We start from the raw sequence: 57,671 nt of genomic DNA on the forward strand, positions 1-57,671 counted from the left end.
CTCAGCAAAAAATGTTTCGTCCGGATTTTCTCTCTCAGCTTTTTTAGGACCGGCCGCAGTGACGTCTACATTATCCTGTAGTCCAAGAGGGACGTGGTTAGAAGCAGCAGAACATACGAATTCAGGAAGATCCAACTTCTGCATGAAGTTAGCACATTGTTTAGCGATCCTTGTTTTTTCCGTATCGTCCGGAAATGGTTTGTTCCATTGGTCCCCCGTAACCCGAGCGATATCCATAAAGATACCGCCAAGGAAAGAATATCTGCGTAACATTTTATATTTGAGCGCATCCGGAATTAGAACAATTCCCAAAGCCAATAAACCCAATTCGCAGATATGTTTGAAGAAGTGGGGATTTGTTTCGTAAACTTTAAAGAGTGCGAGTAAATGTTTTTTATTATTGATCCCGTTACGAATAATTCCCTTAAAATTGAATTTATTCTCTTCGTACATGAACTTTAAGAATTTCTTATCCGTATTTTTAAGTTGTAAAACGATCTTTTCGGCCATTTTATCCTGGATCTGACCGATTAATTCTTTTGTTAATTTTATCTTAAATTCTGGATTGTACTGACCCTTAATTTCTTTTAGTCGGGTAAGAGCGGATTCTTTTACCTGGACCTCTTCTTTTACTAGAATATTGCCGCTATTATCTTCGATCGCATTTAGGAAACGTAACATATTCCCGGCGTTATAATCGCGTACGAAGTTTAAAACATCGTCGATCGAGTTGTATTCTACCGATTTAGGATTTACTTTCATTCTTTAAGTGATCTCTACGTGTGATTCTAAACGGGTTTTCCAAGCTTGCAAGCATAGATTCCAAGCTCTTTCTTCTTTCCGTACTTATATCGGTCGCTTCTCCCATAGAAAACAACATTTTGCATCCAGGGCCTGCGTCACAACAGTCGGAAATATCACATTCTTCTTTATACTTTCTCAATTCCGGGTAACTTTCTAAGATCTCACCTTTGGACAAGTGTAAGATCCCCCATTCTTTGATACCTGGAGAATCGATTAACACGATATTATCTTCCAGGACCAGAAAGTTAGAGTTTGTAGTAGTATGTTTACCCTTCTTTGTAGAAAGACTGACCTGAGAAGTTTTTTGCAATTCCCTGTCGGATAAGACGTTTACTAAGCTAGATTTTCCGACTCCTGAATTTCCAACCAGGTAGGTGGTTTTGGACGAAAACTTAGAACATAATTCTTCTAGACCTTGGCCGGTCTGGCAAGAAACAATGATTATATCGTAGCCGAGATTTTTATAAATGGAAGAGCGTCTAATCGCAGTTTCTTGATCCACTAAATCCGATTTTGTGAATATAATTAGGGGAGGGACCTGAGAAAGATACGCGGCCGCCAAACAACGATCCAAGAATCCATCTTTAGTTTCAGGATCTTTTAAAGAGGCAAGTACGGCGATTTGATCCACATTCGCACAAAGTACCTGTGCATCCCCCTCTTTACTTTTACGTAGAAGTTCATTTTTACGGGACAATCTTTCTTCGATCGCCCATTCTCCGCCTGATTCCATCGCACAAACTCTGTCGCCTACAACAAAGGGATGTCTTTCTTTTGCGGCAATATTTCTGAGCCTTCCTCTAAGTACGGCTCTTACTCTTCCTCTTTCTGGAGAATACAAATCATAGAAGGCGCCAAAGACCCTTGCTATCGTAAAAAACTCCTTTACTGGAATCGTGGAAGTAGACATTCTTAAGCCTAATTTTACAGGCACGCGATGAAAATCATACGCAAATTCGGACCTATATTCGGTCTTGTTTTAGCCGCATTCCTTCTGCAATCGGCGCTCATATTCGGTTTGGATTTCAGATCCTTGGATCCGGATCGTACAATCGTGCTTCTCATCAGTTTGCCTTTTACTACTTTGGCCGCTGTATTTGTTTGGATCTGGTTCAACGAGTTCGGACCTGCATGGAATTTATCATCCGCACTTTCTAAACTGACGGACCAAGAATATGTAAAATACCTTTCTTCGTTAGATAAATTCAAAAGTGATCTGATTGCAACCAACATCACGGAAAGTGTATGCGATAAAATACTGAAATTTCTACCAAGTATCATCAACGCAAGTAGGGCGAAAATTTACTTATGGAGAGAGGATCTCGGAAAATTCTCCCCTTATCCTAGAGACACAGGAGAAGATCATTTTTACATATTCGATCCCTTCCTTTTATGGATAACAGAACACGATAAAATTTTTTATTCAGAAGAATTTGCAGAAAACGCAAAACTGCAGCAAATCAGAGAACATGCGCTTTCATTTGCGGCGAAAACAAAAGCGGATCTTCTCGTTCCTTTTATCTTAAACAAAAGTCTTTTAGGGATGTTGGTGCTCGGACCTAAAAATGATGGAAGAAGGTATACTGCTTCCGAACTGGAAAAGCTAAATGAGATGCGCTCCGTCTCTGTGATGTCGCTTTCCAATTCCATTTTTTACGAAAGACTAATAGAGCTTACGGAAACCCTCGAAGAAAAAGTCAGACATAGGACCCAAGAGCTGGAAAGTGCTCAATCCCAACTTATCATGTCAGAAAAGATGGCCTCTTTAGGAACCATGGTCGCAGGGATCGCGCATGAAATCAATACTCCGGCGGGAGTAATCAACGGTTCCGCTGATAATCTAGAATCGAATATGAATTATATCGTAAAGAACGTATTCGAAATAGTTAGATTCGCAAGAAATAAGAAATTAAGAAAATCATTTGAAGTAGCACTTCTTCATATCTTAAGAGATCGGAAAAAAAGCCAGGCAATGGAGTCTAAGGACAAGTTCCGGATCAAACGAGAGATGAAAGAAGAAATGGTCGAAATGGGAATCGAAGTCTCATTAGCAGGTGAAGTTGCTTCTTTCATTATCGAAAATGATATTATGGAAGTTCGAAAGTACATCCTCGAAATTTTGGCCCAAGGCGCAAAACCTGGATACGAGATGTTAAAACACGCATCTAATACGAACCGAAATATTAAGAATATTAAATATTCTATTAAAAATATTGTACGGATCGTAAAAGCTTTAAAATATTATTCTCACTTAGACCAAAGCAAATCTTTCACCAGTGCAGATTTGATAGAAGGTATCGAAAATACTTTAGTGATCATGAACAACCAACTCAAGTACGGAGTAGAGGTAAAAACGAATTTCTCTACAATTCCGAAAGTTGTATGTAATCCTGATGAGCTAAATCAGGTCTGGACTAATCTAATCCAAAATGCAAACCAAGCGATTCGAGGCCAGGGCACTATCGAGTTATCGGTATATTCTGCCGGTGATACGGTAACGATAGAAGTTCAGGACGATGGCCCTGGAATTAATCCTTCCATTAAGGACAGAATTTGGGACCCGTTCTTCACCACTAAAGATCAGGGAGAAGGTTCCGGACTTGGTCTCGGCATCGTAAAAGGTATCGTGGAAAAACACAAAGGTAAGATCACTGTTGAGTCTATACCGGGAAAAACAGTATTCAAAGTTGAGTTGCCACTTAGACCTCCACAACCGAATGCAGAAACAAGTATTGAAAAATCTGCCGTATGACCGCAAAACCTAAGAAGAAAAAGATTGAGCCAAAGGCTGAGAACTTCTACGACCTAGTTTATAAAATCGTAAAGAAGGTCCCAAAAGGAAAAGTTACGAGCTACGGCAGGATCGCTGTTCTAATAGGAAAACCCAGAGCGGCAAGAGCAGTGGGTTACGCTTTAAACGCCTTAAAGAAAAGCCAAGAGCAGAAAATACCCTGGCAAAGAGTGATCAATAGTATGGGAAAAATTTCTCATAGAGGAGATACTCCCAGAGCAATCATACAAAAAAAACTTTTAGAATCAGAAGGTATCAAATTTTCTAGAGAAGAGGTCGTGGATTGGAAACGATTCGGTTGGCCTGATTAATTCACTGTAAGGTTCCTAATGCAAAAACCGGTAGTACTAACAATCGCAGGTTCTGACTCCGGGGGTGGAGCAGGGATCCAGGCAGATCTAAAAACTTTCAACTCCACCGGATCATTTGGAACTTCCGTAATCACTTGTCTAACTGCTCAAAATCCGGACGGTGTTACTGGAATTTTAGAAATAGATCCGGACTTTCTGGAAAAACAACTCGTTGCTGTACTTTCCTATTTTCCGGTAAAAGTAATCAAAACCGGAATGTTATTCTCCGAAAGTCTGATCCGAAGAATTTCTAAAATCCTAAAAGAGTATAAGGCAAAAGGACAAAACTTCGAGTTAGTTTTAGATCCTGTGATGGTCGCTACAAGCGGTGCTAAACTTTTACAAGATGAAGCAATCCAATCTTTGATTTCCGAATTAGTTCCTATGGCGAGCTTAGTTACTCCAAATTTGGATGAGGCAAAAATTTTAGGCTCTGGAGAAATCTCTAGGATCGAATCCATGGAACCGGAAGCAATTTCTCTTTCTAAAAAACTAGGAGTTCCTGTTTTATTGAAAGGAGGTCATATCAAAAATTCCAAAGAGGCATTGGACATATTAGGAATTCCGAATGGAGAAATTTTCAAATACACAAAACCTTTTGTAGAAGATTTTAATCCTCACGGAACCGGATGCACCTATTCTTCTGCGATAGCTTCTTATTTAGCTCAAGGATTTTCTCTCTCCGACTCAGTGGCAAAAGCGAGGGAATTCCTACATGCAGCCATCTTGCAGTCCTTCCCCGCAGGAAAGACCAAGACATTAAATCATAATCCGGTAATCTAGTTTTTAGGAATTAATCCCAATTCTTCCTTAGAAGCTTTTTCTAGAATTTCTAAAGGAAGAGAACCTTTTCCCAAAACGAAACCATGATATTCTTTAATATCGAAAGCTTCTCCTTTGACGGATTTCCAATCTTCTCTCATTTTTAAGAAAGAGATCATTCCGATCTTATATGAGCATGCCTGTCCAGGATAAACAATATATCTTTCAATCTCTGCAGAAACTTCTTTTGGAGCCATGCCGGTATTGTCGGACATATAACGGATCGCTTCTTCTCTATTCCATCGTTTATAATGAATTCCCGTATCCACAACCAAACGAACCGCTCTGAATAATTCAGCTTGTAGTCTTCCTAAATCTACATAAGGATCCGAGTAAAAATTATAATCTTTCGCAAGTCTTTCCGCGTATAATGCCCAACCCTCTACAAATGCTGTAAAATGTGTGGTTCTTAATTTTCTAGGAGCGGAAGTCAATTCTTGGGACCAAGCAATTTGCAAATGATGTCCTGGAATTGTTTCATGATATGTTAATGTATTCATCCCGTATTTAGGAATTTCTTTTAAGTCACGAAGGTTCGCGTAGAATACACCGGGACGTTTTCCGTCTAGACTTGGCTCTTCGTAATAAGCTCCAGGTGCTCCCGCTTCTTTAAATTCAGGAATTCTTTCTACTTGTACTTTTGCTCTTGGCCAAGAGGGAAAGATAGGTTTAGATTTCTCGATAGATTCTTTTAAAATCTCTTTATAAACATCTATAACTTTCTCTTTTCCCTCGGAAGTGTTTGGAAATTGGAACTCAGGTTTTTCTCTTAGCTGCCTCATAGTGGTTTGCAAATTTGAAACTTTAATCCCGGAACTTTCCAAAATGGATTTCATCTCGGTTTGGATCCTTGCTACTTCTGAAAGCCCAATAGAATGAACTTCCTCAGGAGAAAGATTGGTAGTAGTATGATATTTTAATGTATGTGCGTAAAACTTTTCACCATTTGGAAGTTTCCAAACTCCAGCTTTACTATCCGCCGACTTAAGCTGTTGTTCTAAAAAGTTTTGGAGTTTAGAATAAGAAGGGTAGACCGAAATTTCTAGAATTTTTTTTACTTCTGCCAAAGAAGAAGTTTTTTGCTCGGTAAGGATCTCATCATTCTTCTCAAACTTTTTACGAAGACTTACATATAGAATATTTTCCTCCGGATTTTTGACCCGGAAATTTTTTAATTCATCCAACACCCTTCTTAAAATAAAATCAGGCGGGATCACCCCATTTGTTTGTCTGATTTCCAACCCTCGGATCACTTGATCCAACTTTTCGGAAATCCCTTTTAGCCTTGCAATATAAGATCCAACATCTTCGTAATCTTCTATCATATGAGAAGTTGCTAAGAAAGAAGGAATATGGTTCTGAACACCAAATAGTTGGTTTACCGGATAATAATTATAAATGTATTTTTCGTAATCGGCGGCAAGTTCGAGATCCCACTCTAATGCCTTGTAATAGATCTTATCTTCTCCCTTTAATCTAGAAGGATCATAAGTTCTAAGTGTTTCCAAATCTCTTTTTGCTTTATCTGCTCTTTCCATTTCTTTTTCCGGAGAAGAATCAGACCATTTATAATTATGAGAAGTGATCCCCCAAGAATCTAAAATCCTGAGAGATGTCAGAGTTTCCGGATCATCCAAAACATTCTCCCAAAAGATCTTTTCATAATATAAACCTAATGTGATCGGCCGGAAATTAATAGTATGCCAAATTAGAATTCCAAGAGAAAGGACGAGTATAGTAATAGCGGATAAAGAGATGATTAAGATCTTCTTCAGCATGGATAATAACTCCGATGTTTAGAAAAGTGGAATAAGTATTTTAGATAAGAATACGAGTAGTAGTGTCCAAATCGCGGAAGAAGAAGCCGCAAAAGAAAAATGATTTTCCCAATTCAATAAAGGAACACATACGAATAAAAACATTCCAAAATAGGAAAGGTAAGGATTTCGAAGATATAAGGTTTTTTGCCATTCAAAAAATCCTTCTCTAAAATCCTTTGCATCCCCTTTGAACTTATTCAAAAAGATCCATTCCGAAACGAATCCGAAGATAGAGAATGTAAAAAAGAAAAAAGAAATGAGAAGTACCCAAGACCAATCAAAGAATGGAATTGGATTCAGTGCGTGTACAATCGGCAGTGCAAAAGCAATAAAGGCCGAAAATGGAAAAAAGAACGCAGTACGGAATAACCTGCTTTCAGATAAAAATTTAAAAAAAGGAATTCTTCCAGGTAACTGGTAAGAACCGCAAAACAAACATTTTTCCGAATCGGAAAGAATGGAAGAGCCGCAGTTCCTACAATAGAAATTCTTTTTGGAGACTTCGGCTGCTTCCGACACTTAAAACCTCAGACCTTCTTAATTAAACTTTCGATCAAAGCTCTCAAGAAAGCTTCCTTAGGAGTTCCACTTTGGATCGGTTTATTATTAATAAATAAACTAGGTGTGCTGTGGATCTCTACTTTTTCGGCATCATCAACTTCTTTGTTGATCTGATTCCTAACTGCAGGAGACGACAAACAAGCACGGAACTGATTCATATCCAATCCTTCTTGTTGAGCCAAACTCAACACAGAAGCAGGAGAATGAGCTATTCTACTTTCGGTATTTCTATAAAGGCCTTCGTAAACTGCTGGGAATTTATTCTGTTTATCCGCACAGATTGCTGCGGAAGCAGCCACGCAAGAACTCGCATCAGGACGAGGAGATTGGACTAATCGGTTACAATTCGCATCCAATGGGAAATTTTTATAAACGATCTTTACTAGTCCCGGATAATCTCTCAAAACCCTTTTTAAGATATGAGAAGTGTCCATACAGTGACCACAATTGAAATCAGCAAATTTTACGATTGTGATTGGAGCATTAGGATCTCCTTGTATAGAAGAACCTTGCAGATCAATTGAAACTGGTTGTGCTTTTTCGTAATCCGACAATTGTTTTTGGATCTGAGCAACTCCAGTATGTTCTCCATCCACCAAAGAATCATGGAAGGATTTTCCTCCGATTTGGCCTGCTGCTAAAAATAATAGAACTACTATATAAGTATTTAAACCTTCCAGTTGGAAGATACTAAATGCTTTTTTCAGCGACTTGTCCTTATAATCTTTAATTTGGAAGAAGGTCCCTGCGACTAAGATCAAAGTAGAGATCCAAGTAACTGCGCAAAGTCCGCAGATCGCATCTATATAAAATACGGAAGCGGAGAATAGTCCGAGATCAATTACCAATGCTACTAGCAAAATGTAAAAGGAAAGAAGAAGGTACCCTTCTTTGTTTTCAGGACTCTTTTCTGATCGGATGAAAAGGTATGTAACAAATCCGTAAAATGTAAATCCGAAAAGTGCAATTGGAAGGTCTCCTAGCCAAGGAACGTTTCGAATCGCTGAGATACTACTTTCGGAAACCTTAGAACAAGAACCTGATTCACTGACTGCATCGCAAAGAGATTGTGCGAGTCCGTCCGCAGTTTCTCCACCGAAATATTTTCGGATCAATAAGAACGAGATAAACGCCGCGATACCGGAGATTACGGCAAGAATAGAGCTAAGGGACAGTTTTTTCATTCGGGACTCCGATTACAAAATACCTTTATACGTACCTGGAAGGCATAAGGAAAGAAAAAATATGCGGATATGTAATTATAAAAGGGAATTAAAAATTAATCGGAGCCTAGGCTTGTAATCGCTTCGGCCAGATCTATTTTACCTTCGTATAAAGCTTTTCCAGTAATCACACCATACATTGGAATAGAAGTCCCCAATGCGGATAATGCCATGATGTCTTTCAAAGAAGAAATACCGCCTGAAGCGATTACTTGAAAATTATATCTGCTTAAAATTTCCTTATATGCGTTAAGGTTTGGACCCGCCAAAGTTCCATCTTGGGCGATATCGGTGAAAATAATATTACGGATACCTGCTTGTTGCATCTTTTCTAGAAGGTCAAGATACTTCACACCCGAGTCTACTTCCCAACCTGCAATTTTGACGATTCCATCTCTTGCATCTACTGCTACGACTATCCTATCTTCTCCGTACTTTTTCAGAGCGAAGTCCAGAAGTTCCGGATTATTAACTGCTGCAGTTCCTAAAATAAAACGATCAATACCTATTGAATCGTAATATTCTAACTTCTCCTTATCCCTGATCCCACCGCCAAGTTGGATCTTCAGATTAGAAGATTTACGAATTTTTGAAATAGCTTCCGTATTGATACCGATCTGATTTCTTGCACCGTTCAAATCCACAAGATGCAAAAGAGTAGCACCGTTTCTTTCGAAACCTTCTGCAAGTTTCCAAGGTTCAGTGGAATAGATTGTTTTCTCGTCGTAATTGCCTTTGAATAATCTGACAGCGCAATTATCCAACAAATCAATGGCTGGAATTAAAATCATAAGGATTGAATAAAGTTCTCCAGAATCTTTAGACCGAAGGAATAGGATTTTTCAGGATGGAATTGTGTTCCGAAAACATTTCCTTTCTCAACCACTGCTGGGAACTTCTCCCCATAATAATCGCAGAAACCGGTAATTGCGGAACTCTCCACTCCAACGGGACGGTAGGAGTGTATAAAATATGCGAAGGATTCGTCTTCTAAATTTTTCAATAAATTACTTTTAGAAGGATTTCTTTGGTACAATTTGTTCCATCCGATGTGAGGAACCTTGTAGTTTTTTCCCTTAAACTTTCGGATCTTACCTTTGATATAACCTAGTCCAGGAACAGTTGTATTCTTATTTCCGGAAACAACCTCGTCCGAATCTTCGAACAAAATTTGGAAACCGATACAAATACCGAACAAAGGTTTTTCTGCCTTTACATGATCATCTACAAAAGTTCTCAAACCAGACTCATTCAGATTTCTCATTGCTTTATCGAAATGACCATCACCTGGAAGAATGATCGCATCCGCTTCTTTCAAAACGGATGGCTCCTTAGTATAAGAAAAGTCTTTTGTGAAGAGTGAAATCGCTTTTAAGCAGGAGTGAATATTCCCCATTCCATAATCAAGAACGGCTATCATTCCAAGACACCCTTGGTAGAAGGAATTGCTCCGCCCGCAGCTGGATCTATCTCAATCGCCATTCTCAAAGCCTTACCGAAAGCTTTAAAAATAGATTCATGAATATGATGGCGATTTTCTCCGTAATGAACATGAACGTGAAGATTCATCTTAGCATTCAAAGCGAACTTCTGTAGGAATTCCAACGATAGCTCTGCATCGTAAATCCCGAACTTACCCACAAGTTCCGGACCGGTATATTTATAATAATATCTACCGCCCAGATCCACAGCAACGGTTGTAAGAACCTCATCCATTGGGAGAGTATAATGACCGTATCTTCTGATACCTGCCTTATCTCCCAGCTGCTTGTGAAGAGTCCCACCGAGAAGAATCGCAGTATCCTCAACACTATGATGACAATCGATTTCTATGTCACCTCGCAACCATAGATCAATATCCAGAAGCCCATGTTTAGAAACATGGGAAAGCATATGCTCGAAAAACGGAATTTGAGTATCGAATTTATAATTACCTGTACCCCGAATATTCAGGGAGAGCTTGATGTCCGTCTCCGAAGTTTTGCGTTCTTCTTTCATTCTATCCTGACCCTACTTTCCTCTTAATTATCGTGTCAATGAATTCCAAAAATAAGCTGACGGAAAGTCCCTAAAGGCAAAATTATCCGTAAGGGAAAGAATCCCTCCAACCACTAGCCGAAGTGGCGGAATTGGTAGACGCACTGGTTTCAGGTACCAGCGGGTAACACCGTGGGGGTTCGAGTCCCTTCTTCGGCAAAATCAAGTAATACAGAAAATCAATCTCTTCTTCCTGAAAACCAAAAGTAGAACGCAGGAACGACAAACCTGCTCAACACCGTAGCAGCAATCTCTCCAAAAATCAAAGACACTGCCAGACCTTGGAAAATCGGATCAAATAACATTACAGAAGATCCAACAATCACTGCAGCGGCAGTCAAAAACATTGGACGAAAACGAACCACTCCTGCATCCAAAACGGCTCTTTTCAGATCCTTTCCTACCTCGATCTCAGCCTGAATAAAATCTACCAAGATGATCGAGTTTCGAACTATGATCCCAGCTCCTGCAATAAAACCGATCATGGATGTCGCAGTAAAGTAAGCTCCCGAAACTAAATGCCCTGGAATGATCCCTATAAGAGAGATGGGGATCGGCGCCATAATGATGATCGGAAGTTTATAATCTTGGAACCAGCCAAGAACCAAAACATAGATCAAGATCATCACAACTGCAAAGGCTCCGCCCAAGTCTCGAAAGACCTCATATGTTATGAACCACTCTCCATCCCATTTTATTACCGGTTGTTTTGTATTCCAAGGTACTTCGGAAGTAAAGATAGGGTATTTGATTTTAGGAGTTAAAGAAAGAATTCCATAAACGGGAGCTTCTTCCTTTCCTGAAAATTCTGCAGTCACGTATTCCAAAGGTTTTAAATTTTTACGATGAAGTACTTTCGATGAAATTCTTTCGCCTTCTCCCACTAAATTTTTTGGAGAAACAGATCCGGAAAATTGAGAAGATAAATCCCAACTATTAAACGGAGAATATGAAGATCGAAATTCATTTGGAACAGACAAATCAACTGAAATATCTTCCGAATGTTCCGATTCGGATAGAATGAAAACAGGAGTTTCTCCAAAAAATAATCCTGCATTTTTTGCCATTACGAAGGAAGGAATTCCAACAAGTCCCCCCTTATCAAATTTGAAGGGATATCTGATTTTCGGTCTGATTTCAGAAAGACTAGAATCTATATCCACTACTCCTTCTTGAGCTTCCGTTATAGAACGTATCTCCTGAGCAACTCGAACTCTTTCTTTTTCGGTCGGCCCGTATATTTCTATCACTAGAGTAGAAAGTACCGGAGGTCCCGGTGGGATCTCCAGCACCTTACTGAGAACGGATTTTTCCTTATTATATTTTTCTAAAATAGGACGAATGGATTCAATGATCTCGTGGCTCTTTTTCTTTCTAGAGTTTTTATCTTTTAAAACGATATGAAGATCGGATTTCCATTCTTCTCTTCTTAAAAATGTATGTTTTACCATTCCAGAAAATGAGAAAGGCGCGGGCTCTCCCGCAAAGATCTGTATCTTCTCCACATACTCTTGCTTAAGAATCGATTTTGCAAGTTCGCTACTTAACTCTATAGTTTTAGAAAGCGGGGTTCTTGGATCAAAATCCAATGTTATCTGAAATTCGTCCTTATCATCAAAAGGTAACATCTTCACTTTCACCGCTTTGAATGCCACCAAGGAAATAGAAATAGCAAACAGCGCAATGATCAGAAGGATCATTTTTATCAGATTCGATCTGGATTCTAAAAGCCATCCCGCAATTTTAAGATAGATCGTATCTAATCGTGAAATTTTCTGTTTCTTTGTTCCCCCAGTATGTTCTTTCAAAATTTTTAAACTGATCCAAGGAATGACGGAGAAGGCCACAAAAAGGGAAAGAAGCATCGCAAGGCTGGCCCCAACAGGGATCGGTTTCATATATGGTCCCATTAAACCACGCACGAATGCCATCGGCAATATTGCGGCAATTACAGTAAAGGTCGCCAAGATTGTAGGATTTCCCACTTCTGAAACTGCATCCAAGATAGATCTGATCTTTCCCTTATTCCCGGGGAAAGCAAGATGCCTTTCTATATTCTCAACCACAACTATGGCATCGTCCACAAGTATCCCTATCGAAAAAATAAGTGCAAACAATGTTACGCGGTTTAAAGTGTAATCCAGAAAATAATAAATTGCTAATGTAAGAGCCAATGTAACCGGGATTGCTACGAAAACCACAAAGGAAGCGCGGATCCCCATCCATAAAGCGATCAAAGCAGAAACTGAAATAGTCGCGATGAGAAGATGTTCTATCAGTTCCTTGGACTTTATTCCTGCCGTTCTACCGTAATCCCGGATAACGCTCAGTTTTATCCCGCTCGGAAGGTCTTTTCTAAATTCATCAGCACGTTCTCGGATGATTTTCGATAATTCCTCTACGTTCGTTCCTTTTCTCTTAGAAAATACGATAGTTACCGCATTCTCTCCGAGTTCAGGATTTTCTTTTTGAAAGAAATAAGACTGTTTGGTTCTTTCCTGAGGTCCTTCATATACTTGTGCTATATCTCCTAACTTAACGACTCTTCCCCAACTTTGTTTGATAGGGATCTTTCTTAGGTCGTCAGAGTTTCTGATAGAAGAACCGATCTCGATATCATACACACTTTTAGTTCCCCAATTTTTTCCTGCCGGGAAATCGGAAGAGTTTGCCTGTAAACTTTCTGCTAGTTGGATAAAATCCACGCCGAATTCTTTCATTCTTTGTGGATTTGCGATTACACGGACTGATTTTTTTCTTCCTCCCAATAGCTCCACTTTCGAAAGATCAGGGGTAGAAGATAATTCTCTCGCTAAAGGAGAAACCAAATTACGAAGAGAATAATCATCCGCTTCTGTTGAACTAAAAGTAAGAGCTAAAAAAGGAACATCATCAATCGTATAAGAATTCACTGAAGGATCGGATGTATTTGGAGGAAGTTGGTCTCTGAGCTCTAGGATTTTATGATGTATCTTAACTAAAGACGGTTCTAAAGGCTCACCCACTTTAAAGCGGACTGTAATCAAAGACTGATGGTCTCTAGTTGCAGAATATACATATTCCACTCCTTCCAATCCCCATACCGATCTTTCTACCGGTTCAGTAATTTTTCTTTCCATTTCTTTCGCGGAGTATTGAGGAGAAGAAAAGGAAATATCCACCATAGGAACGGAAATTTGAGGCTCTTCTTCCTTCGGAGTTAAATATACGGAAAGTATTCCGGCAAAAATACTTACTACCGCAAAGATCGGAGTTAACTTAGAACGGATAAATTTTCCCGCGAGCTTTCCTGCAAAACCTTCTGCTTGTTCTTGTTTATCATTTCCCATCATCATTTTCCTCTGAATAAAGGATAAGCTGAGCTCTCGTTTTTAAATATTCTAGATCCATAAACTCCTTCCTGGACAAAGCGTCCGAAGTTCTAGAAAAACTTTCTGCCAGACTAGAAGCGGGAATATTTCCTCTCTTGAATAATGTTTGAGAAAGAAGAAGTTGTTCATACTGGATCCGGTAAGCTTGTTCCGAATCTTTTCTATTTTCAGACAATACTCTCTCTTTTTCTAATAGGATCTTAAAATCCGAATTTTCCTTTAATCTAGTTTCCCTCGCTTTTGTTTCCGCAACATCCGCTTGGATCATCGCTTCTTTTTTAGAACCCAAATCCGTTGGATTCAGAAGATTCATCTGCAAGAAAACTCCTGCGTTGTAAGAGTTAGCAAAATTCCTATCTCCATTATATCCATATGCTTCCGCATAAACTCCTACCTTAGGCAGAAACTTTGAATTTTCCATCGCAACCTTTTGTTTCGATATGTTTGAATAAGATTCTAGAATTTTTGAAATTACGGTGCGTCTTTCCGACTCGGAAGAGGGCATAGGCAAAACTTCTTCATAAAAACGAGAGAAAGAAATTTCAGAAGGATGTAAATTTTCTAGCGCACCTCCCGACAATATTCTGATCGATTCTATGGCTTCTTTTCGATATAGTTCCTTTTCTTTTATCTCGGAAGACACTCTAAGTTGAACAGATCTTAAGGCAAGGGAACCGGAATGACCAATCGGATTCCCAACAGTATCTAATCTATATGAGTTCACGAAAAAATCCAGTTGATGGAGTATTTTCTCTCTTTCCTTAACTGCACCTGAAAACACTAAAGAAGAACGGAATGCAACCGCCGTTTGGATATATAAAGTTTTTCTAAAGTATTCAGATTCCAGGATATAAGAGTGAAGTTCCTTATCTTTAATCTCCTTGAACGCCTTGCCAGATCCACCTTCATATAATGAAAACTCCATGCCCAAAGTTCCTCGAGAATATACATTGTTACCCGGATGATTTAAGGTATCTTTCGCAAATATATTAGCTGAATTCGGATTTATATTCTGATAAAGTTGATTGTTTGAATCTAAAAAATTGGAAAGATTAGATCGATTGCTCGAAGTTGAAAAGTCCGATTGAGTTGCGGATCTTTGTCCCAATTTTCCCGTAAAATTTAAGATAGGATCGTTCGTTTGATAAGTACGAACATCTGTATATAATTTGGGAAACCAATGTAAACCCGCTCTAGCGCTCGCGGATTTTGCCGCCTCTATTTCCAAACTTTTCGTTTGTAAAGAAGGAGAATTTCCTACCACCTTTTCCCAGATCGAGAAAAAGTCCATATTCGGATCTGCGGCATTGTTCGGAAGTGGTATCGTGAATAATACCCCACCCAGTATAAGCGATAGAACGGATTTGGATCTCATTGGACTTACCTATCAGATCCGCATTTTTTAGGGACGCCCAATCGAGTAAGAACGAAACCCATCGGGCAAAATCCTGTCACGGAGAATAGGATCATATTGATCCCAACTAAAAGATTCAGAAGAAGTCCCCATGGGCTGAAAAAGTTCGCGACGATTAAGCCGATCAAAGAGACTGATCCCGCAATCAGGAATAAGACTCTCTCCAAATACCAGCTTTGAGTGTTTGTATTCTCCATATTATATACCCCCCTAGGTATATAATATCCACATACCCATGGGGGTATATAATTGGTCAACAAAAATCGAATCTTATAATAAATTTAGGAGCCCAAAATCTGTTTTGAGCGCCAAAGTTAGAAAAATTACTTAAGAGGTGAGATTAGAGAGAGAATGCGGCTTTGATCGCTTTTTTTAGGTTCTTTTGGATCGAAGCGGAAGATTTCTTTTCTGAAAAACATTTATCCAAATATTCTTGAACATAAGCTTCTCCGAATTTTTTGAGAGCTTGGCTGGAAGCTTTTAGTAAAATTAAGGTTTTTTCACAATCTTCATCCTTATCATGCAGACTCTTTTCAAGAGCATCCAGCTGGCCTTTGATCCTATGTAATCTATGAGTAAGTTGTTTTCTTATTTCATCTAGTTCCATAACGTATACCCTGTATGGTATGTAGAGTTGTCAAGAATTATACTGAAACCTGTAGACCATTGACGTACTCTAAAAATAAAAAAGAATAGATTACACATTCCAATCTCAGATCTTCTATCTAAATGAAAACGGCTATTAGTCTTTGTTCTATTTTACTCATTTCCTGTGTTGGTTCTGCTCAAAGAATGCAACAGGTTTACCTAGACCATCCGGATATCAGCAAGGCCTGTCTGCAGTTCCTTTCTTCTGAAAAATCCGCATCGAGCGAAAACGAGCAAATTATGTTGGATACTTTGTACAAAATATCCGAACATAATATTCGGGAAACTTATCTAACCGGCCAAATCGTATATGTACCAGAAGCAGGAGAAGGAAAATATCTCCACCTAAACAAAGATGAAAAATTCGAATATTATAGGATCAAGTACGAGACTTTAGGCGCCAAAGATGGAACGGATTTTTTTTGTGCGGAAAAACTTCGCTTAGACTTGGAGAAAAAATTTCAGACAACATCTGCAAAATTGAAAAAGAATCCTTTGGATCTAAAGGTGAGACAAGAACTCGAAACCAATTTGGACTCTTATCTTAAATTTGCTAACGCAGTTCAGGGCAAATCACAAATCGTAAGGAACTTTTTATTCTTCTCGCTTGGAAAATATATGAAAGGAGATCAGGGCCTTCCTATCTCTCCTTGTGAATTCACACAAAAAATATTAAATCCGATCACGATCGCCACTTCCGGATTAACCGATGCGGATTCTAAACTTGCTTGGGCTGCCAATATCCAAATTTTTACTGCCTATGAGTTGGGATTTACAATGGCCGGATATTGTAAGTAAATACTCGACTAACTCTGTTTATCTGTTTTGAGATAAAACAATTTAGAATTCTTTCGATTCTTCTTGACCGTAACTAATTCAATGCAATAATCTTGGCCCGACAATTTATGCGGAGAAGTTTATGCGTTCCACGATGATGGATTATCCATTGGTTCTGCCTTCCATTTTAAAAAGAGCAAAAGAGGTTCATCCTCATAAGGAAATCGTAACCAAATGGCATGATAATTCCATTCAGAGATTGACGTATGGAGAATTTTACAAAAGAACGATCCGTTTGATGAGCGCTTTAAGAAAGGCCGGTGTAAAACCCGGCGAAGCAATTGCCACTTTTTGTTTAAATCATTCCGTTCACTTAGAATTATATTTTGCGATCCCGAGTATTCGAGCTGTTCTTCATACGATCAATATTCGATTATTTCCGGAACAACTCATATATATCATCAACGAAGCTAAGGACAAATTTATATTTGTAGATAAATCTTTAGCTCCTGCTATCGAAAAAAATTTAAGCCAGATCCACGGTGTCCAAAAATTTATTATCATAGACGATAAGGAAAATGTCCCATTTCCAAATCTTCCGAATGCGATTTCATACGAAGATTTTTTGAAAACAGGGGATGATATAGAAAATTTCGAACCTATCGATGAGTTCGAGGCAGCAGGGATCTGTTATACTTCCGGAACGACTGGAAATCCGAAAGGAGTTGTTTATTCTCATAGATCCACATATTTACATTCGATGTCCATCTGTATGGGCGATGCATTATGCATTCGAGAAGCTGAAACTGTTCTTCCGGTAGTTCCGATGTTCCATGTTAACTCTTGGGGAATTCCTTTCGCTTCCGTAATGACTGGATGTAAGTTAGTATTTCCTGGAAAACATCTTTTGGGCGCTGCACTTGCCGAACTATTGGAATCGGAAGAAGTTACTCTAACTGCAGGAGTTCCTACAGTTTGGAACGTTCTCTACCAACACTTAAAGAAAACAAAATATAATCTAAAACTTCACACTATGGTTGTAGGCGGTTCCGCTGCACCGAGAGGTTTGATAGAAGGTTTCGAAAAAGATTTTGGGATCTCCATTCTTCATGCTTGGGGAATGACAGAAACTTCTCCCGTTGGAACCGTTTCTCACCTTCGCGGTTTTATGAAAAATTTAGATGATAATACAAGATACTCCTATAGAGCAAAACAAGGCGTGCCTGTTCCAGGTGTAGAGATCAGAGCGATTGATGATAACGGCAAAGATGTTCCGAAGGATGGAAAAACTCCTGGAGAACTTTTAGTGCGAGGACCTTGGATCGCTGCTTCATATAAAAGCGGAGAATCTTCCGAATCTTTTACCTCCGACGGTTGGTTTCGCACAGGAGATGTTGTGGTTTTAGATGAGTACGGTTATATGCAGATCACAGATCGCAAAAAGGATCTGATCAAAACAAGAGGAGAATGGATCTCTTCTGTTGATATGGAAAACTTAGTTATGGCAGATCCGGATGTATTAGAAGCAGCCGTTGTAGGAAGAAAGGATCCTGTCAGAGACGAGGCACCGGTTATATTTGTAGTTCCTGTAGAAGGTAAGGAAGTAGATCCGAAAAAGATACATGATCGACTCAAAGATAATTTTGCCCACTGGCAATTACCGAAGCTAGATGATATTCGGTCGGTTTCTGCAATTCCAAAAACCAGTGTAGGTAAGTTCGATAAGAAAATCCTCAGAAAAGAATTAGAAGAATAGACCTCTAGTATTCGGTTCCAATTCTAGGAGAGTGGGCAAATCTAACGGCACTTTAATCCTAATACTTGGGGCATTGACTGCAATTGCACCTTTCTCGATCGACATGTACCTTCCAGGTATGAATGAGATCGCAAAAGATCTTGGGACTCCTATTTCTGATGTGCAACTAACGTTAACTAGTTTCTTTTTCGGAATTTCTTTCGGACAGTTATTTTACGGACCGATCGTAGATCGTTTCGGCCGTAAGATCCCTTTACTTGTAGGTCTTACGCTATACATAGTAAGTTCCTTGGCTTGCGGATTTTCAAATTCAGTTAATGCATTAATTTTCTTCCGCTTTTTACAATCTCTAGGAGCTTGTGCCGGGATGGTAATTCCAAGAGCAGTTGTAAGAGATGTCTTCTCTCCCCATGAAGGCGCTAAAGTTTTTTCTCAGATCATCTTGGTAATGGGAATTGCACCGATACTTGCTCCTACTGTAGGAGGACTTCTTCTTCAATTTGCAAGTTGGAACTGGATCTTTTTTACTCTGACAGGTATTTCGGCCTTAATGCTTTTTGGATCAATATTGGTTTTTCAAGATACCAAAGGAGGGGACTCTTCTATCTCTCTAAAGATCGCTCCCGTGATCAAAGAGTATATCGAAGTATTTTCAAATCCAATCTTCAAAACATATGTCCTGAGTTCCGGATTTTCTGCATCAGTAATGTTTGCTTATATAGCTGGTTCTCCATTTGTATTTATGGTCTTGAATGGGCTCTCCCAAACTGAGTACAGTTATCTTTTTGGATTTAATGCATTCGGTCTGATCCTTTCTAGTCAGATCAATCGGATCCTTCTCAAAAAATTCGAAGCAGCAACTATCGTGAAGTATGTAGGATATTCTTATCTGATACTATGCTCTTTGCTTATTATCTTTGAAGTTTTAGGTTTAGGGTTTATTCCTATGCTTGTTTTGATATTTTTCTTGGTGAGCGCTTTCGGACTGATCGTTCCAAATGCTTCTGCACTTGCAATGGCCCCTTTTTCCAAAAACGCGGGAAGCGCATCCGCTTTGATGGGAGCATTGCAGATGGTATTCGGTGCAGTTTCTACAGCAGCAGTCAGCCTTCTTCATGATGGAAGCGCTTATCCAATGATCACTGTGATGTCTATGTCCGGTGTAATGTCTTTGGCTTGTTTATTCTTCTTAGGGAAGACCCATAAGAAAATTAAAGAATCTTAATGTTTTTGCCACAGGGAAATGAGAAGGAATGAAGGACCCGAGAATTCGGGTCTTATCAAAGATCTGTTTTTTGTTTAATAGCGGTTATATCGTAATTCGCTGATAAGCACCACTTTTGAGGACTGTGGTTCCAGCAAATTATCCGCATAAGAATCCAACAACTTTCCTAATCTATTTATTTGAGGAAAGTCCCGCCCGGAAATCTGGGAGTTTGGAATATGGTCCAAGACCTCAGTATTGGGTCGGGTATTCAAGGCTAGCCTCCGAATTGGGATAAGGCGAAGAATTGAACCTTCTCCGAACCATGTCAAGCCTATTGGACATAATTCGGGAAGATTTTGGAACCTTATATAGAATCCCTGCTTTAGGCGATTCTATGTAAGAATATAGGAAGCGTCTTTGTTTAGAAGAGCTTAGTCCTCAGTGTTAAGGCCTAGTTTGGATTCGATCGCCTTTATTCTTCTGGCCCATTTCTGAAAATTAACCACGTTTTTGATATTCACTCTAAGCTTTTGGAATTCCGGGAATGTCAGTCCGTAATCCCAACCTACATAAATATCCGGCTTGGAAAGAGTGTTTCGAACAGAAGTCCCTCCACCAACGATGGTCCCACTTGCGATGCTAAGATGATCCGCAATACCGCACCCGCCTCCGATAGTACAATTGTCTCCGATCGTAGTGGAACCCGCAACACCAGTATAACCTGCAATTACAACATTTTTTCCTAATACACAGTTATGACCGATATGAACTAGGTTATCAAATTTACATCCGTCACCAATGATCGTGTTTTCCAAACCGCCTCTATCGATTGCGCTATTGGAACCCATCTCCACATCGTCTCCCACAATCACAGTCCCTACTTGAGGGATCTTATTATGTTTACCGTTTGCGAATACGAATCTGAATCCATCTCCACCGATAGTACAATTTCCGAAAGATCTAAATCTTTTCCCGATAATGACTCCGTGATGAATAACGTTATTCGGTCCTACATGGGAACCTTCTCCGATACTTGCTCCTCTTCCGATACGAACTCCGTCCTCTAAGATAACATTATCTCCGATCTCGGCATCTTCCGCAACGGATGCAAAGTTTCCTATATAACAATTTTTACCGATCTTTGCTTTAGGATGAACGAATGCGTTCGCTTCTACTTTGTTTTCAAACTTATGAGGAGGATAGATCAGATCTAAAACCTGAGCAAGGATCAGATCCGGTTTATCTACAACCAGACAAGGTACTTCTAATTCTTTTGCGAATTCAGAAGTAGTCATTACAATACTAGAGGCAGTCTTCTTTGCCTCGTTTAACATCTTCTTACTTGCGAGAAAACTAATGCTGTTCGTAACTCCGGGGTTAACCGGAGAAACGGATTCCACCTGAACTTTTTTGGGGTCCGCGCAATTTTCTATTTTTGCTCCGGAAATTTTGGAAGCCAGTTCTTCCAATGTATATCTAGCCATTAAGACCCTCTTTTCTAGTCTTTTAGTATCTGCCAACCTATCAGCAGATCGAATTCGGATCTATCCCAAATTTCGGAATGAATTACTTGAATAGGCCAACTAATATACAAGAAAGGAACTTATCTAAAGAATAAAGATAAAGAAGACATAATACGGAAGAATAACCCTTCTTCCCTTAGAAATATCCCGTTTGACGAATTAGCTTCCGAAAAAAATCTGTAATACATTAGAAATCGACATCAGGATCCAGCCCGCCTATGAAGCCCGTTAGAGAGCCGCAAATCAATATATTCAAAAAATCAAACCCGCTAAAAGCTAAGGTTATCAGCAATGTACTTCTTACTCCAGAAACTGGAAAAGGTAAAAGACCTAAAAAAGAAGGCGAGTCCTTAATTCATAGAATCACTATAGCTATCGATCATAGCCAGTATCCTTATCTGATAGGGCAATCCGGTGGTATCATCCCTCCTGGAGAAGATCCTGAGAAAAAAGCAAAAGGTTTAGCAGACGCTGCTTATACAGTTCGTTTATATTCAATTGCTTCTCCTAGCTACTCTTTCGGAATGAAAGAAGATACAATCGAATTCATTATCAAAAGAGATAATGTTTATGATGCAGATGGAAACATCCAATTCAAAGGAGTTTGCTCTAACTACGTTTGTGATCTGAAAGAAGGTGACGAAGTAGTGATGACCGGACCTTCCGGAAAAAAATTCCTTCTTCCAAACGCCGATTTCTCCGGAGACATCATGTTCCTCGCAACCGGAACCGGTATCGCTCCATTTGTTGGAATGAGCGAAGAACTTCTTGAACATAAACTTATCAACTTCACAGGTAATGTAACTCTTGTATACGGAGCTCCTTACTCTGATGAGCTAGTAATGATGGATTATCTAAGAGGATTAGAGAAGAAGTTCCCTAATTTCAAATTAGTTACTGCTATCTCCAGAGAAGAAAACAATCCTTTCGACAACGGAAGAATGTATATCTCCCACAGAGTTAGAATGTTAGAAGCAGAAGTGAAAAAAGTTCTCTCTTCCGGCGGACGTTTCTATATCTGCGGTGGTCCAAAAGGAATGGAAAAAGGAGTAATCGAAGAGATCCAAAAGATCGACGGAAACTCCGGAACTTACGAAGAATATAAGCATCATTTGGAAGGCGCCCACCAATTATTCGTGGAAACCTACTGATCCATTTTCTAAAATTTTTCTAAGTAAAAGGCTCCCACGGGAGCCTTTTTTATTTGGAAAACGACTGGAAATCCAAAACCGGGAATTTAGTATTTTGCCGTCAGGAAGGGAAAATATGAGCGTAATCCGAGATATTGATAAAGGCAAAGGTGAGATCATCCGAGTCGAAATTTCAGAATTTAAAGGAAATAAATATCTGAACTTAAGAATTTGGTACACGGACAGTGAAGGTGAATACAAACCCACTCAGAAAGGGATCGCTATTCCTGTAGGATTATACTCAGAAGTAAAGGATGCAATACTAGCGGCGGAAAGCTCTTTAAGCTAAACCGCCTTACTTTCTATCCAGGCCTTTAGTAAACTTTGGGCCTCTTCTTCCGTTTCAGAAGCACGAATATGAGATTCTAAGCGAGTGATCGAGAATACTTTTTTAACGGAAGATCTTAGATTACTTACAATCAATTCTCCGCCTCTTTTTCTAAGCCAACCAGCAACCTGTATCAACATACCAATCGCGGAAGAATCTATATAAGAAGATTTAGCCAGATTGAATACTATGTATCTGTAACCTTCTTTCATCTTTTCTTGGATCGCTGTTTTGATCTCAGGACATCTATATAGATCTATATCTTCATTCGTACGATAAGCAAAGATCTGATCGTGATATTCCACTCCATCATCCGGGAAATTTTCCATGGCCCCGTACTGAAGTTCGGAAGCAGATGCTACCAAATGTTTTGCAGCAGTAGGAGAATTTTCTAAGATCCGATTCTTTAAGGAGCTTACCCTAAATCCGAGAGTTTGTAGAACTTCGGGAGCCAACTCTTCTTTCTCGTTAATTTCTTTGATTAGATCGTTTAAGAGAGAAATGGACTCTTCCGTATAACCTTCTTTCAAAAGTGTTCCGGCCTTTCTCAAACCCTTTCCGGTCTTGGCAATGGTTGCCTCGACAACTACATCCGCATCTTCCTTTGCCGAGTCGTCATTCCAATCCAAAGGAATATCTATAGTCTTTTGTTCGAGTTTTGCACCGTCGGTTAATTCGTAATAACTTGCAGAAATATTAATGTTTGCAGGTGTATCTTTTTTAGTTGGGCGAAGTTGGACTACTAGACTTTTTACATCATCCGCTCTCATATCCCCGACTTCCAATACCAATGTTTTAGTACGTCCGGTTTCTTCAGGATCAGGTTCTTGGTAAGAAGAAACTTCGGAAACTAGATCCAGATAATCCATTCCTTTCGGAAAATTTACTTTGAGTTCTATGGATTGAGCGTATAAGGTTCCGATATCTCCAAACTCTTTGAAGAATATATCACCTGTCTCTTCAGGAGTTTCCACATAATAGAAGTTTCCTCCTCCTGATTCTGCGATCTCTTTCAAAAGTATTTCGTTGAAGTCGTTCCCGAAACCGATCACAGTTGTGCTGATCCCTTTTTTATAAGCGTCAGCCGCAATCTGAATGAGCTGCACCGGATCCTTGATCCCTAAAGTCGGATTTCCATCAGTAAGAAGAATAACACGTTTATAACCATCTGCAATGGGATGTAATTCTAATGTTCTGAGAACATGAAGCCATCCACCACTAAGATTGGTAGAAGTACCCACTTGGATAGAATTCAATCTATGAATGACTGAATTTTTTTCGGCCAGAGGAACTAGAGGTTGGATGACCTGAACGTCTTCTGCGTAAGCAACAGCGGTTAAAAAATCTCGACGGGTCAACCAATTGACCAGGGAAGAGGAAGCCTGGATCACAGAATCCATCTTACTTCCTTTCATGGACCAACTTCTGTCCAAAGCCAGGCCTAAAACTAAAGGTTGCCTTTGAGTGGAAACAGGTCCCGTAGGAGAATTTAAGCGTACAAGTAGAGTGTTGGACTTTGCGGAAGAACCGGCCGGTCTCATCAATTTGGCCGAAAGAATCATGCGCTAGAAAAAACCATTTACATACGCTAAGAGCAAGAAGAATTTAAAAGAGAAACGGAAATAGAAACCGGAAATGAGCCAAGAAATTATAGAGCCATTACTTAAGGTTTTTTTAGACCGATTTGCGGAAATTCGAACTCAAAATTCGGAAGAGATCCCTAGTTTCACACAAATTTACAAAAACGGAAATCTTGTCTGTGAAGCTTTCAACTCAGTGGAAATTTCAGAAGATTCATCCTTACATAGCGAAGTTCTCGCGATTTCAGAAGCAAAACGGATCTGCAAGGAAAGATATCTCACTGATTGTATCCTGATTACCACACTAGAACCTTGTTTGATGTGCGGAGGTTCCATTCTACTTTCTAGAATCCCTAAAGTAGCATATCTGGTTCCTGCAAAATTGGGAGAAGGAATATCTTCTCTTCCTTTAGAAACGATCTATAGCAGAAATTTCTTTCCAGAACTTGTACTAATTAAGTCGGAAACGACCACGGAGTTATTCAAAACTTTCTTCAAAGATAAGAGAAATTAGACGGACTTTTAGGCTTTTCCTTCTTTCTTGTCCCATGCTATCTGGTAAAATTACAACCATATGGCCGGAAATCACGAAGTTCTCTCCCGCAAATATCGCCCCCAAAGATTCCAAGATGTGATCCATCAAAATCTTGCGATCGGCGCATTACAAAACGCGGTTAAGTCCGGAAAAATAGGTCATGCGTATATTTTTTTCGGACCTCGTGGTGTAGGAAAAACTACAATCGCTAGGATTTTCGCAAAAAGACTGAACTGTCAAAATCCGATCGATAATGAGCCATGCAATCAGTGCGATTCTTGCCAAGAGATCACTAAAGGAATTTCTGGAGATGTTCTTGAGATAGATGCTGCAAGTAACCGCGGTATTGAAAATATCCGAGAACTTAGAGATAACGTAAAATTCACTCCGATGGGTGGAAAGTATAAGGTGTACATCATAGACGAGGTACACATGCTTACCGACCAATCCTTCAACGCACTTTTAAAAACTTTAGAAGAACCTCCTGCTCATGTAGTTTTTGTTTTAGCTACCACCGAATATCATAAAATCCCTGAAACCATTCTATCTCGTTGCCAAGATTTTATTTTTAAGAAAGTTCCTTTATCCGTTCTCCAAGATTATGCGGAGAATTTATGTAAAGAAGAGAATACAAAATACGATTCGGAAGGATTGTTTTGGATAGCGAAGAAGGGAGACGGCTCCGTAAGAGATATGCTTTCCTTTATGGAGCAGGCTCTTGTGTTCACAGATAACCGCCTCTTAGGATCAGAGATCCGAAAAATGATCGGATATCATGGGATTGACTTTTTGTCCGACTTTATCAAAAGCCTGGTGGATGCTGAAAATTCTTCTAAGTCTTTACAGATCATTGAAAGCTTGTACCAAGAAGGCCAGGACATATACAAATTCCTTTGGGATTCGATAGAGTTCACTCATACATTATGTTTAGTGAAAGATTCCGCGGCAGATTCCGAATCAGTAAACTATCCAAGAGAAGATCTGATCAAGATGAGAAAGGATTTCGAATCTGTAGATCCGATCGCATTGAATAAACTTTCTTTTCGTCTTTTTGAATTATTTGAAAGGGTTAAAACGCTTCGTTTGAGAAACTCTTTCGAGATTAAAATTTTCATAGAGATCCAGATCAAAAAACTTACAGAAGATCTGGCAAAACCTAGTCTTGCAGGACTTGTGGACAGGATCAATCATCTCATACTGATGATCCAAGATCAGGATTCCGGTTCGACATCCGTCGCATTCGAGGTTCCTAAAAAGCAAGCTCCTTCACCCGCTAAAGAAATACAAACTCCTTCCCCGACTCCTTCTCCAGTTGTGTCTAATGAGAAGAAAGAAATCCCTCAAGAAAGAAAATCAGGCCCACTATCTTCTCTAGAAGATCTGGCAAAAGATGTTTCTTCCGAAGATGCAGAATGGGAAAAATCTTTTAAAAACGAATTCTTAGGAACAGATGTAGATCCTTCCAAAGTACCTAAGTTGGGACTCTAGGGTATAAACCATGTTTGAAAATTTAAAAAACGCATCCGAAATTTTTTCCAAGATGGGAGAAATGCGCGGCAAAATGGAAGAGATCAAAAAGAGGATCTCCAACCTACGAGTAATGGGTGACGCGGGTGCCGGAATGGTACAGGTCACATCTACCGGCGACGGAGCAATCGTAGATGTAAAGATCAACCGTACATTATTCGATTCGGAAGATAATAAAATGTTAGAAGATCTAGTTATGGCCGCAACTAACGATGCTATCCAAAAAGCAAAACAAGCGGCTGAGTATGAATTAAAATCGATCACCGGCGGATTAGATCTTTCTGAAATTTCTAAATTATTCGGCGGCAACCTTGGCTGAACATTTAATCGAAGGAATGGTAAATGCACTTTCTTCTCTTCCCGGGATTGGAAGAAAGAGTGCATATCGGATCAGTTTTCATTTATTGAGACAAGACCCCGCAGTTTTTAACGGATTCGTCCAAAGTTTATCAGAAGTAAAAGGAAGGATCCGTTTCTGTTCTCGATGTGGTTCCTATTCTGAAGAAGAGATTTGCGATCTTTGCCTTTCCGAAAAAAGGGACAGCCATACGGTTTGTGTTGTAGAACAACCGGAAGACGTATTCTTTATAGAGAACACGGGCGAATTTAAGGGAAGATACCATGTTCTCAATGGAGTCATTTCTCCTTTGGAAGGTGTAGGACCACAAGATCTGCGTATCAGAGAACTTTTAAATAGAATAGAACCAGAAGATCTAAAAGAAGTTTTAGTAGCAACCAACCCCACATTAGAAGGGGATGCAACAGCGGACTATCTAAACCATCAATTAAAGAATTTTAATGTGACTGTTACTAGGATAGCTTACGGTATTACGGTGGGTGGCTCTATTGAACTTGCTGATCAATACACCTTAGGAAGAGCAATCCGCTCTCGACTTAAACTTTAGAATCTATGCTCTGCAGTGACAAACAATTCTCTTAGGATTGTTCCTTGGGTCGTATCCAAATATGCCTTTAAACCGTTACCGGCTATAAAGTAACCGGAACGTAAAAGTATCTGCATATCTCTAAATGCACTCCATCTTAAATTCAGGTTATATTCCTGACCGAAGTAAGCAGAGGTACGATAGAAGTTTTCCTCATTATAAAATCGATTATTATCCATGAGCGGAGACTTGGTCCCATACAATCGATAATAACCTAAAGTTAAAACTAAAGGACCGGATAAAACTATATCTGTAAAAATCCCATACTCATATAAACCGCTCATGTCTCTACCGGAGAATAACGCGTAACCTCCCGTAAAGTCGTTCGCAATGTTAGAAAGTGAATATCCAGGAAATAAGGTCCGATAACCGTTCCCATGTAAATTGGATCTGGTCCCATCTTTTTCATAACCAGGTCGTCCGGTAGAACCGGAAATCATCGTAGTAACACTTACTGATTCATTATAACGATAAGACAATTGTGTATCAAAGAATCCACCTTTGATCTTATACAAGTCGTACTTTTGTTGGATCTCGTTCCCATCAGAATCTCTATATGGATTTAAAGATTTTACCGTTCCGTGATTATAAATACCGTGAATAGTCCATGTAAAATCAGAAAAATTAAATTCGTTGAATAGACCATGCCAGAACAATTGATTCGAGTCGCTAGTCCTAGAGACCAGACCGTATACCCCATTTACATCCTGAATATCTCTTAGATTATCATCTAAGTAGAAACTGTACAATTCATGTTTAGCATTATTGAAGAAGCTAGTCTTGATCTTATAAAAATAAACGTTAGAGCCTTGGTAATTTTTATCTGCAAAAGTATTCTTATCCAAGTCAGTGAGATTATTCTGTTTAGCTACGAACCAACCACCTTCAATCGTAGTATTCCAATCCCTAATATCTTTTGTTAAGTTTACTCCAGTTCCCGGAACAAACACAACTCTACCTTGCGCTGAAGTAAAAAGCTGAAGACCAACTCTTGCGGTAAAACTTCTCTCGGGCAATTTGAAGTTGAGATAGAGAAAGTTAGTCTGCATGTTCACCGCAGAACTGAAGGAAGCTTCTCCACCTTGTCCAGGTCCTACGCTAGAAGTTTGATTAACTCCTCTTCCTCCAAAGATAATGTCACCGATCTGAACGCCCACCAGAGCTTCGAAATATTTCGAAGTGGAGAAGTTCATATTCAAGGTCATCCTTGTATCGTAGTAAGTTGTATCTTCTTTCTGAGGGCTTAGAGTACTAGGATAACCCTTTTCTCTCGCTGCTAACTCATTTTGGTATTTGGTGAGAGTATCTTTATTGTATTGTTGTACGAAATCAGAACGATTATAAGGAGTTACAGGAGTTTGCCTGGAAGTATAAATATCTCTTCCTAAATTGAAACCACGAACCCTATAGTTCCCTTGGAAATCTATCTTTGTTTTTTCCTCTACTTCTTGAGCAGAAATGGAAACGCCAGCAAAGATAAATATTATTATGGCAAGCGTTCGGAACTTTTGAAACGGAGAATCCAACACGAATTACTTTACCCAACCGCTTCCAAGAAAATATTTAGAACGAAGACCTTCTATAACTCCTGTCCTTTTCAATTCTTTGATAAAGAAATTAAAATTATCTGCAAAGACTAGGTCATTCAACGGTAAAGCAGCGCTTATATACTCATCCATGACCGGATTCACAAGAGCCACATAGCTCGCTTTTAGACTGGGTTGTTTCTGTAATAAGGATAGAATATATAAACTATCGGCAACATAACAAATCACATTCCCTTTTGTTAATGCATCTATCGCGATAGAATCCGAAAGATAACTGTAAATTTGGTTCTTACCGAACCTTCTCAAAAGATAATTGTGATTCGTAGTATTAGATCGGACAGAGAAGGAAAGAGCATTTAGAACTGCCAAGTCTTCCAATGATTTAAAAGTCCTAGTAGTAACTATACTCCCTTCCGGCTCGGGAGGAAGAGAACGTTTATTAACAAGACCGGCAGGAGTTGTAAGAAGATAAGGATCAGAAAAAGTAACTGTCTTTCCCCGGCTTAGATCCGTAGACATTCCTGCCATCGCAATATCAATCGTGCCAGCTGCGATCTCATCCGAAAATTGACGGAAAGTTTTGAGAGGTTTTACTTTGAGTGCAACTCCCAAATAATCCGCATAGAGTTTTGCAAGTTCCATATCGAAACCGGGAAAACCTTCCTTAGGATCTTGGATATAAAATGGTTCGTAAACTCTATTAACCCCGACCACCAATTCTTTCTTAGAAAGGATAGAGTCCAATCGAGAAGGCATGGCCTTGGTTTGAGAATATATGTCTAGAGAGAAAAGGACAATGGCCGAAAGAAATGCCGACTGAAACTGCTTCCGCATTTTCATGATACCTAGGTTATCGGCATCTTCCGGTTGTTAAAGGAGTTTTTAGTCTATTCTAAAATTTGAAATTCGGTTCTTCGATTTTTGCGGTCTGTTTCAGGGTTTTTTTCCGGATAAATCGGCTCTTTACTTCCCTTTCCGTCCGTGCTAAAACGACCCGTAGAAATTCCTTTTTTCACCAGATAATCCTTCACTGCCGCAGCTCGATTGCGACTTAATTCCAAATTATCGTTCGGATCCCCATGCAAATCAGTATGACCTGTGATTTTCAGTTTTATAGAAGGGTTTTCATTTAAGAAAGCGACCAGTCTGTCCAAAATTTCAAAAGACTCTTCTTCGATCTCGAAAGAGCCGGTCCTAAAATGAATCGATTCCAAAGAGAGCTTTTTATTCTTCTTCAGTTCTTCCCATTCATTCACGGAAAATTCGTAGATATCATAATTTCCACCTTCTTTCTCCAACCTACAAAAGTACGCATTCTTGCCGTCAGGAGTTTCCGTATAGAAGGCTTCGTCGCCGGGAGAATTTATTACAGGCCCGAGATTAACGGCAGCGGAGAAGGTTCCGTCTTCCTTAATTTCTACTTTATAAATATCTAAACCACCATAACCGCCTGGACGATTCGAAGAAAAATATAAATACTTACTATCTCTACTCAAAGTAGCAGCGATTTCCGCATGTTCCGTATTCACGGGACTTTCCATACGAATTGCTTTTCGCCAGGAGCCATCTTTATATTCGGAAATATAAATGTCCGACTCAGCAACTTTTCCGAATGGATAGCGAGTGAAGAATAGATAACTTCCTGCTAAAAAAGGATTCTCTTCAATTGCAGGAGTATTTACTTCTTGAGGAAGTCTAGTGGCTTTATCCCAACTTCCATTTTTTAATGTCGCAAAATATAGATCTCTTGAAACGCCGATCTTACCACTGCTCAATTTGAATTCTATACTTCCATCTCGGTTAGATGAAAAGATAATCGCCTTCTCATTTTCAATAATGAAAGGACTTTGATCATCGAATTGTGAATTCAATTCGGAAACTTCTACACCACCACTCCAGCCATCTTTTGTTTTTACCGATTTGAAAAGATCCGAGTAGTTGGAATTCCTACGTTTGGAATAATAATATAAAGTATTTCCGTCTTCCGAAAGACTGATCCCAAATTCATTCAAAGAAGTGTTAATCTCTCCTTTTAAAGGAGCAACTTTTCCTTTAGTAGAATCCTCTGCACCGGATACGGAAAATCCCGCAAAGATGAAATAGCAAAGTAATACGGTAACAATCTTGAAAAAACAAGAAGTCTGAGTATGGATTATGGAAGCCATACTCTAACTATCTGCCTTTTGGAGAAAAACCTGATACTTTTTCGAGGAAAAAATCAGAGATATTTTTTTAAAGCTTCCGGGAACTCGATAGTTCCATCTTCCTTTTGGTAAGTTTCTATGACGGCAGCCAAAGTCCTTCCGATCGCTAAACCAGAGCCGTTCAGCGTATGAACCAATTGATTTTTACCTTCTTTCGATTTGTAACGTATCTTACCACGTCTTGCTTGAAAATCTTTGAAGTTGGAAACGGAAGAAATTTCCATCCAACGATTTAAACCAGGCATCCAAACTTCTATATCATACGTTTTGGAAGAAGCAGCCGAAATATCCCCGCTACATAATAACATCACTCTGTATCGGATCCCTAATTTTTTCAGGATATTCTCAGCATGAGAGAGCATTTTTTTATGCTCTTCTTCGGAGTCTTCCGGGCGAGCAAACTTCACAAGTTCCACTTTTTGGAATTGATGAACCCGAACCAAACCCCTAGTATCCTTTCCATAGGAACCAGCTTCTCTTCTGAAACAAGAAGTATGAGCAGTGATAGATATAGGTAGAGAACCTTCTGGAATGATTTCGTCTCTATATAAATTCGTTAAAGGAACCTCTGCGGTTGGGATTAGATTGAGTTCATCTCTTTCTAATCTATAGTATTCATCCTTAAATTTAGGATACTGTCCTGTAGTAGTCATACATTCGTCGTTTACCATAACTGGTACCCAAACTTCAGTATAACCGTGCTCACTAGTGTGAGTCTCGAGCATGAGATTTGCAAGTGCTCTTTCTAATTTAGCACCTAGGCCAAAATAAGTGTAAGCTCTAGCTCCAGCGAGTTTCGTTCCCTTCTCGAAATTGAACCAACCTAATGCCTCTCCTAATTCGAAGTGAGGTTTTGGAGTAAACTTGTAATCCCGGACTTCTCCAACTTCATACAAAACTTTATTGTCGTGCTCGTTCTTGCCTACCGGAACATCTTTGTCTAGAATATTAGGAAGACCTAAATTGATTTCCATCAGCTTGGATTCCAGAGATTCCAGATCGTCTTCTATCTTTTTTATCTTATCTCCGATCTCTTTTACTGCAGCAGAAGCAGCGGCGATATCTCCGCCCGCCTGTTTAACTTTTCCTATCTCCTTACTCGCCTTATTCCTCTCTTCACGGAATACATCTGCTTCCTTTTGGAGAACTTTTCTCTTTTGGATGATGTCGGCAAGCTGATCCAAGACAGCGAGGTCTTTAAAACCTCTTAGCTCTAGATTAGATTTTAATTCTTCAGTGTTATCGGTAATATATTTAAGATCAATCATGATGATACGCCTTCCTTTGCGTGAATTTTAAGGAATTATTATACAAAGTTTTTTCTACCTGGGCATTGGATTCTTTTCTAAGTGAGAACATCTTCTCTAAAACGAATTTAGTATAAGAAGGTTCGTTCCTTTTTCCTCTAAATGGAGGTGGAGCAAGGAACGGTGCATCCGTTTCGATCAACATACTTTCTAAGGGAAGTTTTTCGGCTGCTTCTTGGATATCTCTTGCATTCTTAAAAGCAACAATTCCCGAAAAAGAAATATAATATCCTAGATCCACTAACTTCTTCGCCGTTGGATAATCATAAGTAAAACAATGGATAACTCCAAATGCTTTGTCCCTATGGTCTTTTAAAATAGAAACTGTATCTTCTGCCGCATCTCTTGAATGGATCACTACAGGAAGAGAATACTGAGAAGAAGCTTCTAGGAAAGCATGTAACACGTCCGCCTGATACGCCTTAGTTGAAGCATCGTGATAATAATCTAATCCGATCTCTCCAATTGCGGATAACTTTTTATCCGTCACGTTTTCTTTGACTAGTGTCAAAATTTCTTCTTTTTTTGGAAATTCGTGAGTCTCAGTTGGATGGCATCCGATCGAATAAAATATTTCTATCTCTTCATCTGAAAATTTTTCAGATAAACCTTTCGCTCTAATTGAACTCTCAAGGTCGATACCGATCTGGACGATCTTTTTTATACCTGATTCTTTTGCTTTTTTTAGAGATTCTGCAATATCCTGCCCTTGCTCTTGTATTATATCTAAGTGGCAGTGAGTGTCGATGATGGAGTACATATGAAAACGGCTTTTAAAAGGCAGTTTTCGTGATTTGTATTGACTGAAAAGAGAATTTTTTAGAATCCTTACAGCATAACAACGGAACGGGAAAACTCGTTGGTTTGGGACATAATAGCTTGAATCTTAAATCCTATCTTGCACTACTTTATTATAGGCTCAGATATAAATACCAAGATCTGAAGCTTAAGCTAGATATCAAAATAGCAAATTGGAACAAGAAGGGTAAAGAACGTCTCACCGTTATGGTGATCCCACACTCCGAACAAAAAACGATCAACTTTCATATCTCTTACAGAGCGATCACTATCTTCATCGGGACAATTCTGGTCCTTCTTCTTATCAGCTCTATTAACGTGCTCAGTCACTCAGGATCTATTCACCAACTTACTGAGTTGAACTTATCCAACCAAGACTTCATTCGTCAGTCCGCAAAAATGAAAGAGGAGATCAACGGTCTTCATGAACACGTTGAGTATTATCACAATCATGTGGGGGCTCTTTACGGAAGACTGACCGGTGATAATTCCAAAGTTGCAAAAGGGATTGGGGGAGCGGAAAAACTTTCTTTCGGTTCCGACAAAAACTTAGCACCCGGTGCAGAAGTTTTCCGACTGAAAGAAGATGTTCATAATCTTAAAGTAGCGAACGAACTTACTCAAGAAATCATTAGTATATTAAAAAAACGTAAAAATCTAATCCGCCAAACTCCATCCATTTGGCCGGTAAAAGGATATGTTCTTTATCCTTATGGAGAATATCTGAATCCAGTTACCGCTCGTAGAGACTTTAACAATGGATTGGATATCGGCGCTTTCCCTGGATCCGAAGTAGTTGCTACCGCTCCCGGTACTGTTTATGAGATTGGATACACACGCAACACTGGATACTTTGTGAAAGTAGCTCACAAGTTCGGTTGGAAAACGATTTACTCTAATCTGGATCGTGTAAAAGTGAAAGCGAACCAGCAAATTTCCAAAAGCGAAGTATTAGGTTTCGTTGGAAAATCGGAAAACAGTCCTCAGTACAGTCTTCATTATGAAATTCATGTGGGTACCAGAGCGATCGATCCTTTTGCATTCTTGAACCAGATCCAAGACTGATGGCCCATACAGAAGAGCAATTAGCAGTAAATAGCATCATCGGCGAAGGCGCCGAATTCAGCGGAGACTTCAAACTTTCCGGACTTCTACGTATTGACGGTATTTTTAGGGGAACTATAAAAACCGACGGAAAAGTCCTAATCGGAAAGACCGGAATCGTCGATACGGATATTAAAGCTCGTATTGTCGTTGCCGGCGGTGAAATTAATGGGAATATATTCGCGTCGGAACGAGTGACTCTACTTGCAAGCTGCCGTATGAAAGGTGATATCATCACTCCGAAGGTAGTTATGGAAGAGGGAGTACAATTCGAGGGAAATTGTAAGATTAACCCGACCACTCATTGAAGATCCAATCTCAACAAAAAGACCCTCGCACAGAATCACGTAAAAAAAGAGACTTCGGACTTTCTCTAAGTTCTTCTATATACCAACCTGTTCCCAGCTCAGTATCCGATTCCCAGATCCCAGATTCTAAAAGTGAATTTTTCGATTTAGTAGAACATCTACTTCCATATAATCAGGAAAGAACAAGAGATCTAAATTCTTTATTGAGAGATCTTCCTGATGCAGAGAGAAACTTTCTAAAATCTCCCACATATGCAAATTTAGAAGTTTATAAAAGGATCGTTCAAGGAATCTTAAAAGAAGTCCTCGATAGAAATACAAGTTTAGAAACCTTGCGTACTAGAGCTAGAGGTGGATCCGAGAAAGTTTACCAAGTAGTTCAGATAGTAGATGATAAGATCCAAACTTTAGCGGACTTTATCATTCATCCCGAAAACTCTACTTTTGATCTAATGAAAAGAATGGAAGATATACGCGGTCTATTAGTGGATCTGATGAATTAAGATCAGACCTTTGATCCTAGGTTCTTAAACACTTCTGGAAGTTTTGCAGGCTTTCTAGATTCTAATAATAAAAACGCCCAAGTCAATTCCCCATTACAAATTAAAGTATCGTCTGATACTTTTCTAACCTGAATATTCCAAAGAATGCTAGCCGGTTTGATCTCCCCTGCTTTCACATAAATTTTCAGTTCTTCATCAAACCTTGCGGGTGATTTGTATTCGATCAGAGAACGAGTGACTACAAAGTCCAAACCATTCTTCTCTAATTCACCTTTGTAATCGTACTTTAGAAACCTCATGTACTCATTTAGAGCAGTGTCGAAGTACGTAAGATAATGTGCGTTGAATACTACTGCTTGTGCATCAATCTCGGAATAACGAACTCTTAAAGTATGATAGAATTCCGAATCGTTTGAGCTCATGGACTATTTCTGATAACCAATATTCTTCAATGGCCTTATAAGCCTAAAGCATCTAAAACTTTTTGCAAAGCATCCAAGCTTGGATAAGCAATGCTGAGTTTTCCTTTTCCAGAAGAAGAATTATGAGTGATATCTACTTTCATAGAATACTTTTTACGGAACTTGTTTTCAAGTTCTACAATATCCACTTCTTTACGTTTGGACTTTTTCTTCTCTCTGACTGGAGCTTCTTCGGTCAGATTCGCAACTATATCTTCGACCTGACGAACAGTTAAACCTTTCTCCGCAATTTGATAAGCAAGTTGTTCCGATTTTTTACGATCCGCGATAGACAAGAGCGGTCTTGCATGACCTTCAGATATTCTGCCATTTTTAACCAAATCCATAACTGAATCCGGTAATTGTAAAAGACGGATCAAGTTGGAAACAGTTGCTCTATTCTTACCTACACGAGAAGCAATATCAGTAATCTTTAATCCGGATTTTTCAGAAAGAGTTTTATAAGCTAAGGCCTCTTCTATCGGATTTAGATTTTCTCTTTGGATATTTTCGATAAGAGCCATTTCCAAAGTTTGTTGTACATTTGCTTTTTTAACTACGACTGGGATTTTGATGAAGCCAGCAATTTTACATGCGCGGTATCTTCTTTCACCGGAAATGATCTCATATCCGGAACCAGTGTCCTTGACTACGATCGGTTGGATGACTCCATGAGCCTTAATAGTCTCGGCAAGTTCACGCAAAGATTCTTCATTAAAGGTTCTTCTTGGTTGGTCAGGATTCGGACGGATCTCAGAAAGTTTTACCTCTTTGAGTGAACCTTCTCCACCTGCTTCCTTGAAAGATTTTTCCTCCGAAACGGGAATTAAATTCCCGAGTCCCCTACCTAATGCTTTCGGTTTTGCGCTAGCACTCATTAATTTTTACCGGCTACTTCTAATGCTAGACTTCTATAACTTTGAGCACCGATCCCATCCGGATCATACGAAAGAATAGACTTACCGAAAGACGGAGCTTCCGAAAGTTTGATGTTTCTAGGAATAACAGTAGTATATACTTTTTCTTTAAAATAAGACTTAACATCCTCTGCCACTTGTTGTGCAAGATTGGTTCTCTTATCGAACATTGTCAGAAGTACACCTTCAAGCTCTAGAGAAGGATTTAATTTTTCCTGAACCAGAGAAATGATCTTCATAAGCTGAGTCAGCCCTTCCAAAGCGAAGTATTCAGTTTGAAGAGTGATCATCACACTGTCGGCCGCAGACAATGCATTGATAGTAAGAACACCAAGAGAAGGAGGACAATCGATCAGTATATAATCATACTCGGTTCTCAAATGACCGATCGCATCTTTTAAACGATACTCACGATTTTCCTCGCCCAATAAGTCAGCTTCTGCTCCGGACAAATTGATATTAGAAGGAATGATATGAAGATTTTCGATATCAGTTCTTTTGATACATTCTGCAGCGGAAGATTCTCCGATCAAAAGTTCATAAGAAGTATTTTGGAGAGTGTTTATCTCGAATCCTAAACCGGATCCCGAGTTACCTTGTGGATCAAAATCTACGATCAGAACTTTTTTACCGATCGCAGCTAGATTTGCCGCAAGATTGATGGAGGTAGTAGTCTTTCCTACGCCGCCTTTTTGATTACTTATGGATACGATCTTTCCCATAGAATTCTTTGCTCTCCTTTTCGAGAAGCTTCCAAGCCCTAGGGATACCTTGCCTTGTCGATCCGACCTTTTTCAAGAATTTAATATGTCGCATGCCTAAAAATTCAAGTTCAGGCAAAAATACAGTCTTAGTAACTTCAAAGCCACTATCAGTTAAGATCTTCTTTTCGATCTCTGCATCAAACTCGTCTTTCCCAATGAATGGGACATAATATCCTTCTTTTATAATGCACCTACTTAAGACTTCTGCACTCCAAGGATAGGGCACAAATCCCCTAGAAACACCTAAATTCCAGTCAGTTTTCCAGTCCTCCGCCCTTGCAAAAAGGAAATCCACACCTGAGATCTTGTTTTCTTTTACGAATGTTTCCGTGTGAGAAAGTTTTCTTCTTTGTGAATCTAATAGAACTAGCTTAGGTCTTTCCTTCTCGATTAAACAACGAAAGAAGAAGCCTGGTATGCCGGGCCCTGTGCCTGCGTCTCCCACCTTCATCTTGTTAAACGATCCAAGTATACTTTGGATCTTATAAATATGAAAGATTGATTCGAGGACGTGGCGATCTAAGATCTCGTTCGTATCTCTTTTGGAGAAAAATCCGCCTGCTTGGTTCTTTTCTTTTAGGAAGGATAAAAATAAAGAGACAAGTTCCCAATCAAATAAGGGAAGAATCTGCTCTGCGTCTTTTGGGAATCTATATTTTACCGCGGCTTGGATCCCATCCGGATCGTGACTAAAGTCCGGATGGATTGTCTCTGTTTCTGTCATTCTACTTTGCGACTTGGTGATTGTATTCTATGATGGACTTGAATAAAATTTCAATTCCCATCTTAAGCTGAGGAACACTCATGCTCTCATTCTTACCATGAATACCGTCTATCTCTTCTGAGGAAAGTAATGCTGGAATTAGTCCGTAACATTTTAATCCGATCTGTCTGAGATAAGAACTATCAGTGGTTCCAGGTGATAAGAATGGAGTGGCAATCGATCCAGGCTCAACTGCAGTTACAGTTCCAGCAAGAACTCTAAATAATAATCCATCCATCGGAGAAATACTTCCGGACTCCAAGTGGCGAGCACTAACTTCTACTCCGTATTTTTCTCCGAGTGCTTTTACTTCTTCGAACATCTTTTTCTCATCTTGTCCTGGAAGAATACGAATGTCTAAAGATCCTGTTGTCTCAGAAGTGATCACATTCATTCCAATCGGATGACTATCTATACCAGTTAAACTCACAGTGTTTCTAGTCATTGCTCTAAGATGTCTATTAGAGTTGATCACACCTTTTAAGATTATGAAGAGCAAAGGGTTTCTAGATCTTTTTAATACAAACGAGTCTGGAAAATTACTGATAGCTCCTAGCGAGTAAAAGAACGCAGCAGTTTCATCCTTGATCACAGTTTTGTTTCCGATGTTCTGCACTTCTTGCAAAAAATCTACCATTGACTTTGCAGCATAACTAACTGGCGGAGTACTTCCATGTCCTGGAATAGATTTTGCTTTTAAATCTAACCACACTGCACCTTTTTCTGCGAGTTGAATATTGAATACTTTAGATCCTTTGATAGCGATGTCTTTAGATCCGGTTCCACCTTCATTCCAAACATATTCATATCCGTTGAATATTTCTTTATGTTTATCTACTAAGAATCTAGCTCCATGTTCTGAGCGGCTTTCTTCATCTGCGATAGCAAGGAACATTAAGTTTCTTTCTAGCGGGATCTTCTTTTCATGAATAAGTAAGAATGCATGTAGTTGCATGATGCCAAGACCCTTAACATCGACTGCACCCCTTCCATGAATTCTATCTCCTTTTCTTACTCCGGAGAACGGAGGAACATCCCAATCTTTCGCATCTGCTTCTACAACATCGATATGACTTGTAAGTATTAAACCTTCTTTAGTTGTATCTTTACCTTTTAACTCTGCAAGGAGAGATGCTCTGTCCGGCTTGCCAGGATATTCAATGATGCGAGAAGGAATTCCTCTCTTGTCTAAGATAGATTTTAAAAAGAGTGCACCTTCTTTTTCTCTGCCTCGAATAGTTGCGATCCTAATATAAGCTTGGAGATCTTTTGCGGCCTCTTCACTTAGTGCAGAATAATCTAAGTTCGGAACAATTGCTTCCGGTTGGATTGGTTTTATACCTTTTTCAGTGAATGCGATCGTATAAATTATGAAAATCGCGATAAGAGCAAGGATCGTGATTCCGATTTTTTTGAGGGACATATTTCCTCTCCACTAATCTTTCTTTATTGGCTTCTAATGTTTTCGGTGTAGAAGCCCGTAAAAAATTATTCCGTCATGGCACCTCTGCAAGGAGTTTTCCTTTGATTCCGAGAATGGAATGTTATAATTTTATGTAGGACCTCCTACTGAAATATAATGAGATTCCAAGAGTCTTACAGATACTATAAAAAGAAAAGACCCCAATATCTAATCTTAATCCGGTATCATTACGGTAGAAACCCATTCAAATTTCCTAAAAAGACTCTTAACATTTTACGCAAATAGTCGATGTCTAGAGGGAGGTAATCTCCATGTTAAAAAGAGTATTCTTCTTCTTTGTTTTCATCTCCTGCATCAGCCCGATCTATTCTTTCACTCCTGGAAAATGGTCTCATACAGATAGGATCGTTTTAGGTTTCGAAAAGGGTGGACCTAGCCAAGAACTAGTAAAAGATTCAAAAGGTAATTTGATCTATACTGCTAAGTATGAGTATGATCCTTCCGGAAAATTAATTAAAGAAAACTATATCGGACAAGATGGAAAGCCCGATGGTTTTACCAAGTTCATATACAAAGACGGAAAAATTCTAAAAGAAGAACTCTATAATAAAGACGGAGTGAATCTTGAATCCAAAAACTTCGGATACAATAAATCCGGTGTCCTTTCTTCTATCGAATTAATAGATAAAGATGGAAAGAATATACTTACCTGCACGATCATCTCTTGGGGTGAGAACGGCTTAGTAAAAGAAGCTCAGACTCAATGGACTGATGCAAAACTTACTGAAAGATTTTCTATCGTTAAGGACCCGAACAAACCGGGCTTATTTCAGCAGAACATTTACAATGAAGATAAACAACAAGCTGCATCTACTGTTCTGACTTTTGATTCAAATGGAAAACTTTTAAGTCGTATGAATGTTCAAGGAACGATTGAAAGAATGAACAGATTGATCTGGGACAAAGAGAATCGTTTACAACAGTTCACTTACTTAATCAAACAAGGAGATAAATGGGCCGTTGAGAAAACTCACGAACTCGTTTACGGAAAATAATCACCCGCGTTTCACGTGAAACGGAGAGAAGGGAGGGCAATCTGCTCTCCCTTTTTTATTGCCCGCTCAAATAGACAGATTCTTAAATCTTCTGAAAAACTAACCTTGTCCATGTAACATCTTCTTTGTTCTTCATTAGACTAGGTCGGTTTTCTATAATTAGTAAATTCATAAGACCAAACTTTGAAGCCTGATCAATATTCATCCTTGCATTCGTTGAAAACACATGAGTCCCGACACCGGGCGGTCCATTACGAAGTGAAAGAGCAAAGATACCGTTCGACTTCAGAAGTTCAGATACTCTCTTGATAGAATATAACTGCTCTTCTTCATTCAAATGATGCCAGACTCCAGATGCGAGAATGAAATCAAATTGGTTATGATAATCTGAAAGTTTTGTAAGGCTCGGTAATGAATCATCTATCCATATGATCTGATCAGAAAAATATCGACGAACTCCTGCTTGCCTGAACTCTTGAAGTGGTTCCACTGCGATGACTGAGTGTCCCATTTTAGAAAAGGTAAAAGCATCCCTTCCAATGCCGGCACCGAGATCTAAAACGTTGCTTTTTTCTTTCGGAATATAAGAAAGGAAGTCTTTATGAAGATCGGAAAAATCGATCTCACATGTAGCTTTAATGAACTCTTCTAGATAGTTCGAATATCCTTCAGTACCTTTTACTCGATCCGGATTCATAGGACTATATAAGAAGTTAGAAGGGAACATATAGAACGACAGTGTTTTTTAAGAAAAACGTTTCATGTGAAACGTTGGAATTCCAACACGCGGTTTCAGATCAACATGCCGAATATATTAATCTGCAAAAGAGAATAAAAAAAACCCCAGATTACTCCGGGGTTTTCTTTCAGAAAGTTATCTAAAAAGATATTCAAACTGGGCTAGGCTTTCTCCCCTTAATATAAAAAAGAAGCATATCGATATCGCTTGGATCCACACCTGATATCTGAGCTGCCTTTTCTAAATTTAAAGGACGATGTTTTGTAAGTTTTTGTATGGCTTCCTTCTTAATACCGGGAACCAAAGAATAATCAATTGTCTCAGGTATAGGAACAGTTAAATATCTATTCTTCCAATCGATAGTATCTTGTTCTCTTTTGATATAACCTTCGTACTTGATCTCCATCTCGATTACCTTTCTGTCTTGAACACTTAGCTCTTCAGACTCAGGCACTAGGAACTTAACATCTTCGAAAGCAATCTCAGGTCTTTTCAAGAATGAATCCAGCTTCGCACCGTACTTCAGACTTTGGATTCCTTTTCTTTCTAATAAAGCTTCGAACTCGGGTAAAGGTTTGAGTGGAGTAGATTGTATCCTCTCTTTAACTTCTGAGATCTTTTTGTATCTACCGGTCATCTCGTTAAAAGTTTCTTCGGATACAAGACCCATCTTGTATCCATATTTCATAAGTCTTTGATCGGCATTATCTTGTCTCAAAAGAAGTCTATGTTCCGCACGGGATGTGAACATTCTATATGGATCTTCTACACCTTTATGAACTAGATCATCCACAAGAACTCCGATATAAGATTCTCCTCTAGAGAACAACATCGGCTCCTCCCCTCTTAAGGAAGAAAGTACACTATAAGCAGCCACCAAACCTTGGGCGGCAGCTTCTTCATAACCAGTAGTGCCATTGATCTGTCCCGCATGATAAAGACCTTTGATCTTTTTAGTTTCTAATGTTGGTTTTAATTCAGTAGGATCAACATAGTCGTACTCGATTGCATATCCTGGTCTTAAGATCTCTGCTTCTTCTAAACCTGCAATTGATCGCACTAATTTCCATTGTACTTCTTCCGGAAGACTGGTGGAGACCCCATTCAGATAGATCTCTTGTGTATCATAACCTTCGGGTTCCAAAAAGATCTGATGTCTTTCTCTATCTGCAAAACGAACAATCTTATCTTCTATGGAAGGACAATATCTTGGCCCGGTCGATTTGATCTGACCTGAATACATAGGAGAAAGATGAATGTTCTCATTGATCAGCGCATGAGTTTTTTCATTCGTGTAAGTGATATAACAAGGTATCTGTCTACGAGTGATCTTAGTTGTAGAAAAAGAAAAAGGAGAAGGATCCGGATCACCTTCTTGCACACTCATCACGGAAAGATCTACGGAATTTTTATGAATTCGAGGTGGAGTTCCCGTCTTCAATCTTCCTAATTTCAAATTATACTTAGCAAGTGAATGAGAAAGACCTTTAACTGTAGGTTCTCCGAATCTTCCGTTCTCTTTTTGATAAGTTCCTATATGGACAATGGAAGATAAAAATGTTCCGGTAGTTAAGATCACATGATTGGTGAAAATTTCAAAACCTCTTCCTGTCCGAACTCCAATAATACGATCTTCTTCTATCAGAAGATCTTCCACTGTATCTTGTCTGATGGATAAGTTTTGTATAGATTCAAGCGTATGTTTTACCTTGAGTTGGTACTCTTTCTTCTCTGCTTGAGCACGCGGTGCCCATACACTAGGACCTTTTGATGTATTCAACATTTTGAATTGAATACCAGTAGCATCGATGACCTTTCCCATTAAGCCACCAAGTGCATCTACTTCTCGAACCATATGCCCTTTTGCAATCCCACCGATAGCAGGGTTGCAAGACATTTGTCCGATCGTATCCAAGTTCATAGTGATGAGTAAAGTTCTAGCACCACCGATAGATGAGACATAGGCAGCCTCGGAGCCCGCGTGACCTGCACCGACCACAACACAATCAAATCGATTGGGAAAAAAAGAAGAATTCATTCAGACCTTGCACTCCTGCATAAGCTCATCGCAAGATCGATCATTAGTCGACAGTAGAGCCTATGCTTAGAATCATGTAATCAATAGTATCACTTTCAGGTTCCCTGTACATGCCCGAATCCATCAAGAAACTCTCTTACTTCGAAGGAAAAATAGTCCCGGAGTCAGAAGCAAATATAAACATCAAAACTCACGCCTTACAATATGGAACCACTGTCTTCGGAGGTATTCGAGGATATTATGATTCTAGTTCTGATAACTTATATGTTTTCAGGATCTTAGATCATTATAAACGTCTTGTGAATTCAACTAAGATCATGCAGTTACAATTCACAAAAACTCCTGAAGAACTCCGTGACATAACCTTAGATCTACTTAAACAATCAGGATACAGAAGGAACGTATATCTTAGACCTTTCATCTACACTTCTGCTCTTCAACTTTCTCCTAGGTTCCATGATGTTCCGACTGAACTTGCAATTTATGTTTTAGAGTTGGACGATTACTTAGATACCAAGCGTGGACTCACTACTATGGTATCAAGTTGGAGAAGGTTCGATGACACAGTCATCCCTACTCTCTCCAAAGTCTCGGGTGGATATGTAAACTCTGCTCTTGCAAAATCAGAAGCAGTTCAGAACGGATACGACGAAGCTATTTTCTTAGATGGAAGAGGTTTCGTAAGTGAAGGTTCTGCAGAGAATATATTCTTAGTTAGAGATGGAAAGATCATCACTCCTTCTATCTCTTCTTCTTTGTTAGAAGGAATCACAAGACGTTCTGTTCTACAACTTGCAAAAGACTCAGGTTACGATATTATCGAAAGAGACATCACAAGAAGTGAACTCTATATCGCTGATGAGATCTTCTTCTCCGGAACCGGAGTGCAGATCGCTTGGGTCAGCGAAGTCGATAAAAGAAAAATCGGTAACGGGGAAATGGGACCGATCACTAAAAAACTACAGTCCACATTCTTTGATCTAGTAGTTGGAAAAAACCAAAACTACAAACACTGGTTGACTCCTGTTTATTAATCTTTAATAAAAAGTTATGTCTTCCGCATTCGGTATCGAGGAAATCCAAGGTCAGGAAAGAGCTCTAGTATTCTTAAAAAAATACTCATCTCAACCTGACCTTCTTCCTCCCTTATTGATCTTTCACGGACCGGAAGGAACAGGAAAAGAATCCGCAGTCGAAAGATTTATCAGACATGTTCTTTGTTTGGAAGGAATCTCTTGCGGACACTGCGTCTCATGCAGAGCATTCATGCACCATTCTCATCCGGATATTGTTTGGTTTCCATTAGAGAAAAATAAACAGATCGCTATCGGTAAAGAAGAGAACCCGGAAGAGTTCACTATCCGATGGTTGATCCGCACAAGACTTTATTATAGACCACATCTTTCTAAGACTAGATTTATAATCATTCCTGATGCATCTTTGATAGGTAATGAAGCTGAGACTGCCCTTTTAAAATCCTTGGAAGAGGCTCCATTCTTCACTCGTTTTATATTTATAGTGAACGACTTGGAACAATTGAAAGAGACGATTGTGAGTAGAGCGGTCTGTATTCCGTTCAGTTATCTTCCGCAACAAGTGATCAAGGAATTGCACACTAAAAATTCAATACCTTACTTTCCTGCAAAAGGAGGAAGTATGGTTTCCTTTGATTGTCCGCCAGTTGTACTCGAACAAATTTCTCAAAGGATCAATGGAAACTTAAGACAACCATTAGATTATCTTAGATTAGAAGAATGGATACTCGAATACAAAGAAGAACATCCCGATTGGAAAGAAGATTTTTCCTATAAGGACTTCTTAGATTTGATAGGGCTATTATTATTACAGGAATTTTCCAAATCCGATTTTGACTCCAATCTACCAAAGATGGAAGCAATCTTTCGTTTTAAGGAAAAATTACACGAAAGAGTACACGGACAAGAGAATATCGCGTTATCCTTACTTATACACGAACTCTCACTACTAGAGCAAAAATAAAAATTCCTTTATATTTTCTTTAAATTCTTCACCATCCACTTCGCATAACAACGATTAAATGTAATAAAATACTAGTAATTGCACTAAGTGACATAATGATTTATCTATCACTAATCCACTGTGTTTTTCCTAAGGTTTCCTTTTCGATTTCCGAATTTTCATTTGTATGCGACTGACAGAAGAAAAATAGTGTAATCTCGTCGGATGGTCCTTCGGACCGTTTCCTAATTCAGTTTTTTCTTTTCCGAGACAAATACGAGTTTCGTATTCATTAAGTTGTCGGTGTGTTCTTGATTTTTTTCTTTGGAGTATTCTTTGGATCCTAGTTGGAAGCGTGTATTAGAGGAAGTTTCCAAGGAAATTCCTCCTACGTACTTTGATAAGTTCATATATACCTTACAATTAGAGAGTTTAACAGACGATCGTTGCATCCTTATAGCTCCATCCTCTAATATTAAGACACATGTAGAGAAAAAATACCAAAACCATATCGAAGAAGCGATCTTCAGAGCTAGCGGAAACAGAGTCCCTGTCGAGATCATTCTGGAAAGTGCTTCCAATCTAAACGAAGTTCTTCAGGAAAAATTCAAAGATAAGTCTTATTCTTTTAATCCCGATTATTCTTTTGATAATTTTATCGTAGGTAATACAAACCGCCTCGCATTCAGCGCGGCAATGGAATGTGTAAAAAATCCTGCGGAGATCAATCCATTATACTTATTCGGGAAAGTTGGTGTAGGTAAAACGCATCTTCTTCATTCTATAGGTTCCGAAATTCTCAAAAAAGAGCCCTGGAAAACAGTACATTACGTAGATATAAAGTCATTTATGAGCGAGTTTTTATTCGCTCTTCAGTCTAGAGATTCTATCGAATCTTTCAAAATTAAGTACCAGTCTTATAATTGCCTATTGATCGATGATATTCAGCTTTTGAATACGGGAGCAGAGAAGACACAAGAAGAGTTCTTCTCTATCTTTAACTTTCTATTCGAAAGAAAAAGACAGATTGTGATCGCATCTGATCGTCCTAGTTCTGAACTTCCTCTTCATGAAAGATTAAAATCCAGATTTGTTACCGGCGTTCAGGCAGATATCCAGCCTCCTGATAGAGATATTCGTGTAGGAATTCTAGAAAAGAACTGCCAAATTTTAAATTTAGGCCTTTCTTCCGAACATATCCAATTCATTGCTGATCTGATCGAAGACGACACTCGTGCACTTCTAGGCGCTTTAAATGATTTAGCTCTTCATAAAAGGGCATTCTCTCATCTATTCTTCACCACAACGATGATAGAAGAAATACTGAAGAATCGTATCTTCCGTAAAAAGAATTTCCAACTTAGCCAAGACAAGGTCATAGAACATATTTCTTCTCTTTATAACTTGGATCCGAATGAGGTTATGGGGAAGAGTAGAAAGCCTGAGTATGTGATACCTCGACACCTCTGTATGTATGTTTTACATAAAGGTTTCCGACTGAATAAAAGTCAGGTTGGAAGAATGTTTTCTGCAGAACATACAACTGTGATCCACGCGGTTCGTAACATCGAAAATAAGATAAAAGATGATAAAGAATTTTCCATTAAAGTGGAAGAAGTTCTGAATCGATTCCGTTTCCAATAAAAAACTTAGTTTCAATTCTCAACTGAAAGCGACATAGACCTATAGATAACTTGTAAATAACTAGTTAATAGTTTATCTATAACAAGTAAATAAGACATAACACAAAATTATTGTCCCTTATAGACTTTGGTTTTGAAGGTTATTATAGCAGATACACAGGAGTTTTTTTCGGGTCCTGGAAATTGTACTTTTCAATATATATGCGACATATTTCCCTTATCTAAAGAGTTATGACTCTTATCTACATATGCACAGGTACAAGTACTACAACAGTACATATATAAGAATCTATATATAGATCACCTATATAAATGGAGAATGCAAATTGAAGATCAAAGTGAACACATCCGAGTTCCTAAAAGCGATTCACGCTGTAGAGGGAGTGATCTCTGCTAGAGAGATACGTTCTGTTCTCTCCAACTTAAAGTTAGAAGCTGAAACTTCTTCCGTATCTATTTCTGCGACTGACTTAGAGATATCTATTAAAACATCATTAAATGCTCAAGTAGATAAGTCGGGAGATATTTCCTTACCAGCAAAACAATTATCTAGTATTTTTAAAACCATTCACTTCGAAGAGGCTTTGCTTTCAACTGAAGATAACGATGCAGATTCTAGTATCACTTATATCACTGACGCTACTAAGAAGAATGATTATAAAAACAAACTAAATGGAATGGATGCAGAAGAGATTAAGACAATCCCTAAGGTGGATGCATCTAACATCTCTGATTTCCCAACTGCTATGTTTGCAGAGATGATCCGTAAAACTTCTTACGCGATCGCTCATGAAGATCAAAGATATATCTTCAATGGACTATTCATGGTTCCTAAAGGAGATAAGCTTGTATTTGCAGTTACTGATGGCAGAAGGTTATGCAAGATCGAAAGACCTCTTTCTACAACATTGAAATTCAAAGATTCAGTGATCATTCCTTCTAAAGCAATTAGAGAGATTTCTAAAATGATCGCTACTGCAGAAACGGGAAAGATCGGTATCATAGATAATCAAATCTATGTAAATGCGAATCAGATTGAACTTCTTTGTAAACTGATCGAAGGTAACTTCCCTAATTATGAGCAAGTAATTCCTAAGTCTTCTAAATTCAGTGCTGTAATTCCTAAAGAAGGATTCCAGATCTATCTTAGACAAGCATTGATCGCTGCGGAAGAACCTACACGTCAGATTCGATTAACATTCACAAAAAATAATATTAACTTCTACGCTCAAACACAAGGAGTGAATGAGGTTAGTATCAATATGCCGATCGAGTATTCCGGAGATGAGGTTACTGTAGCATTTAAAGGTGAATATCTATCTGATGTATTCAAGTCTATTGATGATAATGAGTTCAGAATAGAATTCAGTGATTCAAGTTCACCTGTTGTGTTCAAGGATCCTTCTGATCCAGACTTTATATCGGTAATCATGCCGATGAAAATTTAAAAGAGAAGATCCGTGTTTTTACGAAGCCTAAGGCTTCTCAATTTCAGAAATCACGAACAGATAAGCCTGGAGTTCCATTCCAGGCTTATTTTCTTTGTGGGAGAAAACGGAGAAGGAAAAACAAACTTACTCGAAGCAATCTCTATGATCTCTTGGCTAAAAAGTTTTAGAGAATCAGAAGAAGGAAATTTAATCCGTTGGAACTCAGACGGATATTATATCAAAGGCGAAGTTGATAGAGATCATAAAAGAGAAATTTATGAATTAGGTTTTTCTAAAAAACCGGTTAGTCGCCGCAAACTTAAATTCAATCAAGAAGAAGTTAAAAAAAGATCCGACTTAGTTGGAAAGTTCCTAAGTGTTTTAATGACTCCTTTGGATCTAGTGATAGTCGAAGGTGGGCCTTCTGAAAGAAGAAGGTTTTTGGACAGTCTACTTTCTTCTTTAGATCCTTCTTACTTAAATGATCTAATAGAATATAATCGTATCTTAAAGCAGAGAAATGCGCTTTTAAAAAGTGGATCTTCTGATCCTGGTCTTTACGAAATTTGGAATCAAAGACTGATAGAAAAAGGGATCAGCATTTTTAATAAAAGAAAAGAATTCATTTTAGAATTCGATCCTATTTATAGAGAAAATCTAAAAAAACTCAGTGGTGGAAGGGATAATCTAACTCTTGAATACAAGCCCAGCTTTTTCGATCTGGAAAATTTTAAAGAAACCTTACAAAGAAATATTAATAGAGATCGAAAACTAGGTTATACTTCTGTAGGAATTCACAGGGACGATTTGTATATCGGGGAAGATAATCGAGATATTATGGATTTCGCTTCTCAGGGTCAAAAAAGAAGTACTGTAATTTCTCTTAAAGCAGCCGCTTTCGAGTATTATCGCAGGAAATTAGGGAGAACACCTATCCTTCTAATCGATGACGTAATTCGAGAATTGGATGTGAAAAGAAGAGAATATTTTGTGGATCTTGTTTTGAATTCAGGACAGGCTTTTTTTACTACGACTGACCTGGAAGGTATCTCCGATTATGTGGGAAGATTGGAAGATGAAAAACAGATCTTTGTAGTCAAAAACGGACTAGTTACTCCTTATCAATGAAAGAAGAATCTAAGATACAAAAAATAGCTCCTCAGGAGTTCAAAAACATTCTTCAAAACTTGGGGCTAACAGAAGAAAGTTTAGCGGAAAAGATCGCAGTCCAAACTTTAGCTAAACGTTGGGTCGACATAATAGGTCCGGTATATGCAAATCATTCAGAACCATTTGCGTTAAACGGAGATGTGTTGGTTATAATAACAGTTCACTCTGCATACAAACAAGAGATCCTTTTTATGAGAAAGAGGATCCTAAGTTATTCTGCTCGTTACTTAGGAAGAGATGTAGTAAAAAAAATTGAAATTAGGATCGGCAATCTCACTCCTAAAAGACAAAAATCACCCTCATATACTGCAGATAAAACCGGATTGGAGGGCAAACAAAACCTAGTTTCTCTAGCTGAAAAAGAAACAGATCCTATCGCAAAAAAAAGACTTTTAGAGCTGATTGAATTCCTCTGAGAAGGACATTCTTTCTGAATAATAAGCCGAATTTCCTTGCCTCCTTAGCGAATTCAGGAAAACTATTCCTAGATTCCGGAGGACCAATGAGCCAAACAGAAAGCAGTTATAGCGCAGGTCAGATCAAAATCCTAGAAGGATTAGAGGCTGTACGTAAGCGCCCCGGAATGTATATCGGGACCCAAGATGAGACCGGTCTTCATAAAATGGTCTATGAGGTAGTTGATAACTCTGTGGACGAAGCAATGGCTGGTCATTGTACAGAGATCACTATCTCCATTCTTCCTGATAATATAATCGAAGTAAAAGACAATGGGCGAGGAATTCCGGTAGCCATCCACCCTGAAAAAAATATCTCCACTATCGAAGTCGTTATGACCATTCTACATGCCGGTGGTAAGTTCGAGAATGACGCCTATAAGGTTTCCGGCGGACTCCATGGAGTTGGGGTATCTGTAGTTAACGCACTTTCCGAATCATTGGAAGTGGAAGTTTACCAAAATGGAAAGATCCATCAGCAAAAGTATTCCAGAGGCGTGCCTCAAGGCCCTGTAAATGTAATTGGAGACACTACCGAAAGAGGTACGGTTGTTCGATTCAAGCCGGATGCAAGCATCTTCACTACAACTGAATTTCATTTTGATGTGCTAACTTCTCGTTTTAGAGAATTGGCATTTTTGAATAAGGGTCTAAAACTAATTGTTCAGGACAAAAGAAAGTCAGATTCCGAAAAACACGAGTTCATATTCGATGGTGGTATCGTTTCTTTCGTAGAATATCTGAACGAGAACAAACATCCACTTCACAAGACTATTCACTTCGAAAGAAATAAAGATGATGTCGTCGCGGAAATCGCAATCCAATACTCAGATACATATTCTGAAAATATTTTTTGTTTCACCAATAATATAAACAATAACTTGGGTGGAACTCACTTAGAAGGTTTTCGCGCTGCTTTAACTAGAACTCTTAATGATTTCTTAAAGAAAGATCAGCAACTTGTAAAAAAACAGCCTACTGCATTATCAGGAGAGGATTTAAAAGAAGGGATCACCGCGGTAATCTCAGTAAAAATTCCTCAACCTCAGTTTAACTCTCAGACAAAAGAAAAATTAGTAAACGCAGAGATCAAAGGGATCATGCAAACTCTAACTGGAGAAGGTCTTTCTCTTTTCTTCGAAGAGAATCCAGCGATCACTAAAAAGATATTAGAAAAATGTATATTATCAGCTAAGGCGCGTGAGGCCGCTCGTAAGGCCCGCGATCTAACTCGTCGTAAGTCAGTATTAGAAGGTGGAGGTCTTCCTGGAAAATTGGCTGACTGTTCCGAAAAAGATCCAGCTGCTTCTGAACTATATATTGTAGAGGGCGACTCTGCGGGTGGTTCAGCGAAACAAGGACGAGATAGACATTACCAGGCAATTCTTCCTCTAAAAGGAAAAATTCTGAACGTGGAAAAAGCTCGTTTAGATAAAATTCTTGGTAATGAAGAGATTCGTACATTAGTTTCCGCATTAGGAACCGGAATCGGAGAAGATGAATTTAATGTAGATAAAGCTCGTTATCATAAGATTTTTATTATGACGGATGCGGATATAGATGGTTCTCATATTCGTACATTGCTTCTTACATTCTTCTTTCGTTATATGAAGCCGATCATAGAAAAAGGTTTTCTATACGTTGCTCAGCCTCCTCTCTATTTGATCAAACACGGTAAGACATCCACTTATCTATTTTCTGACAAAGAGAAGGATGAATATTTAAAATCTCTGGGAACAGAAAAGGCAGTCATCCAACGATATAAAGGTTTGGGTGAGATGAATCCAGAACAACTTTGGGAAACAACTATGGATCCTGAAAAACGAGTCGTTCTAAAAGTAAAACTCGATGATTATGTGGAAGCAGAAGATACATTTAATATACTTATGGGCGACGAGGTAAATCCAAGACGTCGCTTTATCGAGGTTAACGCTGCAAAAGTTGCGAACCTTGATCTTTAATATATTGGTAATAGGAAATTCTAAATACAAATGAGCGAAGAGCTAGAGAACGAAACAAAAACTTTAGGATTCAGTCTTTCTTCTCGTCCTGATATTGGTGATGCATTGAAGAATGGCGTCAGGGTAATTCCTGTCGAAATTGAAGACCAAATGAAAGAAGCCTACCTTGGTTATGCGATGAGCGTAATTGTAGGAAGAGCTTTGCCTGACGTCAGAGACGGTTTAAAGCCGGTCCACAGACGTATTTTGCATGCAATGAATGAAAGGGCCTGGAGAAGTGACCGCCCTTACGTTAAATGTGCAAAAATCGTCGGAGAAGTATTAGGTAATTATCACCCACATGGAGATAGCTCCGTATACGATGCATTAGTTCGTATGGTCCAAGAATTTTCTCTTCGAGTTCCTCTCATTGATGGGCAAGGAAACTACGGATCAATTGACGGAGATAACCCTGCAGCATATCGATATACCGAAGCAAGACTTGCAAAAGTTGCGGAAGAACTTTTAAGAGATATTGAAAAGGAAACTGTAAACTTTTCCCCTAACTTCGATGATACAAAACAGCAGCCGGATGTACTTCCTGCAAACTTTCCTAACTTATTAGTAAACGGTTCTTCCGGAATTGCAGTGGGAATGGCTACAAACATTCCTCCTCATAACTTAAAAGAAACGATCGAAGCTGTTATCACGGTAATTAAAAATCCTGACGTAAGTATATCAGAACTTCTTAAAATAATGCCGGGTCCGGACTTTCCAACGGGCGGAACGATTATAGGCGGAGAAGGTTTATTATCGGCATATCACTCCGGTAAAGGTTCCATTCGGATCCGTTCAAAAGTAGAAATAGAAGAGAATAAAAAAGGCAGAGAAGTAATCGTAGTTACCGAAATTCCTTACCAAGTAAATAAAAAAACTCTTCTCGAAAGAATCGGCGAGCTTGTTAACGAAAAACAAGTCGAAGGAATTTCTGAAATTTTAGATCTATCCGATAGAAAAGGGATCAGGGTAGAGATCCATATTAAAAAAGATGCAAATGCTCAAGTGATCTTGAATCAACTTCTAAAACTTACTCAACTGCAAGTAAGTTACGGGATCACAATGCTTGCGATCTTGGATAATAAACCTAAGATCTTTAATATTAAAGAGATCCTGGTTGCTTATTCGATTCACAGAAAAGAAGTAATTGTTCGCAGAACCCAATTTGATCTAGATAAGGCCGAAAAACGTGCTCATATCTTAGAAGGATTGAAGATTGCTCTCGAGAATATCGAAGAAGTGATTAAAGTAATCCGCGCATCTAAAAATGCTGCGGAAGCAAAAGAACAATTGATGGCTCGATTCGTTCTTTCAGATGTCCAAGCTGATGCGATCCTGGAGATGAGACTGCAAAGATTAACTTCTTTGGAAGTCCAAAAAGTAATCGATGAGTTGGAAGAAGTTCGAGCTCTAATTATGGATCTGAAAGATATTCTCGCAAAACCTGAAAGAGTGTCTGACATAGTTTGCACCGAATTGGCCGAAGTTTCTGAAAAATTCGGAAACAAAAGAAAGACGGATATTAGTTTAGAAAGTGTAGAATCTTCTACTTTCAACGCGGAAGATCTGATCGCCGACGAAGAAGTTGTATTACAAATTACTTATGACCAATTCATAAAAAGACTTCCTCTCGATACTTTCAAAAGACAGAGACGTGGCGGAAAAGGGATCCAAGGACTTTCTCAGAAAAGAGAAGACGTGGTCAAGATCATGAAAACCGCTATGACCCACGATAATGTGATGTTCTTCTCCAATATCGGAAAAGTCTATATGATGAAGGCTTACGAACTTCCTCAAGCTTCGAAAGAAGCCAGAGGAAAATCCTTAAAGGCAATCATCGGTCTTGGAGAGAACGAGACTGTTTCTGCGATCTTCACATTCAAAGAAGAAGACAAAGGAAAAGATCTGCTTCTTGTTACCAAGAACGGATTTATCAAAAGAGTAGAATTATCCGAATTCGGTAATGTTAAGAAATCAGGTATCATTGCGATCGGTCTTAGAGATGGAGATCAACTTATTGAAGTAATCTCTGTCATAAAAGGAGATAATGTTATGATCTTCTCCGCTAACGGACTTGCACTTAGAATTGAAATGGATACAATCCGTGCTCAAGGAAGAACCGCCCAAGGTGTAACGGGGATGAGACTTTCCAAAGAAGATGCAATAGTGGGGCTTTCTAAAGTTGTAGAAGGTGACGATCTATTCGTGATCTCTGAAAATGGTTACGGAAAACGCCTAGGCTTTGAAGAGTTTGGGACCAAAGGAAGAGGAGGCAAAGGAATGGCCTTCTTGAAAGTGGGAGAGAAAAACGGTGCAGCTGTAGCGGTAAGTTCCGTGGGAGAAGAAGATGAGATTATCTTAGTCACCCAGCAAGGAATGGTCATCAGAACAGAAGCAAACCAAATCTCCAAAATGGGAAGAACTGCGGTAGGAGTCAGAGTCGTAGACATCAAGGACAATGATAGGGTCCAAGATTGTACCGTGATTCGTGAAAGCAAAGAAAAATGATCCGCATCGGTTCTGTCGAAATTCCCGGTTGGTTGGCCATGTCGCCGATGGCCGGGATCAGTGATAGCCCGACAAGAACCATGGCGCGCAGATATGGATCTGCATTTTCCTACACTGAATTTGTCTCCACCGATAGTTTAGCAGTCGGATCTAAAAAAGCATTATCTCTATTACGTTTTCGTGAAGAAGAAAGACCGATAACTTTCCAGATCTTCGGCAACAAACTTGAAATCATCGTAGATGCTGCCAAAAGGATCCGCGAATTAAATCCAGACATTATAGACTTAAATATGGGCTGCCCTGCTCGAAATGTTTCCATGCGTGGCTCCGGTGTGGGACTTCTCCGCAAACCTGTATATGCGGGAAAGATAATAGAAGAAATGAGAAAGGCACTGGATATACCGGTGACCGCAAAGATCCGCTTAGGCTGGGATGATTCTTCCCGAAATTATATGGAAGTCTCCCGGATTTTAGAAGAATCCGGGGTAATGGCAATCTCAGTTCACGGAAGAACCCGTGAAATGGGATATTCTGGAAAAGCAGATTGGGATGCGATCGCAGATATCAAGTCGGAAAGAAAAGTCCCTATCTTTGGAAACGGAGACGTAAGCAGTTACGAAGAAGCAGTTCGCAGAAAAGAGGAATCTAAAGTAGACGGGGTTTTGGTAGGTAGGAATTCGATCGGTAACCCTTGGATATTCTCTAATATCAAAAAAGAAAATTTAAGTTTCGAGGAAATCGTATCTACGACCTTAAATCATTTGCAGTTGATGCGAGAAACCTTCGGGGATAAGTACGGTTTAATCCTTCTTAGAAAACATTTGGTGCGTTATATACAATCTCGAAAAGAAGTGGAATCTAAACGTCTGGAACTTCTCAAAATGGAAGATCCAGAAAAGTTGATTCAAATACTGCACGAGGCCCAAAACAGTTTGAGTCTTGTTTCTTAATCCATTAGGATTCAGATTGACAAAGGTTTTCTAAAATAAGCTCATAATTCCTTCTAGGAGGAATTTGATGAGAGCCATTGCACTCATATTCACCATACTTGCATTACTCGCTTGCGATAAAAAGAAAGAAGAAACCCCGATTGCACAGATCGTAGGAACAAAATATTCCGGCGGCGACCAATACGTTTATAAAAAGCCGGGAACTAAAGAAAAATCGGAACAAGTTACTTTAGTTTACGAAAACGAAGAAGTTAACGGACTAGAAATCGTTCCTTTCGAATTTACGGATGCTAAAGGGAATAAAACAGTAACCGATTATCTAAAATTGAAAACAGTAGACGGAAAAGAAGGTTTCGCTCTTCTCAAAAACTTTTATGATGCAGTTCTATTTGTTGTAGGAGATGGGGATACAGCGTTTGCAAAAAATTCTCTTACTTCTCCATCTAAAGGTAAGCTAGAAAAGGGAATGTCCTGCTTTGAATCCGAAGCTAGCGGTGAGTTTTCCAAGGTTCGCTGTAGCGGTTCCATCTTGAAAGGTGGAAAGTTAAACAACCTGCATGATATTTGGATCCAACCAGTTTCCTCTAATATTTCCAGAGATCCTCTTTTGGGGGATAGTGTTAGAAATCTGAAAGCAGCTAGTTTAAAATTGATCGAACTCAATAAAACGACTGATCTTGCCAAACAGGAAGAATTGAAGAAGGGAGCAACCGCTGCTTTGAAAACAGTTTTCGAGAAAGGAGATATTTTTCAGGAATCTGTGAATTCTCTTGCGACTGAGTTCGGCTTAACTCTTTCCGAACAACAACCAACAGAATAAATAAGGCTTAAAATAAAAAACCCCACCTTTTTGGAGGCGGGGTTTTCCATTTCAGTTAGAGTAAAAACTCGAACTAAATTATTATTTACCGATTTCTTGAGCTTTAGCTACGAGAGCGTCGCGTCCACCTGGAAATTTAGCGTAAATAACACACTGGCATTCTTCCCAGTTGTCTTTTGAAACATCTGCTGGATCTGAACCCGGACCAATAGCTTTACATTCGTAAACTTTTATACTTTGACTGAGTGATGCAGACATAGAAGGGTTACAATCGGTAGTTAACCCTTGACGGGATTCGTTAGAGGAGAACTTCTCTGTAGTGTGATGTTCACTTTGCATTTTCCTAATTAAGTCAGGAGTGCCTTGTAGGCGCGCGGCTTCTCGGCAAGTGGATTGAATCATCACACGATTTTTCTTCGCAACAGCTTTAGCAGATGCGCGGGAAGCGAACTTCATGTAATAATAGTCTTTAGGACTTGTATCTTTTGGAGTTTTACCATCATTTCTTTGCTCAGGTGGTCCACCCCAGCCTTCGAAAGACCATACGTCATAAATGACAGATATAGCATCTTTTCGAGCAGCATTTGCTCCGCAAAAGGTAAGTGATACAATAGACACGATAATAACGAATACTTTCTTAATATTCATTTAATTGAAATTTGTTTCCTCAATCGTAATGATCGGACTCATTTTTTTTTACGTTCTACTGTGCAGAAATAAAAAACCCCACCTTTTTGGAGGCGGGGTTTTCCATTTCAGTTAGAGTAAAAACTCGAACTAAATATTATTTACCGATTTCTTGAGCTTTAGCTACGAGAGCGTCGCGTCCACCTGGAAATTTAGCGTAAATAACACACTGGCATTCTTCCCAGTTGTCTTTAGAAACATCTGCTGGATCGGAACCTGGACCAGTAGCTTTACACTCGTAAACTCCTACTCCTTTAACGATACCTGCAGAAGTACCAACGATAACGGAAGCAGTTGCTTCACCGTCGGAAACTCCGGATGCTGATTCAACAGTTTCACCAACCATTTTCTTAACTACGTCGGAAGCGCCTTGTAAGCGAGAAGCTTCGCGGCAAGTAGATTGCATCATAGCGAGACTTTTCTTCGCAACAGCTTTAGCAGATGCGCGAGAAGCGAACTTCATGTAATAATAGTCTTTAGGATTGGTATCTCTTGGAGTTTTACCGTCGTTTCTTTGCTCAGGTGGTCCACCCCAGCCTTCGAAAGACCATCCTCCGTCACCAACGGAAGTAGCATCTTTTTGAGCGGTATTAGCTCCGCAGTAGGTAAGTAATGCAGCAGACAGTGCAATAACGATTACTTTCTTGATCATCATTTTCTCCTTGATCAGATGGAATTGAGGAATATATCCATTAAACGGATTCCGCAAGCCATTTTTTAATGAATACGTTTAAAATTAAAAGCAGCCAACTTTTTGGTAAAAAAATATTTATTCGCAGCGCACAATTGTCAAAAAATTTCCGAAATTATCTTTTTGTTCTGCTAACCCTGGCGGCTAGCGACGCAATAGCGACGACAGTTGTATTTCTTCCTGGAAATTGGGAAGGACAAGCTC

The 57,671-nt window shown here is 39.1% G+C and carries 55 protein-coding genes and 1 tRNA gene (2 of these 56 only partly in view); 28 read left to right on the forward strand and 28 right to left on the reverse strand.

What is annotated here, in order from left to right; all coding sequences use genetic code 11:
* On the reverse strand, nucleotides 1-762 hold the 5' portion of the coding sequence (locus EHO65_RS15900; protein ID WP_135775539.1) for a hypothetical protein. Its footprint begins 552 nt before the window's first position; 762 of the gene's 1,314 nt are visible here — the first part of the coding sequence; the start codon lies at nucleotides 760-762; its stop codon lies beyond the left edge, outside the window.
* Nucleotides 746-1,714 carry a ribosome small subunit-dependent GTPase A gene (gene rsgA / locus EHO65_RS15905; protein ID WP_135775540.1) on the reverse strand — a complete coding sequence of 323 codons (969 nt, stop codon included), beginning with the start codon at nucleotides 1,712-1,714 and terminating at the stop codon, nucleotides 746-748. The genes EHO65_RS15900 and rsgA overlap by 17 nt, the downstream gene beginning before the upstream one ends.
* Before the next feature lie 27 nt (nucleotides 1,715-1,741).
* On the opposite strand from rsgA, the gene EHO65_RS15910 reads away from it, so the two are divergent.
* The 3 genes from EHO65_RS15910 to thiD are packed head-to-tail and all read left to right on the forward strand — an operon-like array spanning nucleotide 1,742 to nucleotide 4,728.
* Entirely contained in the window at nucleotides 1,742-3,556 is a 1,815-nt protein-coding gene (locus EHO65_RS15910) for a sensor histidine kinase (RefSeq protein ID WP_135775541.1), read from the forward strand.
* Complete coding sequence (locus EHO65_RS15915; protein ID WP_100704938.1) at nucleotides 3,553-3,906, forward strand: MGMT family protein; 354 nt, start codon at nucleotides 3,553-3,555, stop codon at nucleotides 3,904-3,906. The genes EHO65_RS15910 and EHO65_RS15915 overlap by 4 nt, the downstream gene beginning before the upstream one ends.
* Before the next feature lie 18 nt (nucleotides 3,907-3,924).
* Nucleotides 3,925-4,728 (forward strand): bifunctional hydroxymethylpyrimidine kinase/phosphomethylpyrimidine kinase, encoded by an 804-nt coding sequence (thiD, locus tag EHO65_RS15920; protein ID WP_135775542.1) that lies wholly within the window; start codon nucleotides 3,925-3,927, stop codon nucleotides 4,726-4,728.
* Here the strand turns inward: thiD and EHO65_RS15925 are convergent.
* The 6 genes from EHO65_RS15925 to hisB all read right to left on the reverse strand — a co-directional run bounded on the left by EHO65_RS15925 (nucleotide 4,725) and on the right by hisB (nucleotide 10,369).
* Nucleotides 4,725-6,545, reverse strand: coding sequence for a DUF885 domain-containing protein (locus EHO65_RS15925; protein ID WP_135775543.1), 1,821 nt, complete (start codon nucleotides 6,543-6,545; stop codon nucleotides 4,725-4,727). The genes thiD and EHO65_RS15925 overlap by 4 nt on opposite strands.
* Nucleotides 6,546-6,563: 18 nt before the next feature.
* A complete protein-coding gene (locus EHO65_RS15930; RefSeq protein ID WP_135775544.1) occupies nucleotides 6,564-7,106 on the reverse strand; it encodes a hypothetical protein in 543 nt (180 codons plus the stop codon).
* An 8-nt stretch (nucleotides 7,107-7,114) separates the two neighbouring features.
* On the reverse strand, nucleotides 7,115-8,332 hold the full coding sequence (locus EHO65_RS15935; protein WP_135775545.1) for a vitamin K epoxide reductase/DsbA family protein: 1,218 nt from the start codon (nucleotides 8,330-8,332) through the stop codon (nucleotides 7,115-7,117).
* A gap of 95 nt (nucleotides 8,333-8,427) precedes the next feature.
* Nucleotides 8,428-9,162 carry a 1-(5-phosphoribosyl)-5-[(5-phosphoribosylamino)methylideneamino]imidazole-4-carboxamide isomerase gene (gene hisA / locus EHO65_RS15940; RefSeq protein ID WP_135775546.1) on the reverse strand — a complete coding sequence of 245 codons (735 nt, stop codon included), beginning with the start codon at nucleotides 9,160-9,162 and terminating at the stop codon, nucleotides 8,428-8,430.
* The gene (hisH, locus tag EHO65_RS15945) at nucleotides 9,159-9,791 is read right to left on the reverse strand and encodes an imidazole glycerol phosphate synthase subunit HisH (protein ID WP_135775547.1); all 633 of its coding nucleotides are present in this window, start codon (nucleotides 9,789-9,791) and stop codon (nucleotides 9,159-9,161) included. The genes hisA and hisH overlap by 4 nt, the downstream gene beginning before the upstream one ends.
* A complete protein-coding gene (gene hisB / locus EHO65_RS15950; protein ID WP_100767815.1) occupies nucleotides 9,788-10,369 on the reverse strand; it encodes an imidazoleglycerol-phosphate dehydratase HisB in 582 nt (193 codons plus the stop codon). Before hisB ends, hisH begins: the two co-directional genes overlap by 4 nt.
* A gap of 116 nt (nucleotides 10,370-10,485) precedes the next feature.
* Between hisB and EHO65_RS15955 the strand changes: the two genes are divergently transcribed.
* Nucleotides 10,486-10,567: transfer RNA gene (locus tag EHO65_RS15955), tRNA-Leu, on the forward strand.
* A 20-nt stretch (nucleotides 10,568-10,587) separates the two neighbouring features.
* On the opposite strand, the gene EHO65_RS15960 is transcribed toward EHO65_RS15955, so the two are convergent.
* The 4 genes from EHO65_RS15960 to EHO65_RS15975 all read right to left on the reverse strand — a co-directional run bounded on the left by EHO65_RS15960 (nucleotide 10,588) and on the right by EHO65_RS15975 (nucleotide 15,800).
* Entirely contained in the window at nucleotides 10,588-13,737 is a 3,150-nt protein-coding gene (locus tag EHO65_RS15960; RefSeq protein ID WP_135775700.1) for an efflux RND transporter permease subunit, read from the reverse strand.
* Nucleotides 13,727-15,154 carry a TolC family protein gene (locus tag EHO65_RS15965; RefSeq protein WP_135775548.1) on the reverse strand — a complete coding sequence of 476 codons (1,428 nt, stop codon included), beginning with the start codon at nucleotides 15,152-15,154 and terminating at the stop codon, nucleotides 13,727-13,729. Before EHO65_RS15965 ends, EHO65_RS15960 begins: the two co-directional genes overlap by 11 nt.
* Nucleotides 15,155-15,159: 5 nt before the next feature.
* Nucleotides 15,160-15,390: a YgaP family membrane protein gene (locus EHO65_RS15970; RefSeq protein WP_135775549.1), complete on the reverse strand. Its 231-nt coding sequence runs from the start codon at nucleotides 15,388-15,390 to the stop codon at nucleotides 15,160-15,162.
* A 143-nt stretch (nucleotides 15,391-15,533) separates the two neighbouring features.
* Nucleotides 15,534-15,800, reverse strand: a complete 267-nt coding sequence (locus tag EHO65_RS15975) for a metal-sensitive transcriptional regulator (RefSeq protein WP_135775550.1) — start codon at nucleotides 15,798-15,800, stop codon at nucleotides 15,534-15,536.
* A 122-nt stretch (nucleotides 15,801-15,922) separates the two neighbouring features.
* Between EHO65_RS15975 and EHO65_RS15980 the strand changes: the two genes are divergently transcribed.
* From EHO65_RS15980 to EHO65_RS15990, 3 genes are all read left to right on the forward strand, one after another.
* On the forward strand, nucleotides 15,923-16,639 hold the full coding sequence (locus EHO65_RS15980; protein ID WP_244243553.1) for a hypothetical protein: 717 nt from the start codon (nucleotides 15,923-15,925) through the stop codon (nucleotides 16,637-16,639).
* Between the two features lie 121 nt (nucleotides 16,640-16,760).
* Entirely contained in the window at nucleotides 16,761-18,374 is a 1,614-nt protein-coding gene (locus tag EHO65_RS15985; RefSeq protein WP_135775551.1) for a long-chain fatty acid--CoA ligase, read from the forward strand.
* Between the two features lie 31 nt (nucleotides 18,375-18,405).
* Nucleotides 18,406-19,599, forward strand: a complete 1,194-nt coding sequence (locus EHO65_RS15990) for a multidrug effflux MFS transporter (RefSeq protein ID WP_279632293.1) — start codon at nucleotides 18,406-18,408, stop codon at nucleotides 19,597-19,599.
* Between the two features lie 413 nt (nucleotides 19,600-20,012).
* Here the strand turns inward: EHO65_RS15990 and lpxD are convergent, their stop codons facing one another.
* Nucleotides 20,013-21,065: a UDP-3-O-(3-hydroxymyristoyl)glucosamine N-acyltransferase gene (gene lpxD / locus EHO65_RS15995; protein ID WP_135775552.1), complete on the reverse strand. Its 1,053-nt coding sequence runs from the start codon at nucleotides 21,063-21,065 to the stop codon at nucleotides 20,013-20,015.
* A gap of 257 nt (nucleotides 21,066-21,322) precedes the next feature.
* Between lpxD and EHO65_RS16000 the strand changes: the two genes are divergently transcribed.
* The gene (locus EHO65_RS16000; RefSeq protein ID WP_135775553.1) at nucleotides 21,323-22,255 is read left to right on the forward strand and encodes a ferredoxin reductase domain-containing protein; all 933 of its coding nucleotides are present in this window, start codon (nucleotides 21,323-21,325) and stop codon (nucleotides 22,253-22,255) included.
* Nucleotides 22,256-22,370: 115 nt separating this feature from the next.
* Nucleotides 22,371-22,583 (forward strand): transcriptional coactivator p15/PC4 family protein, encoded by a 213-nt coding sequence (locus EHO65_RS16005; protein ID WP_135775554.1) that lies wholly within the window; start codon nucleotides 22,371-22,373, stop codon nucleotides 22,581-22,583.
* On the opposite strand, the gene EHO65_RS16010 is transcribed toward EHO65_RS16005, so the two are convergent.
* Nucleotides 22,580-24,184 (reverse strand): anti-sigma factor antagonist, encoded by a 1,605-nt coding sequence (locus tag EHO65_RS16010; protein ID WP_135775555.1) that lies wholly within the window; start codon nucleotides 24,182-24,184, stop codon nucleotides 22,580-22,582. The genes EHO65_RS16005 and EHO65_RS16010 overlap by 4 nt on opposite strands.
* A 73-nt stretch (nucleotides 24,185-24,257) precedes the next feature.
* On the opposite strand from EHO65_RS16010, the gene EHO65_RS16015 reads away from it, so the two are divergent.
* From EHO65_RS16015 to recR, 4 genes are read left to right on the forward strand one after another with little or no spacing between them, the layout of a single operon-like run.
* On the forward strand, nucleotides 24,258-24,716 hold the full coding sequence (locus tag EHO65_RS16015) for a nucleoside deaminase (protein WP_135775556.1): 459 nt from the start codon (nucleotides 24,258-24,260) through the stop codon (nucleotides 24,714-24,716).
* 60 nt (nucleotides 24,717-24,776) lie between these two features.
* Nucleotides 24,777-26,225 (forward strand): DNA polymerase III subunit gamma/tau, encoded by a 1,449-nt coding sequence (gene dnaX / locus EHO65_RS16020; protein ID WP_135775557.1) that lies wholly within the window; start codon nucleotides 24,777-24,779, stop codon nucleotides 26,223-26,225.
* 10 nt (nucleotides 26,226-26,235) lie between these two features.
* Nucleotides 26,236-26,583, forward strand: a complete 348-nt coding sequence (locus tag EHO65_RS16025; RefSeq protein ID WP_135775558.1) for a YbaB/EbfC family nucleoid-associated protein — start codon at nucleotides 26,236-26,238, stop codon at nucleotides 26,581-26,583.
* Nucleotides 26,576-27,169: a recombination mediator RecR gene (recR, locus tag EHO65_RS16030; RefSeq protein WP_135775559.1), complete on the forward strand. Its 594-nt coding sequence runs from the start codon at nucleotides 26,576-26,578 to the stop codon at nucleotides 27,167-27,169. Before EHO65_RS16025 ends, recR begins: the two co-directional genes overlap by 8 nt.
* Here recR and EHO65_RS16035 read toward each other — a convergent pair.
* Genes EHO65_RS16035 through EHO65_RS16055 form a run of 5 tightly spaced genes read right to left on the reverse strand, consistent with a single transcriptional unit; the run spans nucleotide 27,166 to nucleotide 33,026 of the window.
* Nucleotides 27,166-28,698, reverse strand: coding sequence for a hypothetical protein (locus EHO65_RS16035; protein ID WP_425269358.1), 1,533 nt, complete (start codon nucleotides 28,696-28,698; stop codon nucleotides 27,166-27,168). The two genes, recR and EHO65_RS16035, sit on opposite strands and share 4 nt — an antisense overlap.
* 42 nt (nucleotides 28,699-28,740) lie before the next feature.
* Nucleotides 28,741-29,595 (reverse strand): substrate-binding periplasmic protein, encoded by an 855-nt coding sequence (locus tag EHO65_RS16040; RefSeq protein WP_208744116.1) that lies wholly within the window; start codon nucleotides 29,593-29,595, stop codon nucleotides 28,741-28,743.
* A 47-nt stretch (nucleotides 29,596-29,642) separates the two neighbouring features.
* Nucleotides 29,643-30,920 (reverse strand): OmpA family protein, encoded by a 1,278-nt coding sequence (locus EHO65_RS16045; RefSeq protein WP_135775562.1) that lies wholly within the window; start codon nucleotides 30,918-30,920, stop codon nucleotides 29,643-29,645.
* 53 nt (nucleotides 30,921-30,973) lie between these two features.
* Nucleotides 30,974-32,227, reverse strand: coding sequence for a serine--tRNA ligase (gene serS, locus EHO65_RS16050; protein ID WP_135775563.1), 1,254 nt, complete (start codon nucleotides 32,225-32,227; stop codon nucleotides 30,974-30,976).
* Entirely contained in the window at nucleotides 32,220-33,026 is an 807-nt protein-coding gene (locus tag EHO65_RS16055) for a TatD family hydrolase (protein ID WP_135775564.1), read from the reverse strand. The genes serS and EHO65_RS16055 overlap by 8 nt, the downstream gene beginning before the upstream one ends.
* Before the next feature lie 119 nt (nucleotides 33,027-33,145).
* Here EHO65_RS16055 and EHO65_RS16060 point away from each other — a divergent pair, with 119 nt between their 5' ends.
* Genes EHO65_RS16060 through EHO65_RS16070 form a run of 3 tightly spaced genes read left to right on the forward strand, consistent with a single transcriptional unit; the run spans nucleotide 33,146 to nucleotide 34,979 of the window.
* Nucleotides 33,146-34,129, forward strand: coding sequence for a M23 family metallopeptidase (locus EHO65_RS16060; RefSeq protein ID WP_135775565.1), 984 nt, complete (start codon nucleotides 33,146-33,148; stop codon nucleotides 34,127-34,129).
* On the forward strand, nucleotides 34,129-34,476 hold the full coding sequence (locus EHO65_RS16065) for a bactofilin family protein (RefSeq protein WP_008589609.1): 348 nt from the start codon (nucleotides 34,129-34,131) through the stop codon (nucleotides 34,474-34,476). Before EHO65_RS16060 ends, EHO65_RS16065 begins: the two co-directional genes overlap by 1 nt.
* Entirely contained in the window at nucleotides 34,473-34,979 is a 507-nt protein-coding gene (locus EHO65_RS16070; RefSeq protein WP_135775566.1) for a YaaR family protein, read from the forward strand. The genes EHO65_RS16065 and EHO65_RS16070 overlap by 4 nt, the downstream gene beginning before the upstream one ends.
* A 2-nt stretch (nucleotides 34,980-34,981) precedes the next feature.
* Here EHO65_RS16070 and EHO65_RS16075 read toward each other — a convergent pair whose 3' ends face one another.
* From EHO65_RS16075 to EHO65_RS16095, 5 genes are read right to left on the reverse strand one after another with little or no spacing between them, the layout of a single operon-like run.
* Nucleotides 34,982-35,401 carry an acyl-CoA thioesterase gene (locus EHO65_RS16075; RefSeq protein WP_135775567.1) on the reverse strand — a complete coding sequence of 140 codons (420 nt, stop codon included), beginning with the start codon at nucleotides 35,399-35,401 and terminating at the stop codon, nucleotides 34,982-34,984.
* A gap of 35 nt (nucleotides 35,402-35,436) precedes the next feature.
* Nucleotides 35,437-36,318: a ParB/RepB/Spo0J family partition protein gene (locus EHO65_RS16080; RefSeq protein WP_008590338.1), complete on the reverse strand. Its 882-nt coding sequence runs from the start codon at nucleotides 36,316-36,318 to the stop codon at nucleotides 35,437-35,439.
* Nucleotides 36,318-37,079 carry a ParA family protein gene (locus EHO65_RS16085; RefSeq protein ID WP_086447618.1) on the reverse strand — a complete coding sequence of 254 codons (762 nt, stop codon included), beginning with the start codon at nucleotides 37,077-37,079 and terminating at the stop codon, nucleotides 36,318-36,320. The genes EHO65_RS16080 and EHO65_RS16085 overlap by 1 nt, the downstream gene beginning before the upstream one ends.
* Nucleotides 37,054-37,845: an RsmG family class I SAM-dependent methyltransferase gene (locus tag EHO65_RS16090; RefSeq protein WP_135775568.1), complete on the reverse strand. Its 792-nt coding sequence runs from the start codon at nucleotides 37,843-37,845 to the stop codon at nucleotides 37,054-37,056. Before EHO65_RS16090 ends, EHO65_RS16085 begins: the two co-directional genes overlap by 26 nt.
* 1 nt (nucleotide 37,846) lies before the next feature.
* Nucleotides 37,847-39,307, reverse strand: a complete 1,461-nt coding sequence (locus EHO65_RS16095; RefSeq protein ID WP_135775569.1) for a M20/M25/M40 family metallo-hydrolase — start codon at nucleotides 39,305-39,307, stop codon at nucleotides 37,847-37,849.
* A 311-nt stretch (nucleotides 39,308-39,618) separates the two neighbouring features.
* On the opposite strand from EHO65_RS16095, the gene EHO65_RS16100 reads away from it, so the two are divergent.
* Nucleotides 39,619-40,362: a hypothetical protein gene (locus EHO65_RS16100; RefSeq protein ID WP_135775570.1), complete on the forward strand. Its 744-nt coding sequence runs from the start codon at nucleotides 39,619-39,621 to the stop codon at nucleotides 40,360-40,362.
* 82 nt (nucleotides 40,363-40,444) lie between these two features.
* On the opposite strand, the gene EHO65_RS16105 is transcribed toward EHO65_RS16100, so the two are convergent.
* Together EHO65_RS16105 and mnmG are read right to left on the reverse strand one after the other, a co-directional pair.
* Nucleotides 40,445-41,059: a class I SAM-dependent methyltransferase gene (locus EHO65_RS16105; RefSeq protein WP_135775571.1), complete on the reverse strand. Its 615-nt coding sequence runs from the start codon at nucleotides 41,057-41,059 to the stop codon at nucleotides 40,445-40,447.
* A gap of 193 nt (nucleotides 41,060-41,252) precedes the next feature.
* On the reverse strand, nucleotides 41,253-43,139 hold the full coding sequence (gene mnmG, locus EHO65_RS16110; RefSeq protein WP_135775572.1) for a tRNA uridine-5-carboxymethylaminomethyl(34) synthesis enzyme MnmG: 1,887 nt from the start codon (nucleotides 43,137-43,139) through the stop codon (nucleotides 41,253-41,255).
* Nucleotides 43,140-43,249: 110 nt separating this feature from the next.
* On the opposite strand from mnmG, the gene EHO65_RS16115 reads away from it, so the two are divergent.
* The 10 genes from EHO65_RS16115 (at nucleotide 43,250) to lenA (ending at nucleotide 56,089) form a co-directional block, all read left to right on the forward strand.
* Nucleotides 43,250-44,173 (forward strand): branched-chain amino acid transaminase, encoded by a 924-nt coding sequence (locus EHO65_RS16115; RefSeq protein ID WP_135775573.1) that lies wholly within the window; start codon nucleotides 43,250-43,252, stop codon nucleotides 44,171-44,173.
* 16 nt (nucleotides 44,174-44,189) lie between these two features.
* Nucleotides 44,190-45,137 (forward strand): hypothetical protein, encoded by a 948-nt coding sequence (locus EHO65_RS16120; protein ID WP_135775574.1) that lies wholly within the window; start codon nucleotides 44,190-44,192, stop codon nucleotides 45,135-45,137.
* A gap of 315 nt (nucleotides 45,138-45,452) precedes the next feature.
* On the forward strand, nucleotides 45,453-46,760 hold the full coding sequence (gene dnaA, locus EHO65_RS16125; RefSeq protein ID WP_135775575.1) for a chromosomal replication initiator protein DnaA: 1,308 nt from the start codon (nucleotides 45,453-45,455) through the stop codon (nucleotides 46,758-46,760).
* A 325-nt stretch (nucleotides 46,761-47,085) separates the two neighbouring features.
* A complete protein-coding gene (gene dnaN / locus EHO65_RS16130) occupies nucleotides 47,086-48,207 on the forward strand; it encodes a DNA polymerase III subunit beta (protein ID WP_135775576.1) in 1,122 nt (373 codons plus the stop codon).
* A gap of 12 nt (nucleotides 48,208-48,219) precedes the next feature.
* On the forward strand, nucleotides 48,220-49,317 hold the full coding sequence (gene recF, locus EHO65_RS16135) for a DNA replication/repair protein RecF (RefSeq protein WP_135678340.1): 1,098 nt from the start codon (nucleotides 48,220-48,222) through the stop codon (nucleotides 49,315-49,317).
* Nucleotides 49,314-49,775, forward strand: a complete 462-nt coding sequence (locus EHO65_RS16140) for a DciA family protein (protein ID WP_135775577.1) — start codon at nucleotides 49,314-49,316, stop codon at nucleotides 49,773-49,775. Before recF ends, EHO65_RS16140 begins: the two co-directional genes overlap by 4 nt.
* 86 nt (nucleotides 49,776-49,861) lie before the next feature.
* Nucleotides 49,862-51,775 (forward strand): DNA topoisomerase (ATP-hydrolyzing) subunit B, encoded by a 1,914-nt coding sequence (gyrB, locus tag EHO65_RS16145; protein ID WP_135775578.1) that lies wholly within the window; start codon nucleotides 49,862-49,864, stop codon nucleotides 51,773-51,775.
* Nucleotides 51,776-51,805: 30 nt separating this feature from the next.
* Nucleotides 51,806-54,319, forward strand: a complete 2,514-nt coding sequence (gene gyrA / locus EHO65_RS16150) for a DNA gyrase subunit A (RefSeq protein WP_135775579.1) — start codon at nucleotides 51,806-51,808, stop codon at nucleotides 54,317-54,319.
* Nucleotides 54,316-55,269: a tRNA dihydrouridine synthase DusB gene (gene dusB / locus EHO65_RS16155; RefSeq protein WP_135775580.1), complete on the forward strand. Its 954-nt coding sequence runs from the start codon at nucleotides 54,316-54,318 to the stop codon at nucleotides 55,267-55,269. The genes gyrA and dusB overlap by 4 nt, the downstream gene beginning before the upstream one ends.
* Nucleotides 55,270-55,336: 67 nt before the next feature.
* Nucleotides 55,337-56,089: a lipoprotein LenA gene (lenA, locus tag EHO65_RS16160; RefSeq protein ID WP_135775581.1), complete on the forward strand. Its 753-nt coding sequence runs from the start codon at nucleotides 55,337-55,339 to the stop codon at nucleotides 56,087-56,089.
* A gap of 81 nt (nucleotides 56,090-56,170) precedes the next feature.
* On the opposite strand, the gene EHO65_RS16165 is transcribed toward lenA, so the two are convergent.
* The gene (locus tag EHO65_RS16165; RefSeq protein WP_135775582.1) at nucleotides 56,171-56,737 is read right to left on the reverse strand and encodes a lipoprotein LipL21; all 567 of its coding nucleotides are present in this window, start codon (nucleotides 56,735-56,737) and stop codon (nucleotides 56,171-56,173) included.
* 136 nt (nucleotides 56,738-56,873) lie between these two features.
* Nucleotides 56,874-57,428 (reverse strand): lipoprotein LipL21, encoded by a 555-nt coding sequence (locus EHO65_RS16170; protein ID WP_135775703.1) that lies wholly within the window; start codon nucleotides 57,426-57,428, stop codon nucleotides 56,874-56,876.
* A gap of 134 nt (nucleotides 57,429-57,562) precedes the next feature.
* On the opposite strand from EHO65_RS16170, the gene EHO65_RS16175 reads away from it, so the two are divergent.
* Nucleotides 57,563-57,671, forward strand: the 5' end (the start) of a protein-coding gene (locus EHO65_RS16175; protein WP_135775583.1) for an LIC10012 family protein. The gene runs 1,466 nt beyond the window's last position; only the first 109 of its 1,575 coding nucleotides appear in the window; the start codon lies at nucleotides 57,563-57,565; its stop codon lies beyond the right edge, outside the window.

The organism is Leptospira andrefontaineae, assembly GCF_004770105.1.
Classification (GTDB): domain Bacteria; phylum Spirochaetota; class Leptospiria; order Leptospirales; family Leptospiraceae; genus Leptospira_B; species Leptospira_B andrefontaineae.

Bases quoted from the DNA above. Each gene is read 5' to 3' on its own strand.
- rsgA (WP_135775540.1), bottom strand. From the start codon at position 1,714: ATGTCTACTTCCACGATTCCAGTAAAGGAGTTTTTTACGATAGCAAGG.
- EHO65_RS15910 (WP_135775541.1), top strand. From the start codon at position 1,742: ATGAAAATCATACGCAAATTCGGACCTATATTCGGTCTTGTTTTAGCC.
- EHO65_RS15915 (WP_100704938.1), top strand. From the start codon at position 3,553: ATGACCGCAAAACCTAAGAAGAAAAAGATTGAGCCAAAGGCTGAGAAC.
- thiD (WP_135775542.1), top strand. From the start codon at position 3,925: ATGCAAAAACCGGTAGTACTAACAATCGCAGGTTCTGACTCCGGGGGT.
- EHO65_RS15925 (WP_135775543.1), bottom strand. From the start codon at position 6,545: ATGCTGAAGAAGATCTTAATCATCTCTTTATCCGCTATTACTATACTC.
- EHO65_RS15935 (WP_135775545.1), bottom strand. From the start codon at position 8,332: ATGAAAAAACTGTCCCTTAGCTCTATTCTTGCCGTAATCTCCGGTATC.
- hisA (WP_135775546.1), bottom strand. From the start codon at position 9,162: ATGATTTTAATTCCAGCCATTGATTTGTTGGATAATTGCGCTGTCAGA.
- hisH (WP_135775547.1), bottom strand. From the start codon at position 9,791: ATGATAGCCGTTCTTGATTATGGAATGGGGAATATTCACTCCTGCTTA.
- hisB (WP_100767815.1), bottom strand. From the start codon at position 10,369: ATGAAAGAAGAACGCAAAACTTCGGAGACGGACATCAAGCTCTCCCTG.
- EHO65_RS15960 (WP_135775700.1), bottom strand. From the start codon at position 13,737: ATGGGAAATGATAAACAAGAACAAGCAGAAGGTTTTGCAGGAAAGCTC.
- EHO65_RS15965 (WP_135775548.1), bottom strand. From the start codon at position 15,154: ATGAGATCCAAATCCGTTCTATCGCTTATACTGGGTGGGGTATTATTC.
- EHO65_RS15970 (WP_135775549.1), bottom strand. From the start codon at position 15,390: ATGGAGAATACAAACACTCAAAGCTGGTATTTGGAGAGAGTCTTATTC.
- EHO65_RS15975 (WP_135775550.1), bottom strand. From the start codon at position 15,800: ATGGAACTAGATGAAATAAGAAAACAACTTACTCATAGATTACATAGG.
- EHO65_RS15980 (WP_244243553.1), top strand. From the start codon at position 15,923: ATGAAAACGGCTATTAGTCTTTGTTCTATTTTACTCATTTCCTGTGTT.
- EHO65_RS15985 (WP_135775551.1), top strand. From the start codon at position 16,761: ATGCGTTCCACGATGATGGATTATCCATTGGTTCTGCCTTCCATTTTA.
- lpxD (WP_135775552.1), bottom strand. From the start codon at position 21,065: ATGGCTAGATATACATTGGAAGAACTGGCTTCCAAAATTTCCGGAGCA.
- EHO65_RS16000 (WP_135775553.1), top strand. From the start codon at position 21,323: ATGAAGCCCGTTAGAGAGCCGCAAATCAATATATTCAAAAAATCAAAC.
- EHO65_RS16005 (WP_135775554.1), top strand. From the start codon at position 22,371: ATGAGCGTAATCCGAGATATTGATAAAGGCAAAGGTGAGATCATCCGA.
- EHO65_RS16010 (WP_135775555.1), bottom strand. From the start codon at position 24,184: ATGATTCTTTCGGCCAAATTGATGAGACCGGCCGGTTCTTCCGCAAAG.
- EHO65_RS16015 (WP_135775556.1), top strand. From the start codon at position 24,258: ATGAGCCAAGAAATTATAGAGCCATTACTTAAGGTTTTTTTAGACCGA.
- dnaX (WP_135775557.1), top strand. From the start codon at position 24,777: ATGGCCGGAAATCACGAAGTTCTCTCCCGCAAATATCGCCCCCAAAGA.
- EHO65_RS16025 (WP_135775558.1), top strand. From the start codon at position 26,236: ATGTTTGAAAATTTAAAAAACGCATCCGAAATTTTTTCCAAGATGGGA.
- EHO65_RS16040 (WP_208744116.1), bottom strand. From the start codon at position 29,595: ATGAAAATGCGGAAGCAGTTTCAGTCGGCATTTCTTTCGGCCATTGTC.
- EHO65_RS16045 (WP_135775562.1), bottom strand. From the start codon at position 30,920: ATGGCTTCCATAATCCATACTCAGACTTCTTGTTTTTTCAAGATTGTT.
- serS (WP_135775563.1), bottom strand. From the start codon at position 32,227: ATGATTGATCTTAAATATATTACCGATAACACTGAAGAATTAAAATCT.
- EHO65_RS16055 (WP_135775564.1), bottom strand. From the start codon at position 33,026: ATGTACTCCATCATCGACACTCACTGCCACTTAGATATAATACAAGAG.
- EHO65_RS16065 (WP_008589609.1), top strand. From the start codon at position 34,129: ATGGCCCATACAGAAGAGCAATTAGCAGTAAATAGCATCATCGGCGAA.
- EHO65_RS16075 (WP_135775567.1), bottom strand. From the start codon at position 35,401: ATGAGCTCAAACGATTCGGAATTCTATCATACTTTAAGAGTTCGTTAT.
- EHO65_RS16080 (WP_008590338.1), bottom strand. From the start codon at position 36,318: ATGAGTGCTAGCGCAAAACCGAAAGCATTAGGTAGGGGACTCGGGAAT.
- EHO65_RS16085 (WP_086447618.1), bottom strand. From the start codon at position 37,079: ATGGGAAAGATCGTATCCATAAGTAATCAAAAAGGCGGCGTAGGAAAG.
- EHO65_RS16090 (WP_135775568.1), bottom strand. From the start codon at position 37,845: ATGACAGAAACAGAGACAATCCATCCGGACTTTAGTCACGATCCGGAT.
- EHO65_RS16095 (WP_135775569.1), bottom strand. From the start codon at position 39,307: ATGTCCCTCAAAAAAATCGGAATCACGATCCTTGCTCTTATCGCGATT.
- EHO65_RS16100 (WP_135775570.1), top strand. From the start codon at position 39,619: ATGTTAAAAAGAGTATTCTTCTTCTTTGTTTTCATCTCCTGCATCAGC.
- EHO65_RS16105 (WP_135775571.1), bottom strand. From the start codon at position 41,059: ATGAATCCGGATCGAGTAAAAGGTACTGAAGGATATTCGAACTATCTA.
- mnmG (WP_135775572.1), bottom strand. From the start codon at position 43,139: ATGAATTCTTCTTTTTTTCCCAATCGATTTGATTGTGTTGTGGTCGGT.
- EHO65_RS16115 (WP_135775573.1), top strand. From the start codon at position 43,250: ATGCCCGAATCCATCAAGAAACTCTCTTACTTCGAAGGAAAAATAGTC.
- EHO65_RS16120 (WP_135775574.1), top strand. From the start codon at position 44,190: ATGTCTTCCGCATTCGGTATCGAGGAAATCCAAGGTCAGGAAAGAGCT.
- EHO65_RS16140 (WP_135775577.1), top strand. From the start codon at position 49,314: ATGAAAGAAGAATCTAAGATACAAAAAATAGCTCCTCAGGAGTTCAAA.
- gyrB (WP_135775578.1), top strand. From the start codon at position 49,862: ATGAGCCAAACAGAAAGCAGTTATAGCGCAGGTCAGATCAAAATCCTA.
- gyrA (WP_135775579.1), top strand. From the start codon at position 51,806: ATGAGCGAAGAGCTAGAGAACGAAACAAAAACTTTAGGATTCAGTCTT.
- dusB (WP_135775580.1), top strand. From the start codon at position 54,316: ATGATCCGCATCGGTTCTGTCGAAATTCCCGGTTGGTTGGCCATGTCG.
- lenA (WP_135775581.1), top strand. From the start codon at position 55,337: ATGAGAGCCATTGCACTCATATTCACCATACTTGCATTACTCGCTTGC.
- EHO65_RS16165 (WP_135775582.1), bottom strand. From the start codon at position 56,737: ATGAATATTAAGAAAGTATTCGTTATTATCGTGTCTATTGTATCACTT.
- EHO65_RS16170 (WP_135775703.1), bottom strand. From the start codon at position 57,428: ATGATCAAGAAAGTAATCGTTATTGCACTGTCTGCTGCATTACTTACC.